Origin of the sequence: Neobacillus phoenicis (assembly GCF_047302305.1) — a bacterium.
In the GTDB taxonomy this organism is placed as follows: Bacteria; Bacillota; Bacilli; order Bacillales; family Cytobacillaceae; genus Neobacillus.
Map to the genome: position 1 here is coordinate 4,900,262 of NZ_CP154847.1, position 57,671 is coordinate 4,957,932.

The following is a 57,671-nucleotide window of genomic DNA, read 5'->3' on the forward strand; positions in this document are numbered from 1 at the left end:
TAATTCTTTATAAAGGTCATGATAGATACCTTTACGTTTTTCAATATCTAAGGTATTTAATCCCTTTTGAATTAATTCATCTACTTTAGGATTAGAATAGCCTGCAGCGTTATTCGGGTTATTCGTCGCAAATTCTTCTACAGGATCACTAGGATCTAAGATTTGCGAAGTTGATACTGCCGCAAGGTCATAATCCTTGTCGTTTAATTTGGCAACTAATGCATTAAAGTCCATAATCTCGGGCTCAAATTTAATACCGATATCTTCATAGTTTTCTTTTGCAATCGGGATGATTGGGTCATCAGCAGTTCTCGTTAAATAATGAATAACGAATGGTTTGCCATCCTTTACACGAATACCATCTTTGCCGGCCTTCCAACCTGCTTTATCAAGTAATTCCTTTGCCTTTTTTGCATCAAATTCATACTTGTTAATATCTTTTTCGTCATATGCCCATGAAACTTTAGAAACGGGAACGTTTGCTACCTCACCATAACCTTTAAATTTCACATCCACAATCTTTTGGCGATCCAATCCATAAATAAGGGCCTGCCTTACCTCTTTATCCTTGAACTGTGGTCGTGAATTGTTTACATAAATAAAACCAAAATCATTTACTGGCCCAACTTGGATATTCGCAAATCCTAAGCTTTTCAATTGTTCTACTGTATCATCATCAGCGGAGAAACCTGCATAATCAAGTTCGCCAGTTTCAAACAATTGGAGAGAAGTCGCAGTATCTATCACTTTAAAAATGAGGTTTTTCGTCTTTGGCTTACCAGCAAAGTAATTTTCATTTGCTTCATAACGAATTTCTTGACCAGGAACATATTTTACAAACTTGTATGGACCTGCACCAAGTGGTTTTGAATAAAGATCTTTTAAATAATCAAGTTTCCCATATTGATAGTCTTTTCCGTAATATGCTTTTGATAATACTTGGCCGCCCAAAATCAGCAACGACTTCGCATTTACTTTTTCAGTCGTAATTTTAATTGTCTCTTTATCAATTACTTTAATTCCTTCGATTGTTTTAGCCTTACCTTCTTTATATTCCTTACCACCTTTAATAGCAGCAAGTGAAATATCTTGGTAACCTGCATATGCTGGATCATAGAGAAGTGTTAAAGTGAATGCTACATCATCCGCTGTTAGCGGTGAACCATCACTGAATTTTAATCCTTTTCTTAAGTGGAATGTGTATGTAAGTTTGTCGTCTGATACATCCCATTTTTCTGCAAGGATTCCTACTGGCTTCCCTTCTTTATCTAAGTTAACTAATGGCGCAAAGATAGGATCTGTTGCATTTCCATCCCAGCCATTTTCATAAAAATATGGCAAGAAAACTCCACCAGGTGCTGATATTCCTGCGATGAACATATCTTTTCTTGCTTTTGCTTTTTCAGGAAGTGCAGATAGGTCTGTTGCCTTATATTCTTTTACTTCTGTGCTCTTAACATTTGAACTTTCAGTGTTACCTTTCTTTGCCGGTGCAGACGATTCTTTTTGGCTTGAACTATCTAATGCACAGGCAGATAAAATCATAGAAAGGATGATGACACTCACTAAACCTATAAAACCTTTTCTCACATTATTCACCCCTGTTTACTTGGTTTTTTCCTTAACTAAACCATTTCAAATGTTACCGAACCTCCAATGAAGCAAAGCCGACAAATCCGATTGGTTTTCATTTATATTTAAAGATACTAATTGTTTATATAATTGTCAATGCTATTTCAAAAAAATATTTTTTCAGATTAATATAAACGCTCCCAACACTACCTTAAGCCTGTTTCTATTGACCTATTAAAACAGCACACCATGAAAGTGTGCTGTTTTTAAAATATTTTATTATTCTATTATAGATTTTCTTTCAAATTATAATGGCGCAGAATGGTTTCAATCTTAATAGCTTTGCCAATATCCCCTTTAATTTTTAATTTCCCTGTCATAAAAGCCATCGTTCCATTTAGTTTTCCTAACAAGAATTGGTGGAAATTAGCGAGTGACATGGACAACGTGCAATCAGAAGCGTTTTCAGTTCCTGTCTTCACCACTGCTTTTCCATCTTGGAAATGAAGTTGGTGCGTTCCCTCCTCTTCACCGTTAATATCGAATTGATAAACAGCTGTAAGGCCTTGGATGGGTTCATTATTTTCATTTAGTACTTTTTCAATTAATTTCATTAAGCCAGGTAAAGAATACTCTTCAATTGCTTTTGACATGAACAGTCCTCCTAAAAAGTAATATTTGGTAATTTTATGATAACAGGAGGCTGTTCATTCTTCAATTTTCTAATGCCCTACATAATTAGCATCTGGAATCAGTTGCTTCCATTCTTCATAAGAAATGATGGTATCCCAGTGACCTGTTATTTTTGCTAATCCAACAAATAAAATAAACATCACTAGGAAAGCGACAGGAATAAACCATTTGTTAACCTTTTTGTTTACAACCGTCATATTCAATGTATCCTTAACAGGACAAGCTTCCACGCAGGACATACACGCCGTGCAGTTAAGTGAATTAACTGCTTCCACCTTGTGGACCTTTAATCTCTGCGGGCATACCTTTGTACACATTTCACAATTCGTGCAAGTCTCTTCATTTCTACGAATCTTTGTAATTCTAAATATGGAACCCAGACCAATTAATGCACCATATGGGCAAAGGAAACGACACCAGAAGTTTTTAAAGAATAACGACAGAATAAAAATCACTGCAATTACCGTTAAACCCGTTCCGCCAATAGTTAAAAAGAATTGCAACATCTTTACATCAGAAACTTTATTATAATCCAACTCTAGGAAAGCTTTTGCACTATAGGTGGACATTTGTATGACCATACTCAAGAAAAACAAGAGCAATAAATATTTGATAGGTGATAAGAGCCATGCCAGCCACGTGGGAATCTCAAAATTCCTTTTAAATATCTTTTTTCCTAGTCTTGCCGTCCACTCACTAACCGTACCAACAGGACAGAACCAACTGCAAAAGGATTTCCGAAAGATGATTCCTGCTCCTACAAAAAAGCTAAATAGGACTAGACCTGCCGGGTGAATCTGATCAAATTCCCCACTATTAATCCAAACCTTTAATGCAACTAGTGCACTGATTGGCAAAAAGCCTTCAACTGCAGCAGGTCTTTCGACAAAGGTGGTTTCTCCAAGCGTTTCAAAGTGCATATAAAAGCGGTAGAACTGCACACCTACATATAGTAAAAACAATAAAAAAACAGACTGAACCACATATCTTGTGATGGTAATGGGCTTTCGCTTCAACTGTTTTTTATACCATGCTTTTGATTTCATCACATTTCCTCCATTCTTCCATTACTTTTACTATAAAGAACGGTAAAAACAGGGTATGTGATTTTAATCATCGAACCAGTTCATTTCATAAAGATGTCACATTAGCAACTTAATTCTGTCAAAAATGATTACCACCTTGTAAACGGTTACCTTTATTTTTTTAAAAAAAGGCTTGAAAAATTATTTAAAAATAATATAATTGATTTATTCTTATTTATTAGAATTTTTTAAAATCATTAAAATCGATGACGAGAAGAGTAGCTTAAACTCCTTGTACCTCAGAGAGCCGGCGGTTGGTGGAAGCCGGTGTCAGGAACTAAGTGAAAATCATCTCCGAGATGCAAGGCCTAAAATTGTAGTAAGCCTTTGCCGACCTGCCCGCCGTTAACTGGGACACGTATGATGGTACGTTGATCGAGAGCCGCAATTGCTTTTATTTATTGCGGAAGTAGGGTGGTAACGCGAGCTAGCTCGTCCCTATCCATAGGGGCGGGCTTTTTATTTTGGATTAAAACTGTTGAACAAGGAAAAGGAGAGAGTAAGATGAAGAAAAAAGATACGTTATTTGTAGGTTTAATGCTATTTTCAATGTTTTTTGGAGCGGGAAACTTAATTTTTCCACCTTTTTTAGGAATGGGCTCCGGAACTTCTTTTTGGCCAGCCATCATTGGATTTATTATTACCGCTGTGGGACTTCCGCTGTTAGTTCTAACTGCAATTGCACTAGTGAAAGACGGTGTCAACACACTCGGCAGCCGGGTGCACCCGTGGTTTGGTCCTATTTTTACCGTTGTCGTTTATTTATCTATCGGACCGTTTTTCGGTGTACCTAGAAATGCGAATGTTGCATTTGAAATGGGATTCAAACCATTTCTCGGTCAGGTTTCTGCTAGTCAATCTATGCTATTAGTAGGTTTTACAGCTGTTTTCTTCTTGCTAGTTTACTTACTAAGCTTAAATCCATCTAAAGTCGTTGATTACATGGGCCGCTTTATTACACCAACCTTGTTATTATCCATCGTTGTCCTGTGTGTCACCGGTTTTCTAAAATTAGATCAACCATTACAAGCACCAGTAGAAAATTATCAATCTGCATCCCTTTTCAAAGGCTTCATCGATGGCTATTCGACCATGGATGCCTTAGCCGCCCTTGCCTTTGGGATTGTTGTCTTAACTACGCTTAAACAAAAAGGTGTATCTAGCAAAAAAGAACTTACTTCTTACACAGTTAAAGCTGGGCTAGTTGCCGGTGCAGCACTTGCCCTAGTTTATGTCGCTATTGGCTTCTTGGGTGCAAAAATGGCTGGCTACGGTACCTTTGATAATGGAACGGCTATTCTTTCTGCCGCATCCACCCTTTTATTAGGCAATAGCGGAAAAATCCTTCTTGGAGTCATTTTTACACTTGCTTGTTTTACGACCTGCGTCGGCTTAACTATTGCATGTGGTCAGTATTTTTCAAAGGTGGCCCCAAAGCTTAGTTACCGATTAGTGGTTACCTTAGTTACCGTAGCCAGCTTTTTAATTGCCAATCTTGGGCTAAACCAAATCATTACGATTTCTGTTCCATTCTTGGTTATGGCTTATCCGTTAACCATTGTTCTCGTTACACTTGCCTTTTTCCATCGCTTCTTCGGTGGTTCACAAAAGGTGTATGCCCTGTCTATGCTCCTTACAGGATTAGTTAGTTTGTATGAAGGTTTAAAGATGTTTGGAGTAAAAATGAGTTTCTTAGAAGCATTTATGAGCAGTTTACCATTTGCTTCAGTGGGCTTAAGCTGGGTTGTTCCTGCCCTTGTCGGCGCCTTAGTTGGATTGGTTTGGGAAAAAGTTCGTCGCACTTCATCACCTAGCGAAGCACGTGATGTAGGGAAAGTGGCATAAGAAAATGCCAGTGGATTATAACAGTAAAGGGTTCCGTTTTCGGGTGCTTTCTTATTAAAAGATACAAGACGTATGAATTGGCATACGTCTTTTTCTTTATTTGTTAAGGTTTCTACGAATATCATTAACTTTGACATAGCAATTGACATCATAATTATGATGTCAAAAAGAGAATTAAAACTTCTTTCATTTGCAGTGCCGTTTTGAGTAGAGCTGCTGATTCCCGCATCTAGTTCAAGAGGGCAGCACTTATCGATTTGGGGGATCAGGTTATGCACCCGAACTGATAAATAGACGGAAAAATTCCGCTTAATTAGAAATTTGTATTAAAAAAAGAGTAAATAGGCGGAGAAATTCCGCCTATTTACTCGAAAAGTGTGAAAAAGGGTAGGTTTTTCTTTGCATAAGCGGAAAAATTCCGCTTATTTACCCCGAAACGAGCTCCATTTTTAAATTTAAGCGGAAAAACTCCGCTTATTTACTTTTGCTGGTTACTCGTTTAAGAACGAAACATCTTACTTTTAAAAGGCAGTGACTATCTCTCAAAAATCCAAGAGAACCGTATCACAAGTAAGTGAGGTTTTATATAAATAAGTTTATTATATTCCTAATAAAGAAACTCGCCAATTACTTTGGCGAGTTATACTTTTTTATATACCAATAATGATGCCATTACGACTGTCGTTTCATACAGTCCACTGGCATTTTTTACTTTTCTATAGAAAAAATAATATTATTCTGTTTGCGTGCTTCTTCAGTGATACGAAGGACGATCTGACTCCAATTTTTCAAACGAGTATATTCTTCATTATCCTTCGTTTCAATGATATTGGCAAAACTTAAACATTCATAGACCATGTTTTGTTCTTCTTGGTCCACACTCAAAATTTGGCTGTCTTTTGAATGGCTGTCGATAAATTTGATTTCCGAAATCGGTGCTGCATCTTCAAGAACAAAGCTGCCCTTTTCACCATGTATTTCACAAGGAAGTTCCGAATGGGATATTTTTGAACAAAGAATGGTGCAAACAAAACCTTCATATTCTAAAACGAGCGTCCCGCTGCCATCCACTCCAGTTCTCAATATCACTGGATGATAAGTGACCTTTCTTGGCTCACCAAATAAACAAACGGCTAAATACAGTGGATAAACACCTAAATCTACAAGTGCTCCCCCTGAATAGACAGCGGAAAAGATATTCGGCTCTTCCCCTTGTAAAACCAAATCATAACGAGAAGAATAACCGATGTAGGGTAACATGGCACTTCGCAATTCCCCAGCCATTCCTAGTTTCTCCTTTAGGATATGGAAATTAGGTGTATGGATATTACGGATGGCTTCGACTAAATAAACGCCATTTTCATCTGCAGTCCTGTACGCCATTTCCAATTCAGCTGTATTAGAAAAAATAGGTTTTTCACAGATAACATGCTTTTTATTTTTTAAAAAAATAAGTGCTTGTTCGAAGTGAAGAGAATTTGGAGAGGCAATATAGACTGCTTGAATTTCTTCGCTTTTGGCCATCTCCTCTAGATTTGTATGATAATGAGCAGCTTGATGCTTGTCGGCCATCTGCTTCGCTTTCTCTTCTGTGCGTGAATGAACACCTACTAACTGGAACTTCCCGCTGAGTTTTGCGGCTTGGATAAAAGAGTCCGTGATCCATCCTGTACCAACTGTAGCAAAGTTAATCATCTTATTACCTCTTTCAATTATGTACTTTTCAACTAACCATTTTAACGCATTAAAGCCCTGCTTACTAATTTTAAGAAAATATTTTTTATTACCAATTAGTTTTGTGCAAGAATAGTTGGGAACAATGGAAAAATATCAGTATTTATGGTATTTATAGATAATAGATAAGATGAAAGAGGTTGAAAAGGGTGGACAATCACACATCAAATTTTATAAAGGATATCATGATAAAAGATTTAGAATCCGGAAAGCACAATACAATCGTCACTCGTTTCCCGCCAGAACCGAACGGTTATTTACATATTGGCCATGCTAAATCCATATTCATTAACTTTAGCTTGGCTGATGAGTTTAACGGGCTGACTAATTTACGTTTTGACGATACCAATCCGTTAAAAGAGGATATCGAATATGTAAACTCCATTAAGGAAGATGTGAAATGGCTGGGATTCGAATGGGATAACTTATTATTTGCATCCAATTATTTCGAAGAGATGTATAATCGTGCCGTTCTTTTAATTAAAAAAGGACTAGCCTATGTGGATGACTTGTCTGCAGATGAAATTCGTGAATACCGTGGAACATTGACAGAGCCAGGGAAAGACAGTCCTTACCGTACGCGTACTATTGAGGAAAACCTGGAGTTATTTGAAAAGATGCGTGCGGGTGAATATGATAATGGTCAGAAGGTTCTTCGTGCGAAAATTGATATGTCGTCACCAAATATCAATTTACGTGACCCTGTCATTTACCGTATTGCACATGCGACGCATCATAACACAGGTGATAAGTGGTGCATTTACCCAATGTATGCATTTGCTCACCCGCTTGAGGATGCTATTGAAGGAGTAACTCACTCCATCTGTACGATTGAATTTGAGGATCAACGCCCACTTTATAATTGGGTGGTTGAAAAGTGTGAAATGGAAAGCACACCGCAGCAAATTGAGTTTGGCCGATTGAATGTAACGAATACAGTTATGAGTAAGCGTAAGCTGAAGCAACTAGTCGAAGAAGGTTTTGTTGATGGCTGGGATGACCCGCGAATGCCTACTATTTCTGGGATGAGACGCAAAGGTTTCACACCTGAATCGATTCGTGCGTTTGTTCGTGAAACTGGCGTTCATAAGGGTTCCGGTGCCGTTGATTCGCAAATGCTCGAGCATTTTGTTCGTGAGGATCTAAAATTAAAGGCACCGCGTACGATGGGTGTCATTAATCCGTTGAAGGTGGTTATCACCAACTATCCAGAAGGTCAAATCGAATTGCTCGATGCGGAAATTAATCCTGAGAATCCTGAAATGGGAATGCGGAAAATCCCATTTTCTCGTGAAATTTATATTGAAAAAGACGATTTTATGGAGGAGCCTCCAAAGAAATACTTCCGTCTGTTCCCTGGCAATGAGGTCCGCCTCAAAAATGCGTATTTTATTACCTGTCAGGAAGTTATTAAGGATGAGAATGGTGAAGTAGTCGAACTTCGATGCACGTACGATCCTGAGACAAAGAGTGGAACAGGATTTACGGGAAGAAAGGTAAAAGGAACCATTCATTGGGTAGAATCTACTCATGCTGTTCCTGCTGAATTCCGCCTTTATGAGCCCCTCATTTTAGATGCAGATAAGGATGAAAGTGATGAAGGAAAAACCTTCCTTGATCATGTCAATCCAAATTCTCTTGAGGTGTTACAAGGCTTCGTTGAGCCAAACATGAAGGAAAGCCGACCACAGGATAAGTTCCAATTCTTTAGACATGGTTACTTTAACGTGGACCCGAAACATACAACAGTAGATAAGCTTGTGTTTAACCGAATTGTTTCGTTGAAGAGTTCTTTTAAAATTTAGGTTCTGTTATAACTGAATGTTGATTTCACAGTGGTTGAAAAATAAAGGGAAAAATTCCGTTTAAATTGGGAAATACCCTTATTTCCTTAAAAATAAGGGTATTTTTTCCCTTTATTTGATCCAAATCGATGGATTTTGTCTTACTTTAGAGCAGTTAAGGGGAATTTCTCCTCTTATTTCTGCTTATTAAGCTTACTTTTTATACAATAGCGGGAATTTATCCCCTTATGAATTATCCTACCTACACGGAAAACAACAACAAATGATAACAGAGCCAAAATTTAAATGAAGTAGCAAAAAAGAGATTGGGGATTCCCAATCTCTTTTTGTTGTTTTTTTAAGAAAAACATTAATCTCAGCGACTAGTTACCGTTTAAACCTTTTTTCTTCCTTCACGGGTACTAGTCGCACTGACTAGTTACCGTCTTAATCCTTTTTCTTCCTTCACGGGTACTAGTCGCACTGACTAGTTTCCGTTTTAATTCTTTTTCTTCCTTCACGGGCACTAGTTACTCTGACTAGTTACCGTCTTAATTCTCTTTCTTCCTTCACGGGCACTAGTCGCACTGACTAGTTACCGTCTTAATCCTTTTTCTTCCTTCACGGGTACTAGTCGCATTGACTAGTTACCGTTCTTTCTTTTTTCTCTCCTTCACGGGCACTAGTCGGCCCGACACTTACGGCCTGAATCATTTGCACATTAAAAGGATAAAACCTCAGCGATTTTATCCTTTAACATCACTATTAAATAATTTATTTATGCGTCAAGTTACTGTTGCACCGGTTTATTGCTTATGGGAACTTCTAAAATAATCTTTGTTCCCTTTCCAGTTGATGAAACGATGGTCAGTTCTCCGTTCACAGAACGGGCGCGCTCATCCATACTAAAATGTCCCACACCAGTGGACTGCTTATTCATATCAAAGCCTACACCCTGATCTTCAATCATTACCCTGATATGGTCATCCATCTCTCTTATGATCACCTTTGCCTCAGAAACCTCAGCATACTTTCTGATATTTGTTAAGGCCTCCTGGATAATTCGATAAATGGTCAGTTCAATATTAATGTTAAGGCGGCGGTTTAAGACACAATCAAAATATACGTCAATATTGTAATGATCTGAAAACCTAGAAAGGAAAGAACGGATCGCCGGCACTAATCCAAGGTCATCAAGGACTGATGGCCGGAGTTCCCACGAGATTTCGCGAATCTCTTCAATTAATTGAGTAGCTTCTTTTTGCATTTGATGAAGCAATGGATGATCGAGTTCAGCCATTAAACGATTAATTGTAATTAGATGACTGTATAGGTTTTGTCCGATGCCATCGTGCAAGTTTCTGGAGAACCTTTTTCTCTCCTCCTCCTGCACATCAATAATCGTTGTCATCATTTTTTGAAGTTCCTGTTCTACCCGCTTTCTTTCAGTCACTTCATAGCGAATAGCTAAATATTGATAAGGCTTACCCTGCTCGTTTAAAAAAGGAACGATGGTCGTATCCACCCAATAATACTCACCATTTTTCGCCTTATTATAGATTTCACCCTTCCAAACGTTTCCGTTTCCGATGGTCCTCCACATCTCTCTGAAAAATTCCTTAGAATGATACCCAGAATTTAGGATTCGATGATCATTGCCCATTAACTCTTCTCTAGAATATTTAGAGATATGGCAAAATTTATCATTTACATATGTAATAGTCCCTCGTGAATCCGTGATGGCAACGATTGAAGATTCATCAAGAGCAAACTTTATATCTACCAATTCCTGCATGGATTTTTTCAACTCTAACTCAAGGTCTGCTAGCTTGTCTGCAGGCTGGTCTATTTCTTTTTCCATAGCTACCTCCTGCATTTATAATAGGAACTGGTCCTTTAATATCTGTTCCAAGAACCTTGCGGAATCATATACCTTCTCCTGCTCAGTTTCAGTAAAAACAGTCGACTCTCTATTTCCGATCAGCAATACCCCTTTGGGAACAGAATTGAAAAATAAAGGGACCGCATAGGTGGATACAAGTTTTTCAGCAAGCATAATGGGATGATCGGTCACTTTTCCAAGGATGCCGTTTGGAAAATCAGTTATCATCATTGGACTGCCGCTTGAGATAATTTTTCCAGCGATACCCTTTCCAAATCGAACGGTGATTCTTTTGTATTTCTCATTTAAATTGCCCGATGCATAATGCCACCTTACATCAGGACCCACTTCATTTTGTAAGGCCAGGGCAACAAAATCGCAATTAACCGCTGATAACAACTGATTGCATACCTCAATCACCGCGGGAATCTCTTTTATTTCAGTCATCGCAAGTAATTCCCCTTAAATGCCATAGCCTAACAATCCTTTTCTAACAGCATATTCCACCAGTTCTGGTCTCGTTTTCATCTGTAGTTTTTCCATTAATTTTCCCTTATGGGTCTCAACTGTTTTCACGCTGATGACAAGTTGTTCCGCAATTTCTTTATTGGAGTACCCTTTTGCTGTTAATGTTAAGACTTCCTTCTCACGTTCAGATAAAAGGTTATATGTGTCATTACCATCTTGTTTCATACTGCTTAGATATTCTTCCATTAAACGCTTCGTTGCAGACGGGTGAAGATACGCATCCCCTTTTGCAACAGATTCGATTGCAGACATGAGCTCATCATGTGGAGCACTTTTTAGAATACAGCCCGATGCCCCCCCTTGAATGGCACGAAAGAGATATTCTTCATCATCGTGCATCGTTAGGATTAATATGTTGATCTCAGGCTTTTGCTTCTTTAATTCTGTCGTTGCCGACAACCCATCTTTTCCATGAGGCATGCTCAAATCCATGACAACAACATCCGGATTAAGCTTCAAGGCTTTTTTAATCCCTTCATTACCTTCCGATGCTTCACCAATCACTTCCATTTCTGGATTTGTGTTTAGTAGCATTTTTAAGCCCATTCGAACGACGGCATGGTCATCAACCAGCAGGATTCTTATCACTCTTAACTCCCCTTTATTCCCTATTTAATAACGGAAGAGATAGTTCTATACATGTTCCTTCTCCTATTTTAGAGGAAATGTTACACTGTCCGCCAGTTAGAAGCATTCTTTCTTTCATAGCCGCAAGCCCTGATGATGGATTATTTTCGTCATGCTCCTCCGGTCGAAATCCTTTGCCATAATCATTAATGGTAATTTTTAATATATCTTCAAACCAAATAAAATTCATCTTCACATGGCAGGTATCTGCATACTTGGCAATATTCGCTAGTGCCTCTTGGCATACACGGAATACGGTAATACTCGTTTTTTCTGGTATCTCTTTTTCTTCTCCTGTGGATTCTAGGTCTACAAGAATTCCAAAGGTTGAAGTATATAACTTAATATAGCTCTTCATTGCGGAAAGTAAACCAAGAGTGGTTAGGGTAGGCGGATGCAATTCCACAGACAGCAGCCTTATTTCCTGGATAGTCTTCTCTATTAACTGCGACATTTCGCGGACATAATTTTTCATGAACGGTTCGTTTGCACCGGATTCAATAAATTGTAATCCAGTTAAGATACTATATAGATTTTGTCCGACGCCTTCGTGCAGTTCTAATGCGATTCGTTTAATTTCTTCTTCTTGTGTATGAATAATATATGAGCTGATCTGCTGATGTTTTGACCTTAATTGATCCATTTTGCACCTCCTACTTCCATTTTCATAAATAAATAGAGTGTTTTCGTAAAAATTTTTGCTTTTTTACTTATTTCAATACTTAGGAATCAAATCAAAGTGTAAAATTACACCTTACGAATGAACCCCATAGATTTATCAGCGAATTTTAGTATTTTATCAGCGAATCTATGATTTTATCAGCGAATTTTTACAGTTTATCAGCGAATTTAAAGATTTATCAGCGATTCAAAAATCACAACTTTTTAAAAAAAAGAGCAAATAAAAAAAAGGCAGGTTCTTATTATAAGACCTGAACCTTTTTTACTGTATATGTCAAGCCGCTTTCCTGATCAAAAGCAGACCATTTATTCTCTGACTGCTTTACCTCACTTTTTAATGGCACAGCTAGAAAATAGACTTCATCAAAATATAAACGAATATGAGTTTCATCCGGGCAGTGTTGCACTTTTTTCACTGTCTTTTTAACGGCTTGAGCTTGATCTCCACCCTCCGAGTCCTGAATGGCAATTTCAACAGGTACACCCACAAATCGTTCTACATCCTCTAACTTAATGAGTTCCACAGCTATTACACCCTCTCAATACAGGATAGATGAACATCTTATAGCCCTGAAGATACTCCCAAAATTTCTCGCCAGCATTTTCCTCGATGTACTGAATGGTCTCCTCCTCGGATAACCAATCGCTCATCCCTTTAATTTCAGCCACAACCATCTCCGCTCCATCAATCTTTTTTTCTTCTAGAAACCAATTCAACCGTTTTTTTGCAAAGGTATTCTTCAATAACTCATCAATTTCACTACTAAAATCGCCTGTTTCCGGACGGACGAAACAAAAATCTATATATGTTTCACTAGTCATTGACCTTCACACCTTTTTTATAAATGAGGATTGCGACTGGAAATAAAATCACGTTAACGACAGCTGCAATAATCGTATTTGTATAATTCTCATAGAAATATTGATGAACCATAAATTGTGTAAAAATAATATTGAGCATCAATACGGCTAGTAGAAATGCTACAGGGATATAACTACGCTTCATAACGCTTCACCCCCACGGCATAAACGGCACCGTTCTCCACTTTCACATAAATCTCTGGAAGCGGACGTCTAGGCGGTCCGGCAATTGGTGCACCCGTTTCTACGTCAAATTTTCCATGGTGGCACGGACATAGCATTTCGCCTTCATCCTTTTTCCAAAACACAGGACACCGAAGATGTGTGCAAGCATTTTGGTAGGCAACATATTTGTTTTCAGACAGTCTGATTAAAATCGCGCTGTCATGTTCACCAGGAAACGCAAAGTCAACCGCGTCTCCAATTGGTAATGAATTCACATCAGTAATTTTATGCTTCGGATATTTTTTATCTCCAAGCCCATTCAATTCTTTTGCTGCTAATACTCCCCATGGAAGAGAGGAAACGGCGAATACTCCTGCCGCTCCAACCAATGTTTTCATAAATCCACGACGGTCTAATTTTCTTTCGTTATTGCGGTTTATATTATGAGTATAGTTATCTTCTTCGAACGGGATTTTATTATTTTTATCTGTCATGTTAATCCCTCCTAAAACAATTTAGTGACACCCTGTAAAATACCAGGAAGATTCACTTTTACATTTGTTTCGCCTTCTAAATAAGGCATGCTTGTTACCCACTTACCATTATCCAAATTAAACTGCTTTTGTTTTGCTTCAATCTCTTCATCGGTTAACCACTGAAGCGTATTAGATGGGCAAACACTCGCACACATTGGCGGGATACCATCCTTCGTACGGTCAATACATAGATCGCACTTATACATTAAATTCTGCTCGGTATCAAACTTCGGTATACCGTAAGGGCAGGCAATCGTACAATTTTGGCAGCCAATACACTTTTCCACAAGAGCAGACAGTACAGCTCCTGTTTCGTGAATTTGAATCGCCTGTGCCGGACAGCTTCTTGCACAAGCTGGATTCACACAGTGAAGGCACATTAGAGGCATCGTTTGACGGTTAACAAGCGGATTCACATCGTAAACGTAGTTACGATTGCGTTCCTCATGCCCTCCGCACTGTGTACAAGCCGCTAAACAAGAGCGGCATCCTATACAGTTTTCAAGTTCTAAATATAGCCTCTTTTTCATTTACTGCACCTTCTTCATTTCTAGTTTTTCAATCTGTGCGGCACACGCTTTAAATTCTGGCATCCGAGACATTGGATCAAGAGCCGCAATGGTTAGGAGATTAATAGATTTATCGTGACCGAAATGGTATGGAACAAATACTGTATCTTTTCTAATGGCTTCCGTAATTTTCACTTTATATTCTGCTTCGCCTCTGCGAGTAAATAGGCGAACATATTCTTCATGCTCAATCTTGTATTTAGCTGCTGTTTCTGGATGTACCTCTACATATGGCTCTGGACACATATCACGTAAGAATTGAATTCGTCGTGTTTGATTTCCAGATAGATAATGATACACCACACGTCCTGTTGTTAAGCGAAGTGGATATTCTTCACATGGCTCTTCAGCAGGTGGACGGTAAGGTAGGGCACAAATTTTAGCTTTCCCATCTGGATGATAGAATTTTTTATCTAAGAACATATGTGGAGTTCCTTTGTCTTTTTCATCTTTACAAGGCCAGAATACACCATCTTGCTTTTCAATCTTATCCCATGTTGCACCGTAGTAGTCTGCATAGCCGCCCTTTGATGCTAAGCGGAATTCATCGGCTACATCTCTTGCTGTTTTTAAATGTGAGAAATACTTTCCTCTTCCTAGACGCTCCGCAAGTTCTACTTGCATCTGCCAGTCTGGCTTTGATTCACCAATTGGCTCCTGCGCTTTATTAATCTTAATAATACGACCTTCAATATTGGTTACTGTTCCTTCGTCCTCTGACCAAGTCACACTTGGGAGAATGACATCAGCGAATTCTGCTGATTCTGAAAGGTAAAAATCTGCACAAACCATAAAGTCCAAGCCTTTCATCGCTTTACGAACAAAGTTTAAGTTTGGTGCAGATACAGCTGGGTTTGAACAAAGTAGATACAACCCTCGAATTGTTTTTTGCTCCATTAATTCAAACATTTCATAAGCTGAAACACCTGGCTGAGGCATTTCTTCAGGAGTAATCCCCCAAACCTGACATACTTCTTCTACATGCTTTGGGTTGGTAAGTTTACGATAGCCTGGGAGCAAATCGGATTTTTGGCCGTGCTCACGTCCACCTTGACCATTTCCTTGCCCTGTAAAGGTTGCAACGCCTGATTTAGGTCGACCAATTTTCCCTGTTACTAGTGCCATGTTTGTATAGGCTGAAACATTATCCACACCTTTATGCTGCTGCTCAATTCCACGGGCAAACATGACAACAGCATTTGGTGCCTTACCGTAAATTTCTGCCGCACGGATAATCTTTTCTGGAGCAACTCCTGTTAGTTCACTTGTATATTCTGGAGTAAATTCTTTCACTAATTCTTTTGTTTCTTCAAAACCATTTGTATGGTTGTTAACGAATTCTTCATCTGCATATCCATTTTGAATCAATAAATTTAAAATTCCGTTCGCAAGCGCTAAGTCTGTTCCTGGTCGTAGGTCTAAGTGAACATCTGCTCTTCTCGCAATTGGTGTTTCACGAGGATCAGCTACAATTAAGTAACCACCTCTCTCTTGTACATGCCAAACACGGAACATCGAAGTTGGATGGCATTCAGCAGTGTTACTACCAGCAATAAACAAGCAGTCTGTTTCATGGATATCTGTCCATGGTAATGTTGAGCCACGATCCACTCCGAAAGAACGAAGGAAGCCACCTGCTGCACTAGACATACAGAATCGACCATTGTAATCAATGTAGCGTGTTTGCATAGCAACACGAGCGAATTTTCCAGTTAAATAACATTTTTCATTGGTCATGGATACACCACTAAAAACGGATAATGTATCTTTTCCGTACGTTTCCTGAAGTTCACCGAACTTTTTAGCGATTAGATCATAGGCTTCATCCCAGGATGCTTCACGGAATCCTTCTTTTGTCCCCTTCAAAGAAGCATCGTCTCTAATTAATGGTTTTAAGATCCGATCATCATGATTGGTTTGTTGGTAAGCCGTAACTCCTTTAGGACACATCTTTCCAACTGTTACCGGCCAATCATAACGTGGTTCTATCCCAATAATCTTGTTCGTTTTTGTATTTACACGTAAATTCATCCCACATTGCATTCCACAGTAGCTGCAGTGTGTTTTTACGAGCGTTTCATTTGGATGACGTACATTTTCTATTTCTTTAAAAAACTTATCCCTTTGCATTCTGGTTTGCCTCCTTGACCTTCACTTGGTGCGTTGCGAATCCTGAAAATCTTGAAATACGATACTTTCTACGACATGGAAGACATAATTCAGCGAGATTGAAGCCATCTGTCATATTGAATTCCATCTCATTGACTCCCAATACTTGAATTACGTCGTTTGATTGTTCAACTGATACAAATTTCTCTCCGCATACCTTGCATTCTTTCATATGTTGTTCTCCATAATGTTCACGGTAGTTTCTTGCAAACACGCTCATTGGACGGAAAGGAATATGAGCAAGCTTTCCGAATGGCAGATAGATTAAAGTAACAATGACTGAGAATTGGTGAATGAGTGACATCTGCGGCTGCATCCAGCCATGTAAAAATACGTTTTGGACTGTTAATAAAAGTCCAGTAATGGAAATAAACAATAATAGGTATAGTGGCAAGAAATCATACATAAACTTTTGTTCCGCTCTTGCTTGCATATTTCTCATACGGCGGTAAAGGGCCATGCAAACACCGGCCGTAACCATAATCGCTGCAATATTTAATGCATTATAGGATAACCAGGCGATGATTCCATCCGCCTTAACCTTCATAACATTCATTCCGAATAAAACAATTGTATAGAAGCCATTGTCTTCCATTGTAAAGTACATCCAGCTAAACACGAGTGGGAAAGTGACAAGGCAAGCAAGCACACAGCCCCAGCCTATTAAAATATGTTGTACCCAGCGGTAAACTCCCCGATTGCGAATGAAATCATAAATCGCTAAATGGCTAACAGCTGTTTTAGGTGTGCTTTTTCTAAAAATGAGCTTCAAGCCCTTTTTAATAAAAATCTTAGTTGGTGGTCTTTCGCCCCAAGCAATAAAGCGGTAGAAGAAACCGCCGATAAATACGATCGTTCCCATCATATATCCATATAGATTTAAGTCGACATGTGTAAACATTCTTGTTCCGATAAAGGTTAAAATCACAAGTCCGACAACCGTTAAAAACATCGATTTAGCAAAATGTGATGCAAATGCATCATTGACCGAACGTCCTTGTTTTTTAGTCGTTGAGATATTCGCTTGCATTTGGAGTTCCTCCTATAAAAAAAATAACACTTCCGTTTTCTTACCCTAATTGTAAGAAAAACAGCAGTGTTATCTATATAGGGGAACTCCCCTATCATGGGGGGAAAAAACCCCTAAAAAAATTATTTTAGACAAAAGTCTGTCACAAACAAGAAAAGCGGAAGCGCTTTGATCAGCCTGGACAGTTTTAAAAGTTATATTACGAGTATTTTTTTTTCCATGAAAATAAAAGAAGCAGAAAGCCAACTAACATTTGTACTGTGAATAAAGTTGCATCCCAAAATGGAAGAGATGTCGGCCCCTCCAAGTAGCCTGGCATAACCCTTTTCACAGCAAACAATAATTGGGGAACATAAAAAACAACATACAGGCTGAGCGTTAGAACTACTCCAACGAAATAAAAAATGGAATAGGTAAAGATCATCCTTCTTTCCCCTTCGAAAACAACTTCTTCCTTTTTCTGCGATTTAAGAAAAGGAAACCATCTTTTAATCATCTGTTGGGCATTTTCCATCAAGTTATAACAACCAGTGACATTTTCAAAAACGTAATATAAATCTGTTTTCATATAAATACAGCATTGGTAAATGAGACGAATAAAGGTATCTAATACTACAAGCGACATGAAATTCAGGAAAATCCCTGATCCATTTGTAAAAATCACCTGACTAACCAAGGATAAGAAAAGAATAACCATATCAAAACAAAGTCCAGCTAGATATAAAACATTTCGATTTTTTGATGATAGTTTCCAGGCTGAAGTCATATCTGTCTCCAGGACGACCAATATTAACCTGTGGCCTACCTCTACTCTTGTAGAGAGATTATTTGCCCTCATTGCAAGAATATGACCGAATTCATGAATAAGTACGGTACAAAATGTCACCACAAGCCATGTTATGATATTTAATACCATGTAATCAAATATGAACAGATCTTTGTAGTGTGGAAAATGGCTTGGGTGGGTTATTAATAAGAACACGTTCATAATGAATAAACCAACATAGAAAATCATTGCCGTCTTATTAAAAAAGAATATCCCTAGTTTAGGTGAAATCCACTGAAAACTTAAATGTTGTTTTTTCTTCTCGGGTAAAGTGACTTTTACTCCATCAATTTCAGCAATGAGCTGAAGCTGTAACAACTGTTCAGCAAAATCGATGATATCTACTTCTTCTTTTGGATATTTTTCTTTAATATGCTGTTCAATATCCCCTAATGATTCACCGTTTTTTATTAAAGTTATTGCATCAATACAAATCTCCGGCATTTCGAAGTACTCACCGGAACTTATATCTTCTACTATAAAGTATTTTTTCTCTTTCCTAATTTCAATGGGGACTAATTTAAGAACTGAACTAAGTGTTACTTCCATTTAAACACCGTTCCTAACTTGTATTCTATAATAAAAAAAGGATGCTTAGATTTTTCTAGCATCCTGTTTTCACTTATACCCACCAACAAATCCAACAACTGGTAATTTTAACTTTTCTTAATCTCCGAATTTTCAAGGGGGTCACCTCCTTAAATTAGTAGTTTGCAGTAACTTTACTAATTTCTTCAGTTATCTCTTTTACAGATTTATCATGTAGGTTTTTCCATACTGGATAAGTTTGTTGAAATAAATCTACTAATTCAGGATCAAACTGGGTGCCTTTTCCTTCTATTATGCGTTTATACGCCTCGTCGACTGCCAACGCGTTTCTATATGAACGATTGGATGTCATTGCATCAAACGCATCAGCTACTGCTGCAATTCGGGCTAGAAATGGAATTTCCTCCCCCTTCAATTGGTCTGGGTAGCCTTTTCCATCCCAGCGTTCATGATGTGAGCGTATAACTTCTATACTACTATTCAATTGAATCACTTTCGATACTGCCTCTGCTCCCACATTAGTGTGGGATTTAATAATTTCATATTCTTCTGAAGTCAGTTTTGTCGGCTTCATTAAAATTTGATCTGGAATATGAATCTTTCCTATATCATGGAGTAAACAAGCAAATTCAAAAGATTTTAACTCTTCTTCTGTATATTTCCCTGTTGTTTTCGCTAATTCGAGAGCATAACTCGCTACTCTCTCACTATGACCTCTTGTATATGGATCTTTAAGTTCAAGGGTAGCAATAACACCCTTCACAATCCCTGTTAACTGTTGATCATAAGAAGTTTTAATAGCATTGACATAAGCTTGAAATCGAGATAATAAAACAAATGCTAATATAGATAGAGTCGTTACTAATAATATTCCTATGAAAACGATTGGCGCTTTTATTACAAGTCCAAGAATAACATACTTCAAGATTAAGCCTACAGACACGACTATCATAAAGGGTTTACTAACAAAAACAGGTGCAAGTAAAAGCCAAAAAATTTCTCCTGCATTGCCACCCTTATATTCATTAGCATTACCAATAAAATTAATAATGTCAGCAAAAAGGGTTATCAATGTATAACTGATAAAATAAATATATTTGATATAGTGTAGTTTTTGCTTTTTCACAAGATTTTGTGCAACTGGTATTAATGCAAACATGAATAGATATAATAAAAAAGTTAAACCATTAGATTTCTCATCACTCAATTGAGGAAAATATAATGTAATAAAATTAAAAATAATATCGAAAGAGATTGATATTATATAAAAGAAAATTAAAAACCATTTTAGGGTCTGTGCTTCTTCACTCATTATATGAGGATCTAATATTCGTTTTTTCATTTGTTAACCTCTCGTAAAGTGAGTAGTTTTGTAGTAATAATTACTTAAATAGAATCATATAGCTAATTTTTTGACACTTTTCTACATTATAAAACATTTGCATTTATTTAAATACTAGTAAATTAACAAGATTTATGTATAAAATAGAAATATTTCATCAAAATATGTTTAAAATTACCATTTATTATTTTTCAATCTCATTTTCTATGAATTATTGGTAAAATTACTTCCACCTTTGTTCCTTTTTCAACTTCACTTTTAATATTTAGTTTTCCTAAATGTTCTTTAATAATTTGATTAGTCACCATTAACCCTAATCCCGTTCCGTCCTCTTTTGTTGTAAAAAATGGTTCTCCCAAGTTAAGGATGTTCTCGTCCTTAATACCACATCCTTCATCCTGGATAGAAATATACATTTTCTGTTTTTCAACAACTTTTACATTTATTTTTATACATCCACCATCCGGCATTGCTTCGATTGCATTTTTAATTAAATTTAAAAATACTTGTTTTAGTTGATTACTATCACAATCAATAGGAGGTAACGGTCCAGCCATAGTGGTCTCTACTGTTATCCCTTGGATTTCAGCCTGTTGTTGAGTGATTGAAAGAGTATAAGCGATTATTTCCTCAATACTAGCTTTTTCAAACTTAACAGCTCTAGGTTTTCCGATATACATTAAATCGTTAACAATAGAATTAATTCGGTCAATTTCTTGAATCATGATTGGATAGAAATCATTTGTATTGGGATACCGCTCCTGCTGAAGCTGTGTAAACCCTTTTAAAGATGATAGAGGATTGCGAATCTCATGACCGATAGCAGCAGCCATCTGACCAATCACAGCTAACTTTTCTTTTTTGAGAAGTTCATCGTGAATACTGGTTAAAGATTTGATATAGGAATAAAAACGAGTCAGCATAACATTCGAAATTGCTGATAGAATTAAGTAAATTACTATTGAAATAAATACCTGAGGATCACGTAATATTAATCCTAAAACAATATACTTTCCAATCAAACTTAATGAAACAGTCCAAAAATACTTTTTGCTCACAAAAATTGGGCAGAAAAGAACAAATAATACTTCCACAATATGCCCACCCATATAATGTTTAGGGTTACCTATGTAAATTATTAAAGTGTTTATAACATCTATTAATAAATAACAATAGATATAAACATATTTAACTAAGTAGAGATTTCCCTTTTTTATCATCCATATGCTAATCGGCAAAAGAATCATGATTAAAACATAAATCCAATTTCCCAATCCCTCCTGAGGATTTCCTATTTTTTCATTCTTTAAGGTATTAGGAAGAAGGTAGTATGCAAGAATATCAAAAGAAAAATAAACAATATAAAATAACCATAAAAATAACTTTACTGCTTTCTTCTCTTCCAAAATTAATTGAGGACTCTTGATGCACTCTTTCATTTTGTTACTCCCTCGAATATAAATATAGTTCAATCATACTTACTCCTATTTTATCATCTTTCCTCCAAATTTTTGACAATATATCCAAAAAACATTGCTAAATTTCGACATTTTTCGATAAAACGTAACAAAAGAACCCTCATACACTTGCGGGTCCTTCACTTTTAATAATATTAACTTACTTTTCTCATCTGATTATTAGTAATATCTAAGGTTGAGTGCTTACGCCCGTATCCAAAGTACACAAACAATCCGATTACAAGCCAAATGCCAAAGCTGATCCAAGATACTGCTGGCAGCTGAATTGCTAAATATCCACAGAAAATGAATGCAAGGATCGGAATATATGGAACAAATGGTACACGGAATCCTGTTTTTGGTGCTTGTTTATTTTTACGAAGATATAAGATTCCAATTGAAACCGTCATAAAGGCAAACAATGTACCTATATTAACCAACTCTGCCAGTCTGCCCAATGGAACTAAACCAGCAAAGAAAGAAACTAATAAACAAGTAATCCATGAATTTACGGTTGGTGTTTGTTTCTTCTTATCTACCTTTGAGAAAACCTTTGGCAATAACCCGTCACGGCTGATGGCATAAAATAATCGAGATTGTCCATAAAGCATAACTAGTAATACCGTAGTGATCCCGGCAATGGCTCCTAGAGAAATAAAGCCGGCCACCCAATCTTGATGGATATAGTTAAGAGCAAAGGCAACAGGGTTTTTCACGTCAAGCAGTTGATAAGGGACGATCCCCGTCAAAATCGCAGAAACAATGATATAAAGAACAGTACATACTAGCAATGAAGCAATAATACCTATTGGCATGTTTTTTTGCGGATTTTTTACTTCCTCCGCTGCAGTAGATACAGCATCAAAACCGATGTAGGCAAAGAAAACTGTTGCTGCTCCCGTTGTTACACCGGAAAATCCAAACGGCATAAATGGAGTCCAGTTGCCTGGCTTTACATACCATGCACCAACACCAATAAATAAAAGCACAACCGCTAACTTAATAATTACCATAATTGTATTAAAACGAGCTGATTTTTTTACACCTTGTGTTAATAGTAAAGTAATAACAAAAACAATAATAATAGCTGGAACATCGATAAACGTCCCATTTGCAGGATCGTAAGCACTGGTTAAGGCTTTGGGGAAATGAATCCCAAATCCTGCAAGCAGTCCTTGAAAATAACCGGACCAGCCGCTGGCAACTGCAGAAGAAGCAAGTCCATATTCGAGGATTAAATCCCACCCTAAGATCCAGGCAATGAGCTCTCCAAAGGTAGCATAACTATACGTATACGCACTTCCTGATACAGGAACAGTTGAAGCGAATTCTGCATAACAAAGGGCTGCAAACACACACGCTAAACCAGATAATATGAAGGAAAGTATTAAGGCAGGCCCTGCATGTTCAGCAGCAGCAACACCTGTAAGTACAAAAATACCAGTCCCAATTATTGCTCCAATACCGAGCATAGATAAATCAAAGGCTCCTAATTCCTTTTTTAAGGTCACATCTTTTTGACCTGATTCTTGGATAAGAGTCTGAATCGACTTCTTTCTAAATAAATTCATAGGTAATCCCCCTAGAAGCAACTGACTAAATGTTCTGAAAAAGACAACTAAAAAATCTATATCGAAATAATATAATCATTTTATAGAAAAAGCAATATATTTTGAAAAATAAATAATTTGCAAATAATCCCTTGTAAATTACTTACATAAAATCGAAAATAACAAGGCTTCTGTATTATTTAAAATTCTTTAACTATACTAGTAAAATAATAAACATTACCAACCCTTGGGATAATTGCTGTTATTTATCCTTAGGTGTTTCGTTGAAGTTTTGACATGATTACCATTATCTAGATTGTCCGATCTTACATCAGGTTCAGACTGTAGTACCCATTTAAATGATCCATGTACCAAGTTGCTTTGCCTTCTGACAGTGTTTATACTTTTTCCACTTACTCTATCCGAAGTCGCTTTTGAATCAGGCATAAAAGAGTACAGATAGTATCAAAGTCTACAAAAAGAGCAAATAAAAAAGGATGATACGAAGGGTAATTTCCCTCCATATCATCCTTTTTGTAGGAATCTATTAAGCTACATTTGTTTCAAGTTGAACTCGTGGAGAATTCCACATATTAATCCATTTCTTAATAGCTGTCACCATTATAATGACTCCAAGTGCCAGCATAATAATAGATAGGATTCCATTTAATACGCTATAGCCTGCTGCTGCTGAATTAAGGTAGACATTTTTAACCATCCAATATCCAGCATAATTTACTGTAACAAATAAATAGGAAAGCGGGATGAGGCAGGTAAGCATATATCGTCGTTTATCTGCTATTCTCAGAATAACGGTTGCCCCAACAATAAGACCAATGGATGCCATTAACTGATTAGAAACTCCAAACAGTGCCCAAACAGATCCAATGTCACCTGAGAATAATAAGTAACCCCACATGAAACATGCTAATGCACTGGCAAAGATGGATCCTGGAAGCCAATCTGTTTTCTTTAACGGCTTATAAAACTCTCCGAAAAAGTCCTGAATTAAATAACGCGCTACACGAGTACCCGAGTCAATAGCAGTTAAGATAAATACTGCTTCAAACATAATAACAAATTGGAAAAAGTAAGATGATAGTTTCGCAAACCAAGGAATACCTGTGAAGATGTATGTCATACCAACTGCTAATGTAACTGCACCGCCAGTTCTTCCTTCAAGGTTAATCCCAATTTCGTCCGCTAGCTTCGGTAGCTCTACAACATTCATACCAAGTGTTTTGAACACTTCTGGTGTGGAGTTAATAGCGAAATAATCGGCTGGTTGAAGAGCAGTTGCTGCGATCAGAGCCATAATTCCTACCACACACTCAACTAACATCGCTCCAAAACCTACGACCTTAATATCTGACCAACGATCTAGCATTTTCGGAGTAGTTCCTGAGCCAACAAATGCATGGAATCCTGAAATCGCTCCACAAGCAATAGTGATAGAGATGAATGGCCAAACAGGTCCACCTAGGACAGGGCCGCCACCTGAAGTAAATTTCGTGAATGCAGGCATTTCAATACTTGGATTGATAATGAAAACACCAATGATTAGAGCAATAAATACCCCAATTTTCATAAAGCTGCTTAAATAATCGCGTGGCGCAAGCAAGAGCCATACAGGCAATGCTGCTGCAAAAAAAGCATAGATTGGTAGAATAATAGCTAATGTCTTTGTATCTAATGTCAACCAATCACCTAAAACAGTATGTTGGATGGATGGACCTACAAAAACTCCAACCATAACAAGGATAAAACCGATTGTTGATGTTAATTTCAAGTTACCAGTTTTCTTATAAGCAATCCCAACGAACATCGCAATTGGAATCGTGATTCCTACAGAGAATGTACCCCATGGATTATGTTCAAGGGCATGAAGGACAACCATTGAAAGTCCAGCCATTGTGATCGTGATAATAAACAACATGGCAAGTCCTGTACAAAAACCAGCAACTGGTCCGAGCTCTTCTTTTGCTACCTCTGATAAAGATTTTCCTTTTTTCTGCATGGATGCAAAAAGTACAACCGCATCATGGACTGCACCACCGATAACCGCACCAATTAATAACCAAAGTAAACCTGGTAAATATCCGAACTGCGCAGCGAGAATAGGTCCTACAAGTGGACCCGCCGCTGCAATTGCCGCGAAGTGGTGACCAAATGTTACCCATTTATTTGTAGGAACATAGTCCTTACCATCATTTAATTCGTGTGCAGGTGTAGGTTTTGAGTCATCTAACTTTAAAACCTTAGCTGCCATGAATGTACCATATAAGCGATAAGCAATCATTAAAATACAAATGGAACCGATTACAATTGAAACCGCATTCATTTATCCAACCTCCTAATCTCATTTCCTTTTATTACTCTTATCATACTTTAAGAAAACGCTAACATAGGATTTTCAGGATGAAAGGTAGAAATATAGACTTGAAATGCAAAAACAGCTGCTTAAAAACCAAGCAGCTGTTTCAATTCTTTTGTATACGTTCTGCTGACTGGAACCTTTTCCCCGTCTGACATTATCAGATTATAGGTAGAATTAAACCAGGTCTCAATCTCTATAATCGAATTAATACTGACTAAATACGATCGATGGACACGAATAATTTGAGATTTTTGTAGTTTCCTCTCAAATGTAACTAAAGGATCATTCACCACGTACTTTTGTTTCCCAGTTGCAATAATTGTTTTGCCCTCATTCGTGCTGATATAAAGGATGTCGCTAACGTTTACTAATATAATTTTCTCATCAACTGTTAGAGCCAGTTTTTCCGTGTTTGAAAATAAGCTTGCCTTTGATGGTAGTGGAATATTTGGCTCTTTGCTCCCCAAAAGCTTCAACAGCTTCTCAATGGTTTGCTGCACTCTTTTTTCATCAAAAGGTTTTAATATATAATCAGCTGCATTTAATTCAAATGCCTTTAAAGCATACTCATCATATGCAGTGGCAAATACAATCAAAGGAGGGTAATCCAGTTTATTGATTCGGCTGGCAATCTCCATTCCACTTTCATCAGCAAGCTGAATATCTAGAAAAACCACGTCAATGTCGAGGTTTTCTATTTTATCTAGCGCTTCTTCCACTCCGCCCGCTTCACCAGCTAATTCCACCTGTTTACTTCTTTTTAAAAGATAGGCAAGCTCATCTCTAGCCAATGGTTCATCATCAACGATAAACGCTCTTAACAACATCCTCACCCCACTTCTGCTGCGTTAATGGCAGTTTAATCCATACCTTTGTCCCATGATCTAGTTTACTTTCAATTTGAAAAGAAGCTGTATGTCCATAAATTTCTTCTATTCTTTTTTTTATATTCCATAGCGCTGTCCCTGTGCCTTTAACTGAATCAATCGTTTGATTCCCTAGTCTCCCAAGCAGTTCTGGCTGAATGCCCTTTCCGTCGTCTTCCGTTAAGAGAACCATACCGCCATCCTCCTGAAACGCCCTGACCTTCACAGTCCCATTTTGGGCTTTAGGAAACGCATAACGTATGGCGTTTTCAACAAGCGGCTGCAGAGTGAAAGGAGGGATAAGAATTTTTTTAAAAGCTTCATCAATTTCTAACTCAACTTTGTAGCGATCCGGAAAACGGGCCTGCTCAATGGTTAAATAGGCCTCCACATGTTCCAATTCTTTTTCAAGCGGGATTAACATTTGCCGAGCCCCTTGAAGATTGCTACGGAAAAAGGTACTCAGTTTAATTAATAGACTTCTAGCTTTATCTGTGTCCGTTCGAATAAGACTTGAAATCGTATTGATTGCATTAAACAGGAAATGTGGATGAACTTGGGCTTGTAATGCTTTAATCTCAGCATCCTTTAATAATCTTCTTTGTACTTCTAACTCTGCCATTTCTAATTGAACAGAGAAAAGTTTTCCAAGACCTTCGGCAAGCTCCTGCTCTACTCGATCAAGTTTCCTCGAATCAGTGAAATATAACTTCAATGTCCCTACTGTTTTCGTATGGACCTGAAGAGGTAATACAATAGCGGCTTCTAAAGGACAGCACGGATTAAAGCATTGAATTTCCTTAGCCGTTTTTGCAATCGTTATGTTTCCTTGTTCAAGTACCTTTTTGGTTAATTCTGTCGCCATGTTTCCTAATGGAATGTGGTGATCGGAAGCGGCCCCTACATGGGCAAGTACATGAGACTGATCCGTAATGGAAATGGCATCAGCGTTAGTCCAATTTAAAATAATTTCTGCCGCTTTAGTGCAGGAATCAACATTCAAACCTTGCCGAAAAAACGGAAGCGTCTGATTGGCAATGTATAATGCCTTATGCGTTTGTAGAGCGTGCGTACGCTCCTGTTCTTGAAGAATTTCCTGAATAATTAACACAAACAGGAGTGTTCCAAAACCATTGATAGCAATCATAGGAAAAGCGATGACCTCCACAAGATGGAGTGCTTCCTCATAAGGCTTTGCCAGTAAAAGAATGACCCCCATTTGAGCAAATTCCATGGTTATTCCAATCATAATTGCTTTCCAGGGTGATAATCCTTCTTGAACATTAAAGCGTTTACTTAAAAATCCAGTTACAACTCCTGCAGAAATAGTAGAAATGGCACAGGCGGTAGCAGTAAAGCCACCTAAAGTTAACCGATGCAAGCCGGCAATTAAGCCCACTCCAATGCCAACGATAGGACCACCTAATAAGCCGCCAATCGTGACTCCCATGATTCTTGTATTCGCAATGGCACTTTCACTATCCATATTAGTAAGCCATTCTTGGGATGTAACGGTCCCATGTCCAATTCTCACACCCGTATAGTTACTAATAACCCCAAAAGTTCCAAATATGATAATCATAACTACCTTGGCAGAAATGTCATGTTCATTATGAATAATTTGACGAAATGACTTCATCCTCGAAAGGACGAAAGCAACAATGATCAAAATCCCTACACGTTCCAGCATGAGAGGTAATAATTCAACCATTTGATCTCACCCTTCATCTTTTTCAACTAGTGAAAACGTTATTGACTACTCTATTACTATACCAAAAAAATAAGCTAGCTGTCTCTAAGACTAGCTAGCGTTTACATTCATTACCATCTCTTCTTTTTTCCCTTCAGGAAGCACCAACGTGACTTCGGTTCCGACTCCAAGCACACTGTGATAGGAAATTTTCCCATTCATCGTTTGAATGATTTTTAAGGAAACTGAGGTACCAAGCCCCGTCCCCTTATCCTTTGTGGTATAAAACAAAGTTCCTATCCGAGCTATTTGTTCTTCCGTCATTCCTTTACCCGTGTCAGCAATCTTTACCGTTGCATGATAATCGTTTGAGTTGGAATGAACAGTTACTTTTCCACCTTCTGGAGTTGCCTCGATTCCATTTTTAATCAAATTAACCAACGCCTGTTTAAATTGATTCCGATCGGTAACAAGAGAAAAGCGGTTAGATTCCAATTCACTATGTAGCTGTACTCCTTGTTTGGCTGCAAGGGGTTCCATCAGAATCACTACTTCTGCTAGAACTTCTCTCAATGAAAACTCCTCAACTTTTTCAAATTGCGGCTTAGCAAAATTTAAATAATCATTAATAATCAACTCAGCCCGTGCTAATTCATTTAATACGAGAGAAAGATATTGATAGTTTTTCCCCGATTCTTCTCGCTGCATCAATTGTAAAAAACCCTTCACAACCGTTAATGGATTTCGAACCTCGTGGGCAAACGATGCAGCAAGTTCACCGAGGGTATTTAATTTTTCTGCCCGTTGAATTTCCTTCTGCATCTGGTTTCTTTCAATTATGCCTTCATTCAACTTTGCAGCCAATCCCAAGGCTAATGTTTGAATGGAACCTACAAGGATAAGATCGGGGAGATTAAAATCCAATTTAAAGAAGTTACCCTCTAAATAACGAAAGATATTTAGCGAAAGAAAACAGAGTGTTAGAGACCAAACACCTGCGAGCATGGTTAGTACAACTCTTTGTTTCGGAGAATACCTCCAAAAGATCTTGAGTAAGAGGAATGGAATAAGAGCAGTTAAGACTGAGTTTGAGAGTCCAAAAATCATGGTACCTCCCCCCAATATCAAGCGCGTTCCAATTATTGAGGATAATACAATACCTCCCGCCACAGGGCCCCCATAAAGTATCGCTAATACAAGCGGAACATAGCGAAGGTCCCAATGAAAGCCATAGTTTGCATACGAGAAGAGCATACAGGTTATCGCTGCAATACTTTGCAAGAAACCACATAAATAGGGAGATTTAAATTTTCGATTATTATCCATTAGAGTACTGGATAGTAGGACAGGTGCAATCGTAATTAGTACATTCAAAAGGAGCTTCTCTGCCAACATTGTCATTCCTCCATGGATATCCTTCTATTTAAGTTAACAATACGACAAAAATCGTCACTTTCCTTTTTTTCTAAAAAATTATCACTATAAAAGTTATCTGCTTTCCCCCGTAAATTTACCGTAGTACACATAACATTTACGATCTTCATCTATTTCTCTTGAATCCATAGCAAACTCCATATATTTACCATTCCTTTGGAGATAAATTGCATCAGAATGAAGAGTCGGCAAAACCTCTTCATGCTCCCAATTGTCTCTTTTTTCAACTAGGGGTGAACCAACTAATGTGATTTCTCTAATTTCTAGCCCTATGTGAGAATAAACGGGTTCAGCAGTATCCTTTGGAAACTGTTCCTTTTGAACATATAACACTAGTGTACCGTCTGGATCCATAGCAGTTGCCGTAACGGAATAGGTTTCTCCTTCTTTAACAAAAAATTCACAGGACATTCTTGCTACAGCTTCAGCCGTCGATAAATGTAGATAATTCCATAATGCAGGGTATTTTTTATAATTGTCGTCAAGTCGATACTCTAATCTCATCTCTTCAGCCCTTCTTTCTTTCACTTTCAAATTTTTGCATTGTTTTCCTGACATTACCTTCTATAATAATATTATATACAAATAAAGGAGCGTGAGAAGGTGAAGAAAACCCAATGGTTAGTAACTGGAGTTCTCTCCTCACTAATTGCCGGAACACTTTCAGGTTGTTCAGACGATCTACCACCACAGCCGGACGATCCCAGCTGTCAGGATTGGGAATGGGATGATGAACAAGGTGTTTGGCAATGTGATGATACCCACTCTAGTCATTATCATCATTACTATTACGGAGGAGGTTTTTTTAGCAATAAATCTTCTCTCTTAAAGTCAAAATCTTATAAATCCTATCGATCCTCTTCAAGCTTTAAAGGTGGGTTTGGCAGCGGCTCCAAGGGTGGGTTTGGAGGATAAGCATGTCATCTTATGCAGCAAAACGGAAAGCCTTTTATTCACTAATTCCATCCTTTTGGTCCAATCTATATGGAATCGAATACAGCCTTTATCATATTTTACCCATTAGTAAACAAACCGTCTGTCTCATAAAGGAGGCAACAGAACGTATGGGAGCCGTTTTTTTCAAAACTGCACGCCTGCTTCGGAGCCTTTCAGACGAGCAACTGCTTCAACTGGGTTATCCTAGTTCAAGTCTTCCGTTTCTTAGATTAAAAAATCTTTTTCCAGAATCGGTTATTTCCCGCTTTGACTTTGCCCTAACAAAAGATGGGCTCAAATTACTTGAGTTTAATAGTGATACCCCCACCTTTATTGTTGAATGTTTCCATGTAAATGGAATAGCATGCAGTGAATTCGGCCTCATGAATCCAAATGAAAACGAAGAACGCCTCCTGTCATCCGGTATTACCAAAGCCGTGATAGAAGCTTCACAGGGAAAAAGTTCGCCTAATATTGTGTTTACCGCTCATGTCGACCACATAGAGGATTGGCATACCACAAGCTATTTAAGTGAGCTTTGTCAGGTTGAAAGTAAGCTGGTACCCTTGTCCGCTCTTCAAATTACTGAAGATGCTTTACTTGACCCCGACGGTATACCCATTGATGTCTTATACCGACAAACCTACCCGCTTGAGCACTTAGTGGAAGACCGGGATCCTGAGACTGGAGATTTAATTGGAATAGAATTATTGCAGCTTGTGAAAGATGGAAAGCTATCTATCCTGAATCCTGTTTCTTCCTTCCTTCTTCAACCCAAATCCATTCAGAGTTTAATTTGGGGGTTAGCTGAGAACGGTGCCTTTTATACATACGAGGAGCAGAAGTGGATTAAGGAATATATGCTCCCAACGTATCTTGAATCAGATTTTTTTGAAGGCAGAAGTTCCTTTGTAAAAAAACCGTCCCTCGGCAGAGAAGGGGACACCGTTACGATCTGGGATCAACAATCCCAAGTAACAATCCAAAATGAGTATCAAACGTATAAGGAAGAACTGCCAGTCTACCAAGCGTATGTTCCACTTCCCACTGTTATATTGGAAACGGAAAAGAGAGTGGAAGAATTATCCTACGTATATGGTGCATTTCTTATTGCCGGAAAAGCAAGTAGCATAGGGGTCCGTGCCGGAGGGAAAATCACAGGGAACGAATCGTATTTCTTGCCAGTTGGTATAAGAAAAGCGGAAGCGCCTTGATCAGCCCCGACCGGCAAATGTTCTTCTGTAATAAAAGTCGCTCTTTGACTTTTATTACAGAAGAACATTTGACCCGAGGGGCTAAGCGCTGGAGCTGGACAATTTTCGAAGTCGAATTTTAACCTTCTTATAATGAAATAAAGGAGAATGAGTATGGAGAATTTTTTATTATACTTAGTAGTTTCACTTGGTCTTTTATTAGTAGGACTTGTGCTAATGGAAGTAACAACGAAGGTAAAAGAGTTTTCCTTGATGGCAAAAGGAAATAAAGCAGCGAGTTATGTCCTTGGAGGCAGACTACTTGGTTTAGCCATTGTTCTGTATTCTACTGCTGCTAATTCTATCTCTTTAGGGGATATGGCCATTTGGGGAGCAATTGGAATAGTTGCCCAAATTATTGTTTTTTACTTGGCAGAATGGCTCACGCCGCGGTTCAACGTGATGCAAAGCATTGAAGAAGATAACCAGGCAGTTGGACTGTTCCTTATGTTTTTGTCGATTTCCATCGGAGTTGTCATTGCAGGCTGTTTGACCTATTAAAAACACGCATCCGAGGATGCTTTTTTTATCAGGCTGTCGAAAAACATTCGATAGCCTATTATTTTATATGAATTCATTAACAATTTACTGCATTAACTTACTATAATGGATATTAATATATTGGGCTTTTCAATAAGTATGTTGATTTCCACTCCAGGCGGCTTCGCTTTCCGCGGGCGTGCCGGAGAGCCTCCTCGTCGCTACGCTCCTGCGGGATCTCCCCTGCCCCGTACTCCCGCAGGAGTCTTCGCCGCCTTCCGCTCCAATCAACTGTGTATTCAATAAAAATGAAATAAGAACAAACGTAGCTACCGCTGGTTTTTAGGTTTAAAATTCAAGGATCCAGTTCCACATTACTACGATTAGCTGGAATCGAAGGTAAGATTTAATCGCTTATCTAAATCAGGAAAACTACTTGATAAATTAGAAAGGAAAAAATTGAGCGAAGCTTTGAAGACTCGAAAGTGCTACATGGGTCTCGCTACTGCCGGTTACTGGGATTGAAGAATGCAAGTGAGCAGGCTCTCCTTTTGGCTGCCTGCCAAAATATAAAACAACACATTTAGCTTTTAGAAAAGGTGTGTTGCAATTCCTCAAGTTAATTTACCCCCTGTCGATTGGAGCGGAGGGTACTCGACTCCTGCGGGATATAGAGGTCACTGGAGACCCCACAGGCGCCAAAGCGCCGAGGAGGCTCCAGGACCTCCCCGCGGAAAGCGAGTACCCGGAGTGGAAATCAACAGGCCCATTAAAATGGATAATCTTATAATAATAATCAGTATTTTAGGTCGGATAAAAATGAAAAATTGCCGAGAAATATAATCTTTCTCGACAATCTGAAAAAAACGCATTAAAGGATGCGTTTTTTTATAGTTTTTGATAGGTTTTTTTATCACAGATCACAAATAAACTTGCATCCTCTGGAATCGGTTCATTCCATTTTTTGAGTATTTGTAAGTCATTACGGTCTGCTATCAGCTGTGCCCCTTTTTCTCTTAGAAAATCATAAGCCATTCCATAGGTAGACCATTCCGGCCTTACTTTCACTTCCCATAAATCACTCCCCCCGTCCCCGTCCTTACGGCTTAAAAGTTGGGTAAAGAGATGGCTTGCTCCTTTTGTTTGCGCCGATTTCGCCATCAGATTGGATACAGATTCATGAGAAAGAATGAATTCATCGATTTTCACATGCTTAAAATTACCGACATGCTTTTCATTTAATATTTCAGCAATCGTATAGATATTACTTTCTGTGCCTTCGTCATAACGCTCAATGGAGGAAGCAACTAAAAGTGTTTTTCCATCTGCTAGGTCTGGGTTATCAATCCCATCAGCCGCAAACAATAATACCGCCTTCGACTTTTCAATCCCTGCCCTTCTCAGCGTTTCTTCATCCGTTGGACTTCCCTGGATATAAAGAAACCGCTCATGTTCATAGGGTGTCTTTTCTAATTCATCAATTAAAACAATTTCCGTTTTTGAATCGCCGAGAAATAGTTCATTAATGGTATTTTTACTCTTAGCCGTCCAGCCAATAATGACATAATGGTTTGTTCCTTTAAATGTCATTCTTCCTTCCTCCTTCATTCGTTTGTACTGGGAAACAGTATCAACGATCACTCCAATCAACACACCGAAAAGTCCGATTCCAGCCGTATATACGATCACCATCGCCCATATTCTTCCGAGCTGTGTCGTTGGATAAACATCTCCGTAGCCAACAGTCGTCATGGTCGTCAGAATCCACCAAACTGCATGGAAGGTGTTTTCAAATGTCTTGGGTTCGAGTATTCTCATAACCAATGCATTTATCAAAATATAAAATGTAGTAACGAGAATTAGCGTTCTGTACCGATACTTTGTGGCTGTTATAAACAGCTTTCTAAAAAATAGCATAGTAATCCCCTACTCTTTTCCAATGTTCATTACTTGGTCTCTTTTTTCATATAAAATGGATTTCTCTGCACAGGCACCCAATCATCCGTAAGCTCCAACTGACCTGCCAGTGATAAAAGCAGATCTTCTCTACCCTTGGCGGCCATGAATTGTACCCCTACCGGCAGACCATCAGATGTCAGATGAATAGGTACAGTCATAGCAGGCTGACCTGTTAAATTAGCAAGTTGTGTGAAAGGTGTTCTTTCTAAATTTTTTTCTGCCACTTGTTCAACAATACCTGCTTTTTTCATTAACCTTCCTAAGGAAAGCTTCCCTGCAAACTGAAGTGCTGCCTTTTCCGATTTATTTGGTTCAAGTTCACCAATACGAGCAGGAGGAGAAGCCGTTGTAGGTGTGAGGAGCAAATCATATGTCTCATGAAAATGTTCCATTTGAATAGCAGCCTTATCCCATTCTCTAATACTTAAAACAAATTCCTCCGCTGATGTCGCTTTTCCCACCAATCCAAGCATCCATGTTGTTGGTTCTACATCCGTCATTTTTGCTTTTCTACCAAGAACGTCTTCAAGAGTTGCTAGCCCAGCAGCCACTTCTCCAAAATACATGGTCAAATAGCTCTTTGCTATTTTTCTACCATCAACCGGTACGTCAACTTCGACCACCTGATGTCCCATCGATTCTAAAAGCTTGGCTGTTTTCAGCACTGCTTCTTTACAATCTTGGTCTATCACATTTCCAAGGGGGGATTTTAATGTAAAGGCAATGGTCCATTTTCCACTTGATGCTCCTTGTACCAGTTGCAGATACTTACCTTCAAATGGGGGAGCGTAAAATGCCGCATATTTCTCATGGACACGTATCTCATCAAGAATTGCCGCACTATCCCTCACCGTTCTTGAGAGAATATGGTCTACTGATGCCCCCTGCCAATGCCTTGCAAAATTAGGACCAACTGGCGTTCTCCCCCGTGTGGGCTTAATACCAAACAATCCGCAATAGGATCCTGGTATACGAATAGATCCTCCGCCATCATTGGCCCCTGCAATGGGTACCATACCACTGGCCACTGCTGCTGCCGAACCTCCACTAGAGCCACCTGGTGTATGATTTAAATTCCACGGATTACGAGTGGGGCCGTAATATGCGGGCTCAGTAATCCCCATCAAAGCGAATTCCGGTACATTGGTTTGCCCCACAAACAACACACCTGTTTTTCTTAGTTGATTAACATATTCTGAATCTACACTTGCTCGATATGTTTGCAAAGCCCTTGAACCTGAGGTTATTTTTTCCCCCTTTACTTCTTGAGCAATATCTTTAAGAAGCATCGGTACTCCTGCAAACGTACCATTTATATCCACGTTCTCGGCTTCTTTTTCAGCCTTTTCATAAAACCTATTAATAACGGCATTTAATTGGGGATTATGTTTTTCTATCATGTGAATGGCTTCAGTCAGCACTTCTTTTGGGTGAATTTCCTTCTTTTTAATTAAGTCAGCGATTCCTAACCCATCAAAACTTTTATAATCAAAACCCTCCATCCAACTCATCCCCGTTCATCGGTTTTTTTACTATTACTTCTACTCATAGTTGCTATATTCCTTTATCAATTATTACTAATCATTTTCTAGTAAAAAGATTCCTTATTCGTACGGATATGCAAACACAACTCTAATATAGGTGTTGACAAACAATGTAAATTCCTGTAATATTAGTAATTGTGCTTCGCACATAGGTAACTTGGAATTATAAGATTACGCAATGTAAGAATTTATTTCTGGCATTCTGCTTATGTTTTAATATAAAAACTTATTCACACTGGATCGGCTTCGGAGCCGTTAGGATGTAAGAGAGGTAGGGCTTACGTCGTTTAGGTACAAAAACCATCAGGTGGAAGAATAACCGCGGCAAATTTGTTTATAACAAACAATGATTATATATAAGTTTTTACTTGCGAACAGAAAAGCGAGGCGTCTGAGAGCGCGATAAGCTAGACAGTTGTTTACTGTCTTTAATAAGACTAGCATTCACAAGTTACAATATGGATTCAATATGAATCAAAGCTAAGAAGGCAGAGGAATTTCATTTCCTCTGCCTTCTTCCAATTCTGGGCATTCTTTTTTGAGTCAACTAATAATCTTTCAATTTTTAACATTATTACATATTGGCAACTTGGTTCAATGTTAAGTTTTCCTTCAAAAGATTCAGCGGTTGATACCCATCAACCTTTAATATTGGTTGATTTGGATGCTTAAAGTCTAGATGAATAATTTCAACTTCTTTACCATTCCGCAGAGTTATCTTTTTTCCCTTCACTAACTCCATTAAAAAATTCGCAAACGGCAAGACGATGTTTTCATCCAAACGATTTAAGTTAATCTCCTTTATCAATTCGTCAATTGCATAAAAAAGAGACATGGATCCTCTATAGACCCTATTTGAACAAATAGCATCGAAAGTGTCTGCAACGGAAAGTATACGGACAAAAAAAGGAATATCTTCTTCCCTTAATCTATAGGGATATCCAGTACCATTTAAACGTTCATGATGTTTTAAGACTCCTTCTAAGATCATTGAATCTATTGATGTTCCTTCCAACAAATCATAACCAAATTTCGGATGTTGTTTTATTAAATTAAATTCATCATCCGTTAACCTGGTGGGCTTGTTCAAAATAGCAGGATCTATTTTAAATTTTCCGACATCGTGAAACAGACCCATATTTGCCAGCATTTTTTGATGCTCATTGGTTAACTTCAGAATCTTCCCGATTTTACTTGCTATCAAGCCAACATTAAGACAGTGCTTAAATAAATATTCGTCCTCTGAAAATCTTTCCATTATTTCAAGTATTCCAACATCATGTAAAGTAAACTCCTTATGAAGCACTTCAAATGCGTCAAGCATTTCACTAATTTCTTGATTATCAAGTTTGGCTTTTTCAGCAATTATTTTTTTTTGTAAATCTTTTATCGATGAATAAACATTTTTATAAACTAATTCATAAATTTCGCCTAATTTTTGTTCTGGAGAATTCTTTGATGATAATTCTGCTTGTAATTGAATTTTATGGTGGTTTAGAAAGTTAATGTGGCCTTCGTTTAGCTTAGTGCCTTTTTTTAATAACAATACTCCTGATAGTGAATAAATATCTTCTTTCAATACCATTCCTTTTTTCAATTCCATGGTGTACGCTCCCCTTTTTATAACAGATCATAATATGTTTACTTATTAGAGGACATTCCAAATAACACTTAAAAATTTTTTATCTTTCGAATTCACAAGATACAAGAATAAAAGGTTAATACTTCCTATTACTTATTTTAATATAGCTTAATTTTACTATAATTGGTTTTTTATATTTGGTAAAGAGTGTAAAATTAAATTTTTTCAAAAAATTATTCACCGACTTGAATAATAAATAATATTTATTATTCAAGTATAAAAACACAAAAGGTAAGGCCATAGTCTAAAACTATGGCCTTACTCCAACTACCAAGAGCCTCCAATAATATAAAGGTCCTCATTACCTATTTTTCTATAACAATTGCTTGTTTACCCATTTGCTCCCAGGCTTTAATGAAGCTTTCACGGTTCAATTTTCTGTTTTTGACTCCATATGGGTCATTTACGTAAATATAATTTGCATCATAACCTGTGATGGCGACACTATGTTCACTAAACGTAATATCAATTTTCCCCTGTGGTGTATCCCATGTTTGGAAAACAGAAACTGGCGCAAAGGTTGAAGTAGTAATAATCCAAACTGGAAGCCCTTGCCCAACCTTTTTTAATACATCTTCAAATGGGTGATTAGTTAAATTCACAGCACGATCACCCACATATTCCTGAGCCAATTCTAATATAGGCCCATTGTATACACCCAATCCAGGACCCTTTGCCATATTTCCAACAAAGCCGGCATTGGGATTTCCCTTTTGTCCATTATTATAGGTTAACGGAACTGTTTTTATATTTTCAGCTAACTCATTTTTTGTCACTTTAACCCCATGATAGTTTAGAATCATCGCTAAACTTGTAACCTCACAGCCATTATAAAGCTTAGGTGTATCCATTTGATTAAGCAGTGGTACATCCAGCATGATATTGTCCGGAATACTTGGCTCTGTATTTGTTAATTTCACTTCGTTAACAGGCTCTGCTTCTTCTTGAAGTACCTCTTTATTAACTTTTGGTAACTCAGTCTCCTGTTGTGTTTCAACATCCGTAGACTTTGATTTCACTACTTCTTTCAATTGACCGACATCCGACCAGTTAAATTTACCTGCAAAAATTGTATTTGCACCTATAAAAGATATGATTAGAATAATAATGACTAATAACAATTTTTTCATAGAAGAATATACCATTCCTTATTGAGAGAATTTGTAAGCAACTAGTAAACTAGTAAAATACTACTACATAAAACAATACCAAATAATACTAAAGGGATAAAGGAAACGCTTTTCCAAATCATCATACTTATTATATCTTAACTTCCCCTTAAGAAAGTCCCCTCAGTTTATAAGACTAAGGGGGATTATAAAAATATTCATAATCTGCTTTGGTTAATTTTTCGAATAACCTGATTAATCACTTCAGAAAACACTAAGCCAAAGGCAATGGCTCCTGCAAGCATCAATACTTTTGCTGCAGAGCCTAATGCTGCATTGTAGTCATTCTCCACAAAGTTCCGCATGGCATCATAGGCTAGACCCCCTGGTACTAAAGGGATAATCCCTGCCACACTAAAAATAATGACTGGAGTTTTATAGAACTTAGCTAATTCCTGACTCAGAACCGCAATAAAAATCGTAGCAGCTAATGTAGCAAAAATGGCATCATTTGAATATCTTTCGAGAAGATAGTAAATTAACCAGCCACCCATTCCAATCAATCCACATTTAACCAAAGTTTCTTTTGGTGCATTAAAAAGGATGCCAAAGGCTCCTGTTGCTAAAAAACTTGTTATTAACTGACCTAGAATTTCCAAATTCATTTAAGCCACCTTTATAAAAACGATAACACAACGGCAATGCCAGCTCCAATGGCAAATGCTGTTAGAAATGCTTCTGCCCCTTTGGATAAACCAGATACTAAATGCCCTGCCATTAAATCTCTAATTGCATTGGTTACTAATAGGCCTGGCACTAACGTCATAACAGAGCCAATAATAATTTTATCTAATTGATCTCCTAATCCCACTTTGACAAATAATACAGATAATAAGCCAATTACAAACGAGGCTAAAAATTCCGAGAAAAACTTAATTGGAACAAAACGATGAAAGTAAACAAAACTTAGATAGCCAAAGCCTCCTGAGACCATTGATGGAAGAAAATCATTCCACCCGCCATTAAACATAATCATAAAGCAGCCGCTAGCTAATGAAGCAGCTGCCACCTGATACTTAAAGGGAAAAGTCACATCTAAGGAGTCAATTTCTTTTAATTCCTTTAATGCTTCATTTATATTCATTTCACCACTGCTTATACTTCTAGAAATGCTATTAACCATGGCCACCTTTTTTAAATCCGTGGACCGCTCTGAAATTCGAATGAGCTTCGTTTTAGTTGGTTCTGTACCTTCAGCTGAAAATATGATTCCAGTTGGGGTCACATAGCTATGTGTCGTTTGAATTCCAAAGGCTGCGGCTATGCGCATCATTGTATCTTCCACTCGATACGTCTCTCCACCGCTTTGGAGTATGATTTTTCCTGCAAGTAAGCAGACCTCCATAATATCATAGGTTCCATCCACTTGGTTCTCCATTATACTCACCACATTATCTTTACATTTGTTACTTAGTTTAATCAAAATTATGATATGAATCAATTATTAGCCCAAAAAAACAAACAGCCACGGAGCTGTTTACCATCATTATTGATTCCACACTTTCATCAAGATGAGATTGATTACTGCCATTCCCCCATAAAGGCAGGCCATCGTTTGCATTTCTAATAAAAATAAGACAACTACAGGTAATCCAAAAATCACTATTTCTAACAACCAGAAAGGCAATCCAGTTAATGTGTAAGGAGCCTTAGGTGCACCGAACATTCCCCAAATGACGGCTACTAGTAGCGGCGTTCCGATTCCAAATACGATTTTTATCAAAGAACTTTGGGTTACATGGAATCCCCAATAGCCAAGAATTACGAGTACCATTACTTCTAATAAAAATCGAACTCCTAGATTAATTGCTTTTAACGCTTCCATTTAACACCCACCTTTAATTCAAATAAAAACAAGTCCCTTATTAGCTTGGAACTTGTTTTAAGTCTTTTACTTGGAGTTTCTCGTCCATAATTAATACTTTTTCAAATGATTCAACAATAGACACTTGGTAATAAGGCGGACAATTTCTTTAATTCTGTTATCGCTAGTGCAGGATCCATTTCTTTTCTATAAATCCTATCCGATGTCATCGCATCATATGTATCAGTAATTCCAATGATTTGTACTTCAAGGAGTATTTGGTTACCTTTAAGGCCATTATAATTGCTGGCGTTATATATTACTACAAAAACCACCATATTTTTTAGAAAAATTATACAATTAAATGTATTTCGATAATTAAGAAAAACCTGCGTCATTTCAACAACGCAGGTTCATAGGACTTTATTCCCTTAATCAGTAATTTGAAGTTGCACACTGGAAACTTTATTTGTTCTCCTTTTATCCCTAAATATAAATCCTATTAGGCTACAGATGAGAACAAACGGAATACTTGTTTTATATAGGTCAGCAAAGCTTGATGATATGGTTTTAAGAGCATAGTCACCCACCTGTACCCCAAATGTCTTAACTAATTTTCCTTTATGGTCAATTTCCTCATCTACCTGCTTTTCCACTTGCTTATAAACCATTTCTTTAGCTTCTGCTCTGTGTTTTTCTGGGATGGAGGAAAGCGCCTTTTCTACATTTGAATTGATTAACTGTTGACGTTCAGCTTTGGAGATAATCACTTGATTCACATTATGATTTTGCTGTTCAGCAGTAATTGATTTTTTTGTTTCGCTAAAAATTTTCTCTTTTGCAGACTGAGGTACATCAAGTTTTTCTAATTTTTGGGCAGCAAAATTTACAACATCCTGTTTCTTATCATGAATAGTCGTAGTAAGACCTGCAACAAAGATCGCTACAGCTAAAACCACTCCAACCTGTCTTAACATCGAAAATACACTTTGCGAAGCTGTCAGCATTTCGCCTTCAAAAGAGGATGTACTCGCAATCGTAGCTGAAGAAATGACAAAGCTAAAACCAAATCCTAGCAAACTGCACAGTAAAATAATTTCGCCTGATGTACTATGAATATTTAGGTTGTGTAACAAGTAGTAAGCGATGCCCATCATACCAAATCCAAACATGACCGGTATCGTGAATCCAATTTTTTTCGTTAGTAAACCTGCAATTTGAGAAAATACAAAGATGGCGGCGGATACAGGAGTAACAAGTAATGCGGCTTGAAGCTCTGTCTTATGCTGGAAGTTTGTTAAGAATTGAGGTAGTAGGACCATTACACCGATAAGGAAGATAAAACCAGTTGTCACTGTTACAACCGAGCCGGTAAACAGCCGGTCTTTAAAAAGATTTAAGTTAACCATTGGAGCTTTAGACTTTTTCTCTGCAATGATGAATAGGACGATAGAAACGACCGTTATGACATAGCAACCCAGTGCTTGTGCGCTGTCCCATCCCCATGTATTTCCCTTAATCAACACAAGGTTCAAAGGGAAAATGGCTGAAACAGAGAAGAGTAATCCAAACCAGTCAATCTTTGACTTGACACGACTTTCTTTTTTAATTGTTAGGATGAGGAACGCACCACCAATGGCCAACAAACAAATAGGTACATTCACATAAAAAACCCAATGCCAGTTAAGCTTTTCTGTAATAATTCCTCCAACCGTTGGTCCAAGTGCCGTAGCTAACCCCTGTGTGGCACCTAGTAAGGTTAACGGCAGCGTTCTTTTTTCCAACGGCATGGCAGCAATACCTATCACCATGCAGCATGGAATTAGAATCGCAGCCCCAAAGCTTTGAATAAACCGTGCTGCGATTAAGAAATCTCCAGTGGTTGCTAAACCACAAAGTGCAGAGCCAAATCCAAAAACAAATAAACCCACTATATAAAATTTATTCCTGCCAAACATTTCAGCGAACCTTGCCAATGGAATCGCTAAAACGGCAATGGTCATAGTGTAAACATTCAACATCCATGAGCTTGTTTCCAATGAGGTATACAGACTATCCTGAATGGCAGGAAGTGTAATATTCATAATCGTTGAATCTAGCATACAGACAAACATTCCTAAACACATAAGAAATACGACCTTCATTCCACCAGTATCCTTCATTATGTTAGTCCCCTTTTCTATCATTTAACTTTTTTAGTTCTTCGTCGACCATTCCCAAAATCATTTCTGCCTGTCGGATTCCAAACTCTAAGGTAAATCTTTTATTGGGTTCCATGTTTGGATACAAATTAGCAATTCTAGTTAAATTATCGTACATCTCTTGGTTCTTTCCTCTTTCTTCTAGCAGCCATTCCATTACCTTTTCTTTTGTGGTAAATCGTCCGAAAAAGATGCGGATCAGGATATCTGATCTTGTCACAGTGGGGTTGATCGGGCTGTTTAGATACGTTTGAAATTGTTCCTTTCCACTTTCTGTGATTACAAATAGGTTTTTGTTTGGCTTACCGTCTTGCTGGATGATTTGTTTTTCCACTAGCCCTTCTTTTTCCATTTTTCTTAGTGCTGGATAGATTGCCCCGAAGGAAGCATCGAAAAAGTAAGAAATGGAGTTCTCCATCATTTGCTTTATATCATAGCCGCTCATTGGCTCGTCATATAAAAAGCCTAGGATTACGTCTTGTATGTTCATTTTGAATCACCTCATATTATTTATGTTTATATTATCATTGTTAATATAAACGATGTCAATATAAAAATTGGGTATTTTTATCAATTTATTTAAAAATAGGCACTTAAGTTGCAGCTGCTGACCCGTAACCGTCCCTAGCCGAACCATCCATCTTCATGCATGACAAAAAATAAAAAACCGATGGTAAATTTACCATCGATTTCAGCGCGAGCTCACTCTCCAATATTGTTTTCAAACCACTCCTGCAGTTCTCCCAAAGAGGTAAAACTATATATCTCCTCCCCATTTTGACCATTATCAAATCCTGTATTACCTCTTAGCGTAATCTGCCCCTCATCCTCTGATATTAAGATAGCGTAAGGATGATTCACATTTATGTACCTGGAATCTAAATCATTATCAAGCCAATTCTTACTTCTCAAAAACGCATCGCAGTGTTCCATAACATCCCTCCTTACTTTATTGTTCCATATAATAAAAAAAGAAGACAAAAAAATGTCTCCTTAGGAAGCAAGAATGTCGATGTAGTAGATTCCTACGTCTACTTTTTACATAAAAATTACCGAGAATGTCGATGTAGATGGCTCCTACTTCTACTTTTCACTAATAAATAAGCGAGAAAGTCAATGTAGAAGGCATCTACGTCTACTTTTCACTGATTTTTTTTATGAAGTTTAATGTTTCTTCTATAATAAACGCTTGGTCGTTATCAAGTGTCGCAACATGATAGCTCTCCTTCATATGATGAATCTCTTTTATTGAAGATCGAATGCTATCATATATCATCTGTGAATTATTAGGCGGCACGACATGATCCTCTTCCGATACAAAAATCAATGCTGGACAAGTAATTTTATGAAGGTCTGCTTTTACCTGCTCCATAAACGTTAGGATTTCCTTAATTGATTGAACAGGAGTCTTTTCATAAGCTAATTCCTTCACATCTGCTTTTTTAATATCAGACCCAATCGCATCTAAAAACCTTACCCCTTCTAACTGCCGGACAGGTGCCATTTCTGGAATATCCACAGCTGCGTTAATTGGAATAATCGCTTGAATCTCAGGATACTTTTCAGCCATATAAAGAGTCAAAGTTCCCCCCATCGAAAGCCCGGTGACAAAAATCGTATCGCAGCGTTCTTTTAACCATAGGAATCCTTCTTCAATAGAAGAAATCCAATCCTGATAGGTGGTTTGTTCCATTTCTTCATAGTGTGTTCCATGACCTTTGAGCCGCGGTCCACATACCGTGTACCCAGCTTTCGCGTATGCCTCTCCTAGTGGCCGCATACTTTGGGTGCTACCTGTAAACCCATGTGATACTAAAATTCCAACATTGCTTCCCTCAAAGTAAAACGGTTCTGCACCTTCTAATATTGGATATTTGCTGGTCATACTTTTCCCTCCATCACATTATTTTCCTCACTTAAGATGTATTCGCTTCCATTAAATAATTACCTGCCTGTGAATAAGTGATTTTCTAGTGGATATTGTTAATAAAAACTACATTATTTGTTGATATCCTTGATCATAAAAAAATAACCTATCCACAATGTGAATAGGTGTCTATTATTTTATTTCTGTTTGTAATAAGTAATAGCTAAGGCAAACGCTAGAACCGTTCCTTTTACAATATCCATGGCATAATACGGTACAGACATCATGACAAGGCCATTTTGCAGAATACCAATTAATACAGCTCCGATAAAGGTACCAAATGCATTCGGTTTACCGGCACCAAGAACTGAAAATCCGATAAAGGCTGCAGCAACTGAATCCATGAGGTATGGTGCCCCGGAGTTAATTTCTGAGGTCATAACCCTAGATGCCAGAACAATTCCGCCGATTGATGCAAACAAAGCAGAGAGTAAATAAGCCGCTACTTTATATTTATTGACAGGGATCCCTGAAAGTCTTGCAGCCTCTTTGTTTCCGCCAATCACATACATGTAACGACCATGCTTGGTATAAGTCAGAAAGATATGCACAAGAATCACGGTTATAGCCATGATGATAATAATCCATGGCACCGCACCAATTTTTGCAAAAAATGGACTGATTAATCCCGTTGCCATAGATCCATCAGGCATCACCATGTTTTGGGAAACAGTTGCGCCTTTTGTATAAGTAAGTGCTGTCCCTTGAATAATAAACATCGTTGCTAACGTCATTAGCATGTCTGGAATTCGTAACTTTACAATCATGAATGAGTTCAAAGCGCCTACAATTAATGAGGCACCAATTGCAGAGATAATCGCTATTACGGTATTTTGAGAAAACCAAACAAACATAGAAATGACGATGGCATTCGATAACGAAGCTACCGAGCCTACTGATAAATCGAATCCATCTACAGATAATGAAATGGTAATACCAATAGCAATAATCGTCACAATCGAAATCGACCGGAGGATATTGACAATATTACTGCCCTGAATAAAGGTAGGATTTGCTACTGAAAAAATAATGATAAGTGCAAGAATCGTGATAATGGTCCCGTATTTATAAAAAAATTGAAAAAGTTCAAATGCTTTTTTTGTTGGGGTCTGATTCTTTGCTGTAATATTTGTCTCCATTTTATCTGCCCCCTGTGGAATAAAATAAAAGTTCTTCCTCGTTTGTTCGGTTCGTCTCTAACTCCTTTATTGATTGTCCATCATAGAGAATGTAGACTCGATCCGTAATTCCCATAATCTCTGATAGTTCAGAAGAAGCGTAAATAATCGATTTACCTCTGCTTGCCAATTCCGTGATTAGTTCAAAAATATCTTTTTTTGCACCAACATCCACGCCTTTGGTTGGTTCATCAAAAATATAGACATCGGCCTCAGATACCAGCCACTTTCCTATTGCGACCTTCTGCTGATTTCCTCCAGATAGATTCTGAACCTTCGTTTCTTCAGAAGGTGTTTTAATTCCAAGCCGGCTAATCAGCTGCTTGGCTGTTTCCTTTTCTTTCTTTCTATTTAAAAAGCTAAATACGTTTGTAAAACTGCCCAGATTAGCCGCTGTCAAATTGGATTCCACTGATTCAAGGACAAGAATTCCTTCCTTCCTGCGTTCTTCAGGCACTAATGCCATGCCATTTTTCACCGCATCATATGGGCTATTCAAAGTTAGTTTAACACCATTAAGAAGGACTTCTCCTCCAGTTAATTTTTCAGAACCAAAAAGCGCCTTGCACAGCTCGGTTTTTCCAGCACCGACTAGCCCAGCTACTCCAACGATTTCTCCGGATTTCACATGTAAATGTAAATCTTTTATTTTACTTCTATCTGAAAGTCCCTTCACTTCAAGTACTGTGGTTCCAATTCTCGTATTTTTTTTCGGAAACTGTTCCTCCAGTTTTTGGCCCAGCATGTGCTCCACCACTTGATTCTGTGTTGTCTCTGAAATATTCTCTTTTACAACGAATTCTCCATTTCTCATGACTGTAATTTCATCGCAGATTTCAAAAATCTCTGGCAGGCGGTGAGAAATAAAAATAATCCCGACATTTTGTCTCTTTAATTCGCGGGCAATCCGAAAAAGCTCGGTCGTTTCAGTATGGCTTAAGGGTGCAGTTGGTTCATCTAGAATCAGATACTTACACCGATTCGAGACAGCTCTAGCAATGAGAATCATTTGCTTTTCTGCTAGAGAAAGTTCACTCACAAGCTTTTTCGTAGAAAGTGAAATATTCATATCAGCCAGGATTTGTGCTGCTTTTTGATGAAGAGTCTTCCAGTTCATCCACTGCTTTTTTCCCATTTGATGAACCGTGTCCATCAACATGATATTTTCGGCAACCGTTAAATTAGGAATAAGTGCGGTATCGACTTCTTGATAGACAATCTGTATGCCCGCATCCTGGGCATCTTTTGGTGATCGAATGTTCAAAGATTTCCCGTCTAGCACAATCTCACCGGTATAATGATTATAAGCCCCTGAGAGGACTTTCATTAGAGTTGATTTCCCTGCACCATTTGCTCCAATCAATGCCTGAATCGTTCCCGTCTTTGTTGAAAAATGAACCTGATTTAAAGCTTTCACCCCTGGAAATTCAATCGTTATAGTTTTCATTTCCAATGTTGACTGCATGAAATTGTTCCCCCTATCAAGCAAACACTCTCTTAATCAAGTGAAAAAGAGAGTGCTTATAGTACCCATTAATTATTTATTATATTTTTTTAATGTTTTCATCCAATCTTCTTCGAATGCATCTGATTGGCCCCATCCTGAAATAATTTTTGATAGATTAACCATGTTAACAGGATCCTTAGACTTTTGAAGATTGTCTTGTGAAACTAGAGAAGCCTGTAAATCATAGGTTTGTGGTGTTTCTTCACCTGCTAGTTTTTTAGCAAGCAATCTCAAATCCACCGCACCAATTAGTTTAGGATCTACGGCTGCTGTGTATTTCCAAGCACTACCTTTTCTTTGAATCTCTTGAAGGTCCGCATTTGAAACATCAATACCATAAATTTTTATTTCTTCACGGCCCGCCTCTTTTAGAGCTCGTGCCGCACCAATAGCAAAGGCATCCCAAGTAGCAAAGATGGCATCCAACTTTCCTTTTGGATATTTATTTAACATAGCAGCTACGGCGTTTTGTGTTTGAACACTGGTATCTGCAGCAGCTACACCGAAACGTTCCACTTCTTTAATTCCAGGATTTTTTGAAAGTACATCTTGGTACACTTTGTTTCGTCTAACCATTGGCGGAAAACCGTCAACCCAAAGGTATGCAATATTGGCTTTGCCTTTCGTATCCTTTACAAGCTGATCCAGTGCTAAAGTTGCCAATGCTTCGTCATCCTGTGATGTAAGTGTTACTCCCTCCACTTCAGCCAACTTTGGATTAGAGTCAAATGTAACCACGCTTTTTCCTTTTTCAACGATCTTCTTTACATCGTTCACCGTCGCATCATCATCACCATGTGAAATTATGAATCCATCATAATCCTGATCTAACGCCTGATTTATAGCATCATGGAATTTTGCTGTATCACCGTTCGCAGTAAACACATCCACTTGCAATCCTAAAGCTTCTCCCTCTTCTTTTGCTCCTGCTAAGAATTGAGCAGTGTGGTCATCACCGCCAATTTTTCGAATGACCTTAATTTTCAATTGATCGCCCTTAAATTGTTCTGGTACGCCTTCAAGTGATACATTTTTATTTCCGCTTGCTTTCTTCGTTTCTCCCCCTGAAGCACACCCCGTGAGTAGCAGGCTTGCAGCTAATGCAGAAACAAGCGCACTTTTGAAAATATTTTTTTTCATGATAAAAGCTCCCCCTTTTTGTCTTTCTTACCAAAATAAACTATTCCCATTGGAGAAGTTTTCTTTTTTGAAAAAATAAAAAACCTCTCCAGAAAAGAGAGGTTTCATCACATATGTTGGACTACTCCTCTCTTATCTCTCAAAACATTAGATGTTTTGCAGGATTTAGCACCAATTCCTTTTTTGGAACGGTTGCTGGGCGTCATCGGGCCAGTCCCTCTGCCACTCTTGATAAGAGAACGTATTATTGATTTAAAGTAATAAACTAAATTTAAACTCACATCAACAAGTTGTCAATAGTATTTTAAATATTTTTAATAAAGTAATAACTCCTTTTTAATCACATTGAACAGAATGGGGAAAACTGTTATTAAAACTAAAACCAGTTATTGCTTTATTCTCCTATGAAATTTCGGTATGATTATATTTAGGAAACCGAAATAAATTGCAGAAAGAAGTGTTATCTTCCATGAATAAGCAGGAAAGCGCAAAGCGTAATTTACTAATTATGTGGTTTGCCAACTTCTTCGTTGCCGGTAGTATGACGATGGTCATGCCGTTTATTTCGCTGTATATTGAAACGTTTGGAGACTTTTCTGAGAAATATGTCCAGCATTGGTCGGGCATTACTTTTGGGATCACCTTTGTTTCTGCCTTTCTTTTTTCACCGGTTTGGGGGAAGATTGGAGATCGCTATGGTCGGAAAAAGATACTTATCATTTGTGGATTAGGGATGGCTGTATCTATCTTTTTAATGGGATTTGTTCATTCAGTCTGGCAGCTACTCTTACTACGGTTTTTAATGGGCTTTTTCTCAGGTTTTATCCCTATGTCACAGGCATTCATCTCCACGCAAACACCAAAAGAGATTGCTGGTCGTGTCCTAGGGACATTACAAACAGGAAGTATTACGGGCTCGTTGTTAGGCCCCATGCTTGGAGGAATTTTAGCCGATACCCTCGGCTATGCGACCACCTTTAAATGGACTTCTATTTCCATATTCATCTCTGGGATTCTTGTTATCGCAACGAAGGAATTTCTGATAGAACCAACAAAGGGCACCAAATCACACTATTCCAGTAAAGAGGTTATCAAACACATCCTACGAAATCCTGTTTTATTAACCGTATTACTTATTTCATCCCTTGTACAAATCGCCCATTTCAGCATTCAACCAATCCTGTCGTTATTTGTAAGTGATTTACATGGGCCAAACAATGTTGCTTTTTATTCAGGGATTGCTTTTTCCGCAGCAGGAATAGGCAACTTACTCATGTCACGGAACTGGGGAAAGATTGCAGATAAATATGGTTATATCAAAATATTAGTCATCCTTCTATTTTTAGCAGGGTTAGTTTATTTACCAGGAGCGATCGTGACAAGTCTTTGGCAGCTTGTCATCATCCGTATTGCCTTAGGTGTGACCATCGGCGGAATCATTCCTGTCAGGATTGCTTATATCCGCCAGGAAGCTCCGATTACCATGCAAGGCGAGGTCCTGGGCTATAACAATAGTCTAAGATTTCTCGGTAACATCATTGGGCCCATGTTGGGGGGCTTTCTTTCTGGCTATTTCGGCTTTTCCGCCGTTTTCATTAGCACCAGTGTCTTATTAATTATGAGTGGACTGATTTTGCTCGTATCATTGCTCCGACATCCGAAACTTGTAAAACATACAGCTTAATAACTTATTCAATATACAAAAGTTACCAAAACCTTTGTAGAAATAAATTAGGTTATTTCCAAAATATATGATACAATAACTCTACCATTTGAATTACTGTTTCATTTGTGTGCCCTACTCATTCATGAGTGGGGTTTTTGTTTTGTTTTTTTTTGCATAGGCTGTGTTAATCTTGGATGTTGATTTCCGCTCCAATCAACATTGTCTATAAAAACAACAGTAACCTTTAACACAGCATTTGCATAAAAAAAACAGACTCTAAAATAGAGCCTGTCTATATCGACAATGTTATTAAGCTTTACGAACGTTAGTAGCTTGTGGTCCACGTTGACCTTGTTCTACTTCAAAAGTAACAGCTTGACCTTCGTCTAATGATTTGAAACCTTCGCTTTGGATTGCTGAGAAGTGAACGAATACATCGTCTCCAGCTTCGCGTTCGATGAATCCAAAACCTTTTTCTGCGTTAAACCATTTTACTTTACCTTGTTCCATGTGTGTTTCCTCCTGCTGTGTGCTTTTGCACACATTATGGTACTATCCTTGCACTCAGTGATCATCAAGACGAAAAGTTTATCTTATACTATCCTTTACACCGAACAAAAATAATTCTTAATGAGTATAACATTTTACATAAGTATTTGCAAGAAGACAATAATGAGCGTCCTTTTAACCTCATGTTTTACCGCCCACGGACAGAGCTTAATTTTTCGCTATATTGGCTTGCAACTTAGTAAAATCAAGATCCTGATAATAGCTATTCTTGACCAAAATATTAGGACCTAAGCATGAAACAGCTGGGCAATGACAGCTTAATTCCTTCGCTATTCCTGTGTTTTGCCATGATTGATAGGCCTCTTCCAGTGTGGTTATTTGGATATTTCCTAAAGGAGGCGTATCTCCGAAATCCGTTACAATGATATCGCCGTTAAATATATTCACATTCAAGCGGGAACGACCATCTGGATCATTTCTAACCGTTACATTTTTACTCTGATAAAGCCGTTTTAATAGGTCCAAATCTTCCTGTTTATTGCTGCACGCATAAAATGGCAGCGTTCCAAACAGCATCCATACATTTTCATCCCTTATGTCCAGCAAATGATGAATTGCGTTTCTAATTTCATTCAATGATAAAGTTTCAAGGTTACTGGCGAAATCACTCGGATACATAGGATGCACTTCATGTCTTTGACAAAGCATTTCATCTACGATTTGACGGTGAATTCGTTCCAAATGAGGAAGTGTCCGCTTATTTAACATGGTTTCCGCCGAAACCATTACTCCTGCTTGTACAAGTTCCCTGCTATTTTCTATCATTCTCGTAAAATATTTTTCTCGCTGGCTATACTCAGGCTTCCTCTCCATTCTTGCAAAGCCGCCTTCTACAAAATCGTCCACCGTTCCCCAATTATGTGATATATGTAATACATCCAAATACGGAATAATTTCTTCATACCGATTTAAATCAAGAGTTAGGTTCGAATTCATTTGTGTTCGAACTCCGCGCTCATGGGCATACTTTAAAATGGGTAGTACATAATTACTGACAGAGCTATGGGAAAGCATTGGTTCTCCCCCTGTTATACTTAGCGAACGCAATTGTGGAATTTCCTCTAACCTTTGTAAAATAAGTTCAATTGGAAGTGCTAACGGATCCTTTGTTTGGAGGGTGTACCCTACAGCACAATGCTCGCAGCGCATGTTACATAGAGTGGTTGTCGTAAATTCGATATTGGTAAGTAGAGATTTCCCGTATTGCGCTACATCTAAATAAGCTTCCCAAGGATCGAATTGGGGTGTGATTTTTTTTAATGTCTTCATACAAACTCCTTTATTTTTGAAGTAGGAAAAACCTTATTATAGCGCATCTTATAGCCAAGTTGCTATTCATATTAGTTACAAAATCATATGAACGTAAATTAAGAATATTCTATGGCAATTTCCTATTTTCCGTTGGGTAAATGTATTGATTACCGTATAATACATATTTGTTCCATGATTATTGAAAAATCAAGGATAGTATACGAATTGTGAATGGTGGTAGTGGAAATGGAAATGCAACCTTTGCATGAAGCAGAAAAATTAGCCTTAAAAAAGATTAAAATATTTCGCCAAAGCATCCTTCGATATATTTTACGCTCAATGCTTGCCAGTATGTTTATTGGTTTTGGGGTCATCGTTGCGTTTAAGACCGGTAATTTCTTCTATGTAGTTGACTCACCATTTGCCTACCCCATGGCAGCTCTTACTTTCGGAGCAGCAATTATATTAATTGCTTATGGCGGTGGGGATCTATTTACAGGAAATACGTTCTATTACACATACGCTGCACTCCGTAAGAAAATGACTTGGATAGAAGTACTAAAGCTATGGGTTTGCAGTTATGCAGGAAATATCTTAGGTGCTGCTGTCTTTGCTTTTATTATTTTCACCACTGGCCTTTATGCTAGCTCATCAGTAAATGGTTTTCTCCTTCATGTCGTGGAAGTTAAAATGCAAGTCCCAACAACAGAGTTGTTTTTCCGGGCAATCCTTTGTAACTGGCTTGTTTGTATGGCCTTTTTCCTTCCAATGGGATTAAAAGGAGATGGACCAAAGATGTTCGCCATGATGCTGTTTGTCTTTTGTTTCTTTATTTCCGGATATGAGCACAGTATTGCTAATATGTGTACCTTCGCTATTGCCTTAGTATTACATCACCCAGGAACAATTTCATGGGGTGGTGTGATTCACAACCTTGTTCCTGTTACCATCGGCAATTTGATTGGTGGAGCTGTATTTATGGCAATGATGTACTATTACGTAAATAAACCGTTTTTAGATGAGTATAAGGAATAAGAGAAAGGCTGACTCCGTTCTTGAGTCAGCCTTTTCCTATTATACAGGTAGTAACATTGTCGAATGCTATCATCTTATCCAATAATTAGGCAATATCGACAAATTACCGGGGAAATAACAACAAATTCCGGTGATATATCGACAATTTTTAAAATTTTCTAACAACTATAACGTTACACTTTATTTATTTTTACTTAAAAAATATACATAGGCTTTAATCATAAAGTAGCTAACGTCTTCTGGAAGGAGTTCCTTAATAGGTTTTAGACGATCACGCCCTGCTTCTTCCACTGCTTTTTCTAAAAGCTGAATGTATTCAGCTGGGATATGTTTTGAAAAATCGACCTCTAATCCTTGCTGTGCGCATTGAATTAAATGACTCTCAACCGTGCTGATGGCTAAATCACGCTTCTCGGCGATTTCCTGGATTGAATGATCGCTTTGATGTAATTTTAACGTCTCCAAGTGTGAATCGGTGACAGCCTTTTTTGCTGTCTTCTTCGGTTTTTTCTCTTCGGATACCTGCTCACTTTGATATTCTGGGTTGCTTTCTACAAATGCGCGTATGGACTGAATAAACTCAAGTCCGTATTTTTGGAGCTTCAGTTCACCTACACCACTAACCTGTAAAAACTCCTCGTTCGTCTTCGGTAGTTTGACACACATATCCTTCAAAGCCGCATCCGAGAAAATCACAAATGGTGGGACTTTTTCCCTTTCAGCAATTTGTTTCCGAACCTCTCGTAATTCTTCGAACAATGGATCATTCTTAGAGACTTGTTTAACCTGCACGGTTTCTCTGCGGTAAACCTGTTGCTTTCCTAACAAGATTTCCTTTCCTTTGAGAGAAACAAATAAGGTCGGAAATTGGCCTTGTTCGATGGCAATTAATTCTTGAGAAATCAAGAATTCAATAAAATCACTAACGTCTTTAGAGCTCTTCTCCTTCATAATTCCAAAGGTGGGCAGATGATTAAAACCCATTTCTGTTACCTTTTTATTTTTTGATCCTGTTAGTACCTGTGCTGTGATGTTCTTCCCAAATCGTTGCCCCATCCGAATTACACAGGACATCACCATTTGCGCTTCTTTGGTTACATCGATACTTGTTCTGGTATCCAAGCAATTCCCACATCGACCACAGTGCTCGGTCTCTGTTTCACCAAAATATTTTAATATAAATTCCTGTAGACAATCTTCCGTGTGGCAGTAGTCCACCATTTGCTGAAGCTTGTCCAACTCTTGTGTCATGCGGGTTCTATCACTAGATTGATCGATAAGAAATCGTTGGACCTGCACATCCTGTGGCGAATACAACAGTACACATTCACTCTCCAGTCCATCACGTCCAGCACGGCCTGCTTCCTGATAATAACTCTCCATATTTTTCGGCATTTGATAGTGAACCACGAAACGTATATTAGACTTGTCGATTCCCATCCCGAAAGCTGAGGTAGCGACCATAACTGTCGCTTTATCCTCTAAAAATCGCTCTTGCTCTTGGATTCGCTCCACATCTCCCATCCCTGCATGGTAGCGAGCAACATTGATATTTTCCCTCTTAAGTTTTTCATATAGTTGGTCCACATTTTTTCGGGTCGCAGCATAAATGATTCCTGCTTCTTTCTCATTCTTTTTCAGATAATCAAATAGATACTTTTGTCTATCTTGACCTTTAATAACGGCGAAAGATAGATTTGTCCGTTCAAATCCTGTAATAATCGTATTTTTTTCATCAATATTTAAGAGACGGCAAATATCCTCACGAACTCTCGGCGTTGCAGTTGCTGTTAATGCCAATACTGTTGGGCTTTGGGATAGGTGATTAAGCATCCGTTGAATATGGCGGTAGCTAGGGCGAAAATCATGTCCCCATTGTGAAATACAGTGGGCTTCGTCCACGGCTACTAACGGGATGTCCATTTCTCGTAAGTCCTCGATAAAATCTTGGGATTCTAATCTTTCTGGTGCAATGTACAGCAGTTTGTATTTCCCTTGCTTTGCCTCGCGAATTCGTTCACTTGCCTCACTAAAGGTTAAAGAACTATTAATAAATGTGGCTGAAATACCGACTTGAATGAGGGCATCTACTTGGTCCTTCATTAAAGAGATTAATGGGGAAATGACAAGCGTGGTTCCTGGTAGGACAAGCGCAGGGATTTGATAGCAAATCGATTTACCGCCGCCCGTGGGCATGACACAAATAGTATTCTGTCCATGTAACACGGATTGAATGGCCTGCTCTTGTCCCGTTCGGAAGGAGCTGTAACCAAAATGCGTTTCAAGTAACGGCAATGCTTTTTCAAACAAAGGGGTTCCTCCTCTCAATTTGGATTGTATCTCTTAGCTGAAAATCATCATGTCTCTATTATACTGCTTTTTGAAAAAGGTTTTGCAACAATTCCTGGAAGTTCATACAAAAAAAGATCTCTTTTTAAAGAGACCTTGTTATCACTTTATACACCTTTCCAAAGTTCAGAAAACCAGAAGAGATCAGTACCCCTGAAATCACCATGACGGTGCCGATTACTTGCACAATGGTAACCGGTGTTCCTGTGGCAACTGATATTAGCATAGTTACGACAGGTACTAAATTAAAGAATACGGCTGTATTAGCTGGTCCTATCATTTCCATTGCCTGATTCCACCAAAGATAGCCCAACACACTTGTGAAAATGGCCATAAATAAAATGGCTCCCCAGGCTATAAGCGGGACATTTGTTTCTGTATTAACACTTGGAGAAAAGAATGCTAAAATGATCAAACTAATGGCACCGATTATCATCGTATAAGTGGTTGTTTCAAGGGAAGAACTAGTCTTTAAATACTTCCTACCTAACACCCCATAGAGTGCCCAGCACACATTCCCTGCCAAAATAAGAAAGTCTCCCTTGGAAAAAGAAAGAGTTTGAATGGCTTCCCAAGACCCTCTGGTCAATACTAGGGTTACACCTAGAAGGGCAAAAAGAATTCCCAAGGTTTGCTTCTTGGTGATTGGTATTTTTAAGATAAAATGGGCCATGATTGTCGTAACAAGGGGGTTAGTCCCCATAATTAAAGCACCATTCAACGGGGAAGTATGATTCATTCCAAAAAAGAAGAATGTGTTAAATCCAAAGATCCCAACGATCCCTAGTATTGTATAAGTGATACCATGCCGGCGAATCGTTTCCCATTTTACTTTCTTTTGAATCATTAAAAGGCCAAACATAACTAGGGCCGCAATCCCAAACCTCCATCCTGCCGCGCTTGCTGCAGAAAAATAGTGAACAGCGTATTTAGCAAGATTGAAGGTGGCACCCGTCACCAACACAAACCCAACTAACATTCCTGCCACTTTACCATTTTTCATTGGAGTCCTCCTCCAGCATGTCTTGATAGGTTGCTAGCTTCTCTTCTGTTAGTTGAATGACCATTTCCAATTCTCTTTTTTGTTGCTCCAATGTCAGCAAATGTTTTTCTAAAATATTCTTTCGTTTTAGTACTTTCGCACTTCTGTCCTGCTCTGAGTCCTTATTTTCTAAAAGGCATCCATCTATCAAGAACTCTTGAATATCTTCTAGAGACATTCCTGTATTTTTAAGAACCTTCATGAATTGCAGCAATCGAATTTCCCCTGCGGTATACAGCCTTTTTCCACCAAGCCTTGTTGGTGAAGACAAAAGACCAATTTTTTCATAGTATCGTAACGTATGCGCCGTAAACCCTGTTTGCTCGGCTACTTCCGATATACTGTATATCATACTTCAACACCTCCTATACACATGCTACAACTTAGAGTTAGCTCTAAGTCAACAGAAAAATGGAAAATTTTATTAATAAAAAAAAACTGTCTTAAAATAACAAGACAGTCTTTGACTCTTTTACACAAAAAGATTATTTAATATGTGTTCTTTGTGTTGACCTTTTGTAGGAGGTGGAGAAATTGTCTCCTGATCTATATCACTATGCATCTTCACCTGACAATCTCCCCAGGAGGAGGAGAATATCAATTCTTTTTCTTTAAAATACGGATGCTCGTTCAGTTCGCCTACTTCCAACACGGGAGCCATACAGCAATCTACTTTTTGCGCAAACTCAATCCACTCATTAAAGGGTTTACTTTTAAAAAGAGTGGTGATTTCTTGAAAAATCGTGTTAGAGTCTTCCGTTTTAGTAAAATGGGCTTTGATCCATTCTTCTCGTCCGTGGGCTAGACAAAAATTCTCCCAAAATTTCGGCTCCAATGCCCCAATACTCATATACCTTCCGTCCTGTGTTTCGTATAAAGCATACGAAATTATGCTGCCGTTTAGAACGTTAATACCGCCCGCCTCGCCCGTTTCTTTTTCTACCATTACATGATTACCAAGTAGCGATACAAGCTGATCCGTAATGGAAATAGAATGATAGCTTCCCTTTCCTGTTAGGAAGCGTGAGACAAGTCCTGCGAGGATTCGTTCATTCGCTGCAAATCCCCCTAGATAATCTGCAATTGTAATGGATGGGTGAACTGGTTTGCCCTGTTGATCCTTCAACTGAGCCAATATACCGCTTAACGCCATATAATTAAGATCG

At 38.1% G+C, this 57,671-nt stretch carries 51 protein-coding genes, 3 pseudogenes, 1 riboswitch and 1 other annotated feature (2 of these 56 running past the window's edge); of the genes and pseudogenes, 9 read left to right on the forward strand and 45 right to left on the reverse strand.

Translation table 11 applies throughout. From position 1 onward, the window contains the following. The 3 genes from AA0X95_RS25050 to AA0X95_RS25060 form a co-directional block, all read right to left on the reverse strand. On the reverse strand, positions 1–1,545 hold the 5' portion of the coding sequence (locus tag AA0X95_RS25050) for an ABC transporter substrate-binding protein (protein ID WP_413310239.1). 135 nt of this gene lie to the left of the window's left edge; 1,545 of the gene's 1,680 nt are visible here — the first part of the coding sequence; its start codon is at positions 1,543–1,545; its stop codon lies off the left edge, out of view. Between the two features lie 314 nt (positions 1,546–1,859). Continuing rightward, a complete protein-coding gene (locus AA0X95_RS25055) occupies positions 1,860–2,225 on the reverse strand; it encodes an SCP2 sterol-binding domain-containing protein (protein WP_413302942.1) in 366 nt (121 codons plus the stop codon). A gap of 69 nt (positions 2,226–2,294) precedes the next feature. Beyond that, positions 2,295–3,311: a 4Fe-4S binding protein gene (locus AA0X95_RS25060; protein ID WP_413302945.1), complete on the reverse strand. Its 1,017-nt coding sequence runs from the start codon at positions 3,309–3,311 to the stop codon at positions 2,295–2,297. Between the two features lie 236 nt (positions 3,312–3,547). Beyond that, positions 3,548–3,793, forward strand: a binding site (T-box leader). Between the two features lie 61 nt (positions 3,794–3,854). Here AA0X95_RS25060 and brnQ point away from each other — a divergent pair. Next, positions 3,855–5,195 (forward strand): branched-chain amino acid transport system II carrier protein, encoded by a 1,341-nt coding sequence (gene brnQ / locus AA0X95_RS25065; protein WP_413302948.1) that lies wholly within the window; start codon positions 3,855–3,857, stop codon positions 5,193–5,195. Positions 5,196–5,903: 708 nt separating this feature from the next. Here brnQ and AA0X95_RS25070 read toward each other — a convergent pair. Further along, a complete protein-coding gene (locus tag AA0X95_RS25070) occupies positions 5,904–6,887 on the reverse strand; it encodes a Gfo/Idh/MocA family protein (RefSeq protein ID WP_413310242.1) in 984 nt (327 codons plus the stop codon). Positions 6,888–7,078: 191 nt separating this feature from the next. On the opposite strand from AA0X95_RS25070, the gene AA0X95_RS25075 reads away from it, so the two are divergent. Further along, positions 7,079–8,734 (forward strand): glutamine--tRNA ligase/YqeY domain fusion protein, encoded by a 1,656-nt coding sequence (locus AA0X95_RS25075; RefSeq protein WP_413302951.1) that lies wholly within the window; start codon positions 7,079–7,081, stop codon positions 8,732–8,734. A 769-nt stretch (positions 8,735–9,503) separates the two neighbouring features. Here the strand turns inward: AA0X95_RS25075 and AA0X95_RS25080 are convergent. The 20 genes from AA0X95_RS25080 to AA0X95_RS25175 form a co-directional block, all read right to left on the reverse strand. Next, complete coding sequence (locus AA0X95_RS25080; RefSeq protein WP_413302954.1) at positions 9,504–10,574, reverse strand: PAS domain-containing protein; 1,071 nt, start codon at positions 10,572–10,574, stop codon at positions 9,504–9,506. 15 nt (positions 10,575–10,589) lie between these two features. Further along, complete coding sequence (locus tag AA0X95_RS25085; RefSeq protein ID WP_413302957.1) at positions 10,590–11,042, reverse strand: GAF domain-containing protein; 453 nt, start codon at positions 11,040–11,042, stop codon at positions 10,590–10,592. A gap of 15 nt (positions 11,043–11,057) precedes the next feature. After that, positions 11,058–11,711 (reverse strand): response regulator, encoded by a 654-nt coding sequence (locus AA0X95_RS25090; protein ID WP_413302959.1) that lies wholly within the window; start codon positions 11,709–11,711, stop codon positions 11,058–11,060. 13 nt (positions 11,712–11,724) lie between these two features. Then, entirely contained in the window at positions 11,725–12,393 is a 669-nt protein-coding gene (locus AA0X95_RS25095; RefSeq protein ID WP_413302962.1) for a sensor histidine kinase, read from the reverse strand. 280 nt (positions 12,394–12,673) lie between these two features. Continuing rightward, positions 12,674–12,955 carry a hypothetical protein gene (locus AA0X95_RS25100; protein WP_413302965.1) on the reverse strand — a complete coding sequence of 94 codons (282 nt, stop codon included), beginning with the start codon at positions 12,953–12,955 and terminating at the stop codon, positions 12,674–12,676. Continuing rightward, positions 12,942–13,253 (reverse strand): hypothetical protein, encoded by a 312-nt coding sequence (locus AA0X95_RS25105; RefSeq protein ID WP_413302967.1) that lies wholly within the window; start codon positions 13,251–13,253, stop codon positions 12,942–12,944. The genes AA0X95_RS25100 and AA0X95_RS25105 overlap by 14 nt, the downstream gene beginning before the upstream one ends. Then, on the reverse strand, positions 13,246–13,437 hold the full coding sequence (locus AA0X95_RS25110) for a hypothetical protein (RefSeq protein WP_413302969.1): 192 nt from the start codon (positions 13,435–13,437) through the stop codon (positions 13,246–13,248). The genes AA0X95_RS25105 and AA0X95_RS25110 overlap by 8 nt, the downstream gene beginning before the upstream one ends. Continuing rightward, complete coding sequence (locus AA0X95_RS25115; protein WP_413302972.1) at positions 13,427–13,951, reverse strand: Rieske 2Fe-2S domain-containing protein; 525 nt, start codon at positions 13,949–13,951, stop codon at positions 13,427–13,429. The genes AA0X95_RS25110 and AA0X95_RS25115 overlap by 11 nt, the downstream gene beginning before the upstream one ends. An 11-nt stretch (positions 13,952–13,962) precedes the next feature. Beyond that, positions 13,963–14,523 (reverse strand): 4Fe-4S dicluster domain-containing protein, encoded by a 561-nt coding sequence (locus tag AA0X95_RS25120; RefSeq protein ID WP_007086371.1) that lies wholly within the window; start codon positions 14,521–14,523, stop codon positions 13,963–13,965. Beyond that, positions 14,524–16,692, reverse strand: a complete 2,169-nt coding sequence (locus AA0X95_RS25125; RefSeq protein WP_413302976.1) for a molybdopterin oxidoreductase family protein — start codon at positions 16,690–16,692, stop codon at positions 14,524–14,526. It lies immediately after the preceding gene. Further along, positions 16,679–17,761 (reverse strand): hypothetical protein, encoded by a 1,083-nt coding sequence (locus AA0X95_RS25130; RefSeq protein ID WP_413302978.1) that lies wholly within the window; start codon positions 17,759–17,761, stop codon positions 16,679–16,681. The genes AA0X95_RS25125 and AA0X95_RS25130 overlap by 14 nt, the downstream gene beginning before the upstream one ends. A 199-nt stretch (positions 17,762–17,960) precedes the next feature. Beyond that, positions 17,961–19,136 (reverse strand): hypothetical protein, encoded by a 1,176-nt coding sequence (locus tag AA0X95_RS25135; protein ID WP_413302981.1) that lies wholly within the window; start codon positions 19,134–19,136, stop codon positions 17,961–17,963. Between the two features lie 154 nt (positions 19,137–19,290). After that, entirely contained in the window at positions 19,291–20,478 is a 1,188-nt protein-coding gene (locus AA0X95_RS25140; protein ID WP_413302984.1) for an HD-GYP domain-containing protein, read from the reverse strand. Between the two features lie 197 nt (positions 20,479–20,675). Then, the gene (locus tag AA0X95_RS25145) at positions 20,676–21,950 is read right to left on the reverse strand and encodes an ATP-binding protein (protein ID WP_413302987.1); all 1,275 of its coding nucleotides are present in this window, start codon (positions 21,948–21,950) and stop codon (positions 20,676–20,678) included. 140 nt (positions 21,951–22,090) lie between these two features. Further along, a complete protein-coding gene (locus AA0X95_RS25150; RefSeq protein ID WP_413302989.1) occupies positions 22,091–23,506 on the reverse strand; it encodes an amino acid permease in 1,416 nt (471 codons plus the stop codon). A 526-nt stretch (positions 23,507–24,032) separates the two neighbouring features. Then, positions 24,033–25,826, reverse strand: a complete 1,794-nt coding sequence (cstA, locus tag AA0X95_RS25155; RefSeq protein WP_413302992.1) for a carbon starvation protein CstA — start codon at positions 25,824–25,826, stop codon at positions 24,033–24,035. Positions 25,827–25,945: 119 nt separating this feature from the next. After that, complete coding sequence (locus tag AA0X95_RS25160; protein ID WP_413310245.1) at positions 25,946–26,686, reverse strand: LytR/AlgR family response regulator transcription factor; 741 nt, start codon at positions 26,684–26,686, stop codon at positions 25,946–25,948. Further along, positions 26,664–28,439 carry a LytS/YhcK type 5TM receptor domain-containing protein gene (locus tag AA0X95_RS25165; RefSeq protein ID WP_413302995.1) on the reverse strand — a complete coding sequence of 592 codons (1,776 nt, stop codon included), beginning with the start codon at positions 28,437–28,439 and terminating at the stop codon, positions 26,664–26,666. Before AA0X95_RS25165 ends, AA0X95_RS25160 begins: the two co-directional genes overlap by 23 nt. 90 nt (positions 28,440–28,529) lie before the next feature. Next, positions 28,530–29,813, reverse strand: coding sequence for an ATP-binding protein (locus tag AA0X95_RS25170; RefSeq protein WP_413302998.1), 1,284 nt, complete (start codon positions 29,811–29,813; stop codon positions 28,530–28,532). 93 nt (positions 29,814–29,906) lie between these two features. Beyond that, positions 29,907–30,356, reverse strand: coding sequence for a hypothetical protein (locus AA0X95_RS25175; RefSeq protein ID WP_413303001.1), 450 nt, complete (start codon positions 30,354–30,356; stop codon positions 29,907–29,909). A gap of 99 nt (positions 30,357–30,455) precedes the next feature. On the opposite strand from AA0X95_RS25175, the gene AA0X95_RS25180 reads away from it, so the two are divergent. The 5 genes and pseudogenes from AA0X95_RS25180 to AA0X95_RS25200 all read left to right on the forward strand — a co-directional run. Then, positions 30,456–30,767: a hypothetical protein gene (locus AA0X95_RS25180; RefSeq protein ID WP_413303004.1), complete on the forward strand. Its 312-nt coding sequence runs from the start codon at positions 30,456–30,458 to the stop codon at positions 30,765–30,767. A gap of 2 nt (positions 30,768–30,769) precedes the next feature. Continuing rightward, the gene (locus AA0X95_RS25185) at positions 30,770–32,002 is read left to right on the forward strand and encodes a glutathionylspermidine synthase family protein (RefSeq protein WP_413303006.1); all 1,233 of its coding nucleotides are present in this window, start codon (positions 30,770–30,772) and stop codon (positions 32,000–32,002) included. 153 nt (positions 32,003–32,155) lie between these two features. Next, positions 32,156–32,542, forward strand: coding sequence for a DUF350 domain-containing protein (locus AA0X95_RS25190; protein WP_413303008.1), 387 nt, complete (start codon positions 32,156–32,158; stop codon positions 32,540–32,542). Between the two features lie 306 nt (positions 32,543–32,848). Continuing rightward, positions 32,849–32,921, forward strand: a pseudogene (locus AA0X95_RS25195) (transposase); the annotation flags it as partial. A gap of 46 nt (positions 32,922–32,967) precedes the next feature. Further along, positions 32,968–33,099 (forward strand): annotated as a pseudogene (locus AA0X95_RS25200) (transposase); the annotation flags it as partial. 310 nt (positions 33,100–33,409) lie between these two features. Here the strand turns inward: AA0X95_RS25200 and AA0X95_RS25205 are convergent. From AA0X95_RS25205 to AA0X95_RS25275, 15 genes and pseudogenes are all read right to left on the reverse strand, one after another. Further along, complete coding sequence (locus AA0X95_RS25205; RefSeq protein WP_413303010.1) at positions 33,410–34,438, reverse strand: potassium channel family protein; 1,029 nt, start codon at positions 34,436–34,438, stop codon at positions 33,410–33,412. Positions 34,439–34,467: 29 nt separating this feature from the next. Then, positions 34,468–35,982, reverse strand: a complete 1,515-nt coding sequence (locus AA0X95_RS25210) for an amidase family protein (RefSeq protein WP_413303013.1) — start codon at positions 35,980–35,982, stop codon at positions 34,468–34,470. Between the two features lie 616 nt (positions 35,983–36,598). Then, positions 36,599–37,627: an HD-GYP domain-containing protein gene (locus AA0X95_RS25215; RefSeq protein ID WP_413303015.1), complete on the reverse strand. Its 1,029-nt coding sequence runs from the start codon at positions 37,625–37,627 to the stop codon at positions 36,599–36,601. 344 nt (positions 37,628–37,971) lie between these two features. Continuing rightward, complete coding sequence (locus tag AA0X95_RS25220) at positions 37,972–38,796, reverse strand: C39 family peptidase (RefSeq protein ID WP_413303018.1); 825 nt, start codon at positions 38,794–38,796, stop codon at positions 37,972–37,974. Between the two features lie 197 nt (positions 38,797–38,993). After that, positions 38,994–39,434 (reverse strand): threonine/serine exporter family protein, encoded by a 441-nt coding sequence (locus AA0X95_RS25225; protein ID WP_413310248.1) that lies wholly within the window; start codon positions 39,432–39,434, stop codon positions 38,994–38,996. Between the two features lie 17 nt (positions 39,435–39,451). Then, positions 39,452–40,213: a threonine/serine exporter family protein gene (locus AA0X95_RS25230; RefSeq protein WP_413303021.1), complete on the reverse strand. Its 762-nt coding sequence runs from the start codon at positions 40,211–40,213 to the stop codon at positions 39,452–39,454. Positions 40,214–40,321: 108 nt separating this feature from the next. Further along, entirely contained in the window at positions 40,322–40,660 is a 339-nt protein-coding gene (locus tag AA0X95_RS25235; RefSeq protein WP_413303023.1) for a YrdB family protein, read from the reverse strand. A gap of 410 nt (positions 40,661–41,070) precedes the next feature. After that, a complete protein-coding gene (locus AA0X95_RS25240) occupies positions 41,071–42,801 on the reverse strand; it encodes a DHA2 family efflux MFS transporter permease subunit (protein WP_413303026.1) in 1,731 nt (576 codons plus the stop codon). Between the two features lie 4 nt (positions 42,802–42,805). Beyond that, a complete protein-coding gene (locus AA0X95_RS25245; protein WP_413303027.1) occupies positions 42,806–43,330 on the reverse strand; it encodes a PadR family transcriptional regulator in 525 nt (174 codons plus the stop codon). Positions 43,331–43,542: 212 nt separating this feature from the next. Continuing rightward, positions 43,543–43,773: a hypothetical protein gene (locus AA0X95_RS25250; protein ID WP_413303029.1), complete on the reverse strand. Its 231-nt coding sequence runs from the start codon at positions 43,771–43,773 to the stop codon at positions 43,543–43,545. Between the two features lie 202 nt (positions 43,774–43,975). Then, positions 43,976–44,725 (reverse strand): alpha/beta hydrolase, encoded by a 750-nt coding sequence (locus AA0X95_RS25255; protein ID WP_413303031.1) that lies wholly within the window; start codon positions 44,723–44,725, stop codon positions 43,976–43,978. A gap of 179 nt (positions 44,726–44,904) precedes the next feature. Continuing rightward, entirely contained in the window at positions 44,905–45,906 is a 1,002-nt protein-coding gene (locus tag AA0X95_RS25260) for an ABC transporter permease (RefSeq protein ID WP_413303033.1), read from the reverse strand. A gap of 1 nt (position 45,907) precedes the next feature. Next, the gene (locus AA0X95_RS25265; RefSeq protein ID WP_413310251.1) at positions 45,908–46,759 is read right to left on the reverse strand and encodes an ATP-binding cassette domain-containing protein; all 852 of its coding nucleotides are present in this window, start codon (positions 46,757–46,759) and stop codon (positions 45,908–45,910) included. 141 nt (positions 46,760–46,900) lie between these two features. Further along, positions 46,901–47,410, reverse strand: a pseudogene (locus tag AA0X95_RS25270) (ATP-binding cassette domain-containing protein); the annotation flags it as partial. A 72-nt stretch (positions 47,411–47,482) separates the two neighbouring features. Next, positions 47,483–48,592, reverse strand: a complete 1,110-nt coding sequence (locus AA0X95_RS25275; protein ID WP_413303035.1) for a sugar ABC transporter substrate-binding protein — start codon at positions 48,590–48,592, stop codon at positions 47,483–47,485. 129 nt (positions 48,593–48,721) lie between these two features. Beyond that, a riboswitch (SAM riboswitch) is annotated at positions 48,722–48,830 on the reverse strand. A 231-nt stretch (positions 48,831–49,061) separates the two neighbouring features. Here AA0X95_RS25275 and AA0X95_RS25280 point away from each other — a divergent pair. After that, entirely contained in the window at positions 49,062–50,276 is a 1,215-nt protein-coding gene (locus AA0X95_RS25280) for an MFS transporter (RefSeq protein WP_413303037.1), read from the forward strand. 291 nt (positions 50,277–50,567) lie between these two features. Here the strand turns inward: AA0X95_RS25280 and AA0X95_RS25285 are convergent, their stop codons facing one another. Both AA0X95_RS25285 and yfkAB read right to left on the reverse strand, forming a co-directional pair. Beyond that, the gene (locus AA0X95_RS25285; protein ID WP_007083691.1) at positions 50,568–50,768 is read right to left on the reverse strand and encodes a cold-shock protein; all 201 of its coding nucleotides are present in this window, start codon (positions 50,766–50,768) and stop codon (positions 50,568–50,570) included. 207 nt (positions 50,769–50,975) lie between these two features. After that, positions 50,976–52,097: a radical SAM/CxCxxxxC motif protein YfkAB gene (yfkAB, locus tag AA0X95_RS25290; protein ID WP_413303040.1), complete on the reverse strand. Its 1,122-nt coding sequence runs from the start codon at positions 52,095–52,097 to the stop codon at positions 50,976–50,978. A 228-nt stretch (positions 52,098–52,325) separates the two neighbouring features. Here yfkAB and AA0X95_RS25295 point away from each other — a divergent pair, with 228 nt between their 5' ends. Further along, entirely contained in the window at positions 52,326–53,114 is a 789-nt protein-coding gene (locus AA0X95_RS25295) for a formate/nitrite transporter family protein (RefSeq protein WP_413303042.1), read from the forward strand. 180 nt (positions 53,115–53,294) lie between these two features. Here the strand turns inward: AA0X95_RS25295 and recQ are convergent, their stop codons facing one another. The 4 genes from recQ to AA0X95_RS25315 all read right to left on the reverse strand — a co-directional run. Further along, positions 53,295–55,424, reverse strand: coding sequence for a DNA helicase RecQ (gene recQ, locus AA0X95_RS25300; RefSeq protein ID WP_413303044.1), 2,130 nt, complete (start codon positions 55,422–55,424; stop codon positions 53,295–53,297). 124 nt (positions 55,425–55,548) lie between these two features. After that, positions 55,549–56,466 (reverse strand): DMT family transporter, encoded by a 918-nt coding sequence (locus AA0X95_RS25305; RefSeq protein ID WP_413303046.1) that lies wholly within the window; start codon positions 56,464–56,466, stop codon positions 55,549–55,551. After that, positions 56,453–56,854, reverse strand: coding sequence for a MerR family transcriptional regulator (locus AA0X95_RS25310; RefSeq protein WP_413310253.1), 402 nt, complete (start codon positions 56,852–56,854; stop codon positions 56,453–56,455). The genes AA0X95_RS25305 and AA0X95_RS25310 overlap by 14 nt, the downstream gene beginning before the upstream one ends. Before the next feature lie 123 nt (positions 56,855–56,977). Continuing rightward, positions 56,978–57,671: the 3' portion of a CaiB/BaiF CoA transferase family protein gene (locus AA0X95_RS25315; RefSeq protein ID WP_413303048.1), read on the reverse strand. It continues 401 nt past the right edge of the window; only the last 694 of its 1,095 coding nucleotides appear in the window; its start codon lies beyond the right edge, outside the window; it ends in the stop codon at positions 56,978–56,980.

Bases quoted from the DNA above. Each gene is read 5' to 3' on its own strand.
- AA0X95_RS25105 (WP_413302967.1), bottom strand. From the start codon at position 13,253: ATGACTAGTGAAACATATATAGATTTTTGTTTCGTCCGTCCGGAAACA.
- AA0X95_RS25280 (WP_413303037.1), top strand. From the start codon at position 49,062: ATGAATAAGCAGGAAAGCGCAAAGCGTAATTTACTAATTATGTGGTTT.
- AA0X95_RS25080 (WP_413302954.1), bottom strand. From the start codon at position 10,574: ATGGAAAAAGAAATAGACCAGCCTGCAGACAAGCTAGCAGACCTTGAG.
- yfkAB (WP_413303040.1), bottom strand. From the start codon at position 52,097: ATGAAGACATTAAAAAAAATCACACCCCAATTCGATCCTTGGGAAGCT.
- AA0X95_RS25220 (WP_413303018.1), bottom strand. From the start codon at position 38,796: ATGAAAAAATTGTTATTAGTCATTATTATTCTAATCATATCTTTTATA.
- AA0X95_RS25245 (WP_413303027.1), bottom strand. From the start codon at position 43,330: ATGAACATACAAGACGTAATCCTAGGCTTTTTATATGACGAGCCAATG.
- AA0X95_RS25170 (WP_413302998.1), bottom strand. From the start codon at position 29,813: ATGTTGGCAGAGAAGCTCCTTTTGAATGTACTAATTACGATTGCACCT.
- AA0X95_RS25175 (WP_413303001.1), bottom strand. From the start codon at position 30,356: ATGAGATTAGAGTATCGACTTGACGACAATTATAAAAAATACCCTGCA.
- AA0X95_RS25215 (WP_413303015.1), bottom strand. From the start codon at position 37,627: ATGGAATTGAAAAAAGGAATGGTATTGAAAGAAGATATTTATTCACTA.
- AA0X95_RS25295 (WP_413303042.1), top strand. From the start codon at position 52,326: ATGGAAATGCAACCTTTGCATGAAGCAGAAAAATTAGCCTTAAAAAAG.
- AA0X95_RS25305 (WP_413303046.1), bottom strand. From the start codon at position 56,466: ATGAAAAATGGTAAAGTGGCAGGAATGTTAGTTGGGTTTGTGTTGGTG.
- AA0X95_RS25115 (WP_413302972.1), bottom strand. From the start codon at position 13,951: ATGACAGATAAAAATAATAAAATCCCGTTCGAAGAAGATAACTATACT.
- brnQ (WP_413302948.1), top strand. From the start codon at position 3,855: ATGAAGAAAAAAGATACGTTATTTGTAGGTTTAATGCTATTTTCAATG.
- AA0X95_RS25140 (WP_413302984.1), bottom strand. From the start codon at position 20,478: ATGAAAAAACGAATATTAGATCCTCATATAATGAGTGAAGAAGCACAG.
- AA0X95_RS25205 (WP_413303010.1), bottom strand. From the start codon at position 34,438: ATGCTATTTTTTAGAAAGCTGTTTATAACAGCCACAAAGTATCGGTAC.
- AA0X95_RS25185 (WP_413303006.1), top strand. From the start codon at position 30,770: ATGTCATCTTATGCAGCAAAACGGAAAGCCTTTTATTCACTAATTCCA.
- AA0X95_RS25150 (WP_413302989.1), bottom strand. From the start codon at position 23,506: ATGAATTTATTTAGAAAGAAGTCGATTCAGACTCTTATCCAAGAATCA.
- AA0X95_RS25135 (WP_413302981.1), bottom strand. From the start codon at position 19,136: ATGGAAGTAACACTTAGTTCAGTTCTTAAATTAGTCCCCATTGAAATT.
- AA0X95_RS25265 (WP_413310251.1), bottom strand. From the start codon at position 46,759: ATGAGAAATGGAGAATTCGTTGTAAAAGAGAATATTTCAGAGACAACA.
- AA0X95_RS25260 (WP_413303033.1), bottom strand. From the start codon at position 45,906: ATGGAGACAAATATTACAGCAAAGAATCAGACCCCAACAAAAAAAGCA.
- AA0X95_RS25255 (WP_413303031.1), bottom strand. From the start codon at position 44,725: ATGACCAGCAAATATCCAATATTAGAAGGTGCAGAACCGTTTTACTTT.
- AA0X95_RS25190 (WP_413303008.1), top strand. From the start codon at position 32,156: ATGGAGAATTTTTTATTATACTTAGTAGTTTCACTTGGTCTTTTATTA.
- AA0X95_RS25130 (WP_413302978.1), bottom strand. From the start codon at position 17,761: ATGCAAGCGAATATCTCAACGACTAAAAAACAAGGACGTTCGGTCAAT.
- AA0X95_RS25110 (WP_413302969.1), bottom strand. From the start codon at position 13,437: ATGAAGCGTAGTTATATCCCTGTAGCATTTCTACTAGCCGTATTGATG.
- AA0X95_RS25165 (WP_413302995.1), bottom strand. From the start codon at position 28,439: ATGGTTGAATTATTACCTCTCATGCTGGAACGTGTAGGGATTTTGATC.
- AA0X95_RS25285 (WP_007083691.1), bottom strand. From the start codon at position 50,768: ATGGAACAAGGTAAAGTAAAATGGTTTAACGCAGAAAAAGGTTTTGGA.
- AA0X95_RS25060 (WP_413302945.1), bottom strand. From the start codon at position 3,311: ATGAAATCAAAAGCATGGTATAAAAAACAGTTGAAGCGAAAGCCCATT.
- AA0X95_RS25210 (WP_413303013.1), bottom strand. From the start codon at position 35,982: ATGGAGGGTTTTGATTATAAAAGTTTTGATGGGTTAGGAATCGCTGAC.
- AA0X95_RS25250 (WP_413303029.1), bottom strand. From the start codon at position 43,773: ATGGAACACTGCGATGCGTTTTTGAGAAGTAAGAATTGGCTTGATAAT.
- AA0X95_RS25120 (WP_007086371.1), bottom strand. From the start codon at position 14,523: ATGAAAAAGAGGCTATATTTAGAACTTGAAAACTGTATAGGATGCCGC.
- AA0X95_RS25230 (WP_413303021.1), bottom strand. From the start codon at position 40,213: ATGGAGAACCAAGTGGATGGAACCTATGATATTATGGAGGTCTGCTTA.
- AA0X95_RS25085 (WP_413302957.1), bottom strand. From the start codon at position 11,042: ATGACTGAAATAAAAGAGATTCCCGCGGTGATTGAGGTATGCAATCAG.
- cstA (WP_413302992.1), bottom strand. From the start codon at position 25,826: ATGAATGCGGTTTCAATTGTAATCGGTTCCATTTGTATTTTAATGATT.
- AA0X95_RS25055 (WP_413302942.1), bottom strand. From the start codon at position 2,225: ATGTCAAAAGCAATTGAAGAGTATTCTTTACCTGGCTTAATGAAATTA.
- AA0X95_RS25125 (WP_413302976.1), bottom strand. From the start codon at position 16,692: ATGCAAAGGGATAAGTTTTTTAAAGAAATAGAAAATGTACGTCATCCA.
- AA0X95_RS25095 (WP_413302962.1), bottom strand. From the start codon at position 12,393: ATGGATCAATTAAGGTCAAAACATCAGCAGATCAGCTCATATATTATT.
- AA0X95_RS25275 (WP_413303035.1), bottom strand. From the start codon at position 48,592: ATGAAAAAAAATATTTTCAAAAGTGCGCTTGTTTCTGCATTAGCTGCA.
- AA0X95_RS25240 (WP_413303026.1), bottom strand. From the start codon at position 42,801: ATGAAGGATACTGGTGGAATGAAGGTCGTATTTCTTATGTGTTTAGGA.
- AA0X95_RS25235 (WP_413303023.1), bottom strand. From the start codon at position 40,660: ATGGAAGCGTTAAAAGCAATTAATCTAGGAGTTCGATTTTTATTAGAA.